Annotated in this window: 47 protein-coding genes and 1 pseudogene (1 of these 48 running past the window's edge); 37 read left to right on the top strand and 11 right to left on the bottom strand. The window is 72.1% G+C overall.

The genetic code is table 11. The annotated features are described in order from the left end of the window. Window positions 1–283, top strand: partial view of a pyridoxal phosphate-dependent decarboxylase family protein gene (locus tag ACZ6J5_RS09900; protein WP_469389646.1) — the final stretch only. It extends 1,253 nt beyond the left edge of the window; only the last 283 of its 1,536 coding nucleotides appear in the window; its start codon lies beyond the left edge, outside the window; the stop codon is at window positions 281–283. A gap of 52 nt (window positions 284–335) precedes the next feature. Here ACZ6J5_RS09900 and ACZ6J5_RS09895 read toward each other — a convergent pair whose 3' ends face one another. Together ACZ6J5_RS09895 and ACZ6J5_RS09890 are read right to left on the bottom strand one after the other, a co-directional pair. Next, the gene (locus ACZ6J5_RS09895) at window positions 336–722 is read right to left on the bottom strand and encodes a hypothetical protein (protein ID WP_469389579.1); all 387 of its coding nucleotides are present in this window, start codon (window positions 720–722) and stop codon (window positions 336–338) included. A 144-nt stretch (window positions 723–866) separates the two neighbouring features. After that, window positions 867–1,847 (bottom strand): ArsR/SmtB family transcription factor, encoded by a 981-nt coding sequence (locus tag ACZ6J5_RS09890; protein ID WP_469389578.1) that lies wholly within the window; start codon window positions 1,845–1,847, stop codon window positions 867–869. A 335-nt stretch (window positions 1,848–2,182) separates the two neighbouring features. Here ACZ6J5_RS09890 and ACZ6J5_RS09885 point away from each other — a divergent pair, with 335 nt between their 5' ends. The 3 genes from ACZ6J5_RS09885 to ACZ6J5_RS09875 all read left to right on the top strand — a co-directional run bounded on the left by ACZ6J5_RS09885 (window position 2,183) and on the right by ACZ6J5_RS09875 (window position 6,084). Beyond that, on the top strand, window positions 2,183–3,472 hold the full coding sequence (locus ACZ6J5_RS09885; RefSeq protein ID WP_469389576.1) for an MFS transporter: 1,290 nt from the start codon (window positions 2,183–2,185) through the stop codon (window positions 3,470–3,472). Between the two features lie 11 nt (window positions 3,473–3,483). Continuing rightward, complete coding sequence (locus ACZ6J5_RS09880) at window positions 3,484–5,256, top strand: glycoside hydrolase family 3 protein (protein ID WP_469389574.1); 1,773 nt, start codon at window positions 3,484–3,486, stop codon at window positions 5,254–5,256. Window positions 5,257–5,451: 195 nt separating this feature from the next. Further along, on the top strand, window positions 5,452–6,084 hold the full coding sequence (locus tag ACZ6J5_RS09875; RefSeq protein WP_469389572.1) for a hypothetical protein: 633 nt from the start codon (window positions 5,452–5,454) through the stop codon (window positions 6,082–6,084). A gap of 45 nt (window positions 6,085–6,129) precedes the next feature. Here ACZ6J5_RS09875 and ACZ6J5_RS09870 read toward each other — a convergent pair whose 3' ends face one another. Then, window positions 6,130–8,091 (bottom strand): BglG family transcription antiterminator, encoded by a 1,962-nt coding sequence (locus ACZ6J5_RS09870; protein WP_469389570.1) that lies wholly within the window; start codon window positions 8,089–8,091, stop codon window positions 6,130–6,132. Between the two features lie 172 nt (window positions 8,092–8,263). On the opposite strand from ACZ6J5_RS09870, the gene ACZ6J5_RS09865 reads away from it, so the two are divergent. The 10 genes and pseudogenes from ACZ6J5_RS09865 (at window position 8,264) to ACZ6J5_RS09820 (ending at window position 17,229) form a co-directional block, all read left to right on the top strand. Continuing rightward, complete coding sequence (locus tag ACZ6J5_RS09865; protein ID WP_469389568.1) at window positions 8,264–8,578, top strand: hypothetical protein; 315 nt, start codon at window positions 8,264–8,266, stop codon at window positions 8,576–8,578. 74 nt (window positions 8,579–8,652) lie between these two features. Beyond that, on the top strand, window positions 8,653–10,032 hold the full coding sequence (locus ACZ6J5_RS09860; protein WP_469389566.1) for a PTS sugar transporter subunit IIC: 1,380 nt from the start codon (window positions 8,653–8,655) through the stop codon (window positions 10,030–10,032). Window positions 10,033–10,090: 58 nt separating this feature from the next. Beyond that, window positions 10,091–10,507, top strand: coding sequence for a PTS lactose/cellobiose transporter subunit IIA (locus ACZ6J5_RS09855; protein WP_469389564.1), 417 nt, complete (start codon window positions 10,091–10,093; stop codon window positions 10,505–10,507). Continuing rightward, window positions 10,504–12,006 carry a glycoside hydrolase family 1 protein gene (locus ACZ6J5_RS09850; protein WP_469389562.1) on the top strand — a complete coding sequence of 501 codons (1,503 nt, stop codon included), beginning with the start codon at window positions 10,504–10,506 and terminating at the stop codon, window positions 12,004–12,006. Before ACZ6J5_RS09855 ends, ACZ6J5_RS09850 begins: the two co-directional genes overlap by 4 nt. A 296-nt stretch (window positions 12,007–12,302) precedes the next feature. Next, the gene (locus ACZ6J5_RS09845; protein WP_469389560.1) at window positions 12,303–12,542 is read left to right on the top strand and encodes a hypothetical protein; all 240 of its coding nucleotides are present in this window, start codon (window positions 12,303–12,305) and stop codon (window positions 12,540–12,542) included. Beyond that, window positions 12,535–13,611, top strand: coding sequence for a response regulator (locus tag ACZ6J5_RS09840; protein WP_469389558.1), 1,077 nt, complete (start codon window positions 12,535–12,537; stop codon window positions 13,609–13,611). Before ACZ6J5_RS09845 ends, ACZ6J5_RS09840 begins: the two co-directional genes overlap by 8 nt. 157 nt (window positions 13,612–13,768) lie before the next feature. Beyond that, window positions 13,769–14,659: a hypothetical protein gene (locus tag ACZ6J5_RS09835; RefSeq protein WP_469389557.1), complete on the top strand. Its 891-nt coding sequence runs from the start codon at window positions 13,769–13,771 to the stop codon at window positions 14,657–14,659. An 86-nt stretch (window positions 14,660–14,745) separates the two neighbouring features. Continuing rightward, a pseudogene (locus tag ACZ6J5_RS09830) lies at window positions 14,746–14,847 on the top strand (hypothetical protein); the annotation flags it as partial. A 263-nt stretch (window positions 14,848–15,110) separates the two neighbouring features. Next, on the top strand, window positions 15,111–15,548 hold the full coding sequence (locus ACZ6J5_RS09825; RefSeq protein ID WP_469389555.1) for an SRPBCC family protein: 438 nt from the start codon (window positions 15,111–15,113) through the stop codon (window positions 15,546–15,548). Between the two features lie 181 nt (window positions 15,549–15,729). Beyond that, on the top strand, window positions 15,730–17,229 hold the full coding sequence (locus tag ACZ6J5_RS09820; protein ID WP_469389553.1) for a cryptochrome/photolyase family protein: 1,500 nt from the start codon (window positions 15,730–15,732) through the stop codon (window positions 17,227–17,229). Window positions 17,230–17,253: 24 nt separating this feature from the next. Here the strand turns inward: ACZ6J5_RS09820 and ACZ6J5_RS09815 are convergent, their stop codons facing one another. After that, entirely contained in the window at window positions 17,254–18,606 is a 1,353-nt protein-coding gene (locus tag ACZ6J5_RS09815; RefSeq protein ID WP_469389551.1) for a M48 family metalloprotease, read from the bottom strand. A gap of 142 nt (window positions 18,607–18,748) precedes the next feature. Here ACZ6J5_RS09815 and ACZ6J5_RS09810 point away from each other — a divergent pair, with 142 nt between their 5' ends. Further along, window positions 18,749–19,630: an alpha/beta fold hydrolase gene (locus ACZ6J5_RS09810; RefSeq protein ID WP_469389550.1), complete on the top strand. Its 882-nt coding sequence runs from the start codon at window positions 18,749–18,751 to the stop codon at window positions 19,628–19,630. A 159-nt stretch (window positions 19,631–19,789) separates the two neighbouring features. Here the strand turns inward: ACZ6J5_RS09810 and ACZ6J5_RS09805 are convergent, their stop codons facing one another. After that, on the bottom strand, window positions 19,790–20,617 hold the full coding sequence (locus ACZ6J5_RS09805; RefSeq protein ID WP_469389548.1) for an SDR family oxidoreductase: 828 nt from the start codon (window positions 20,615–20,617) through the stop codon (window positions 19,790–19,792). 348 nt (window positions 20,618–20,965) lie between these two features. On the opposite strand from ACZ6J5_RS09805, the gene ACZ6J5_RS09800 reads away from it, so the two are divergent. From ACZ6J5_RS09800 to ACZ6J5_RS09780, 5 genes are all read left to right on the top strand, one after another. After that, complete coding sequence (locus ACZ6J5_RS09800; protein WP_469389644.1) at window positions 20,966–22,558, top strand: molybdopterin-dependent oxidoreductase; 1,593 nt, start codon at window positions 20,966–20,968, stop codon at window positions 22,556–22,558. A gap of 83 nt (window positions 22,559–22,641) precedes the next feature. Next, entirely contained in the window at window positions 22,642–23,289 is a 648-nt protein-coding gene (locus ACZ6J5_RS09795) for a fasciclin domain-containing protein (protein ID WP_469389546.1), read from the top strand. Between the two features lie 64 nt (window positions 23,290–23,353). Continuing rightward, window positions 23,354–24,019, top strand: coding sequence for a TetR/AcrR family transcriptional regulator (locus ACZ6J5_RS09790; RefSeq protein WP_469389544.1), 666 nt, complete (start codon window positions 23,354–23,356; stop codon window positions 24,017–24,019). Next, the gene (locus ACZ6J5_RS09785; protein ID WP_469389542.1) at window positions 24,009–24,626 is read left to right on the top strand and encodes a hypothetical protein; all 618 of its coding nucleotides are present in this window, start codon (window positions 24,009–24,011) and stop codon (window positions 24,624–24,626) included. Before ACZ6J5_RS09790 ends, ACZ6J5_RS09785 begins: the two co-directional genes overlap by 11 nt. Then, window positions 24,619–25,221 (top strand): GNAT family N-acetyltransferase, encoded by a 603-nt coding sequence (locus tag ACZ6J5_RS09780; RefSeq protein WP_469389541.1) that lies wholly within the window; start codon window positions 24,619–24,621, stop codon window positions 25,219–25,221. Before ACZ6J5_RS09785 ends, ACZ6J5_RS09780 begins: the two co-directional genes overlap by 8 nt. A gap of 144 nt (window positions 25,222–25,365) precedes the next feature. Here the strand turns inward: ACZ6J5_RS09780 and rpsN are convergent, their stop codons facing one another. Next, window positions 25,366–25,671 carry a 30S ribosomal protein S14 gene (gene rpsN, locus ACZ6J5_RS09775; RefSeq protein ID WP_469389539.1) on the bottom strand — a complete coding sequence of 102 codons (306 nt, stop codon included), beginning with the start codon at window positions 25,669–25,671 and terminating at the stop codon, window positions 25,366–25,368. Further along, window positions 25,671–25,907 carry a 50S ribosomal protein L28 gene (rpmB, locus tag ACZ6J5_RS09770; protein ID WP_469389537.1) on the bottom strand — a complete coding sequence of 79 codons (237 nt, stop codon included), beginning with the start codon at window positions 25,905–25,907 and terminating at the stop codon, window positions 25,671–25,673. Before rpmB ends, rpsN begins: the two co-directional genes overlap by 1 nt. Before the next feature lie 67 nt (window positions 25,908–25,974). Here rpmB and rpmG point away from each other — a divergent pair, with 67 nt between their 5' ends. The 6 genes from rpmG to ACZ6J5_RS09740 all read left to right on the top strand — a co-directional run bounded on the left by rpmG (window position 25,975) and on the right by ACZ6J5_RS09740 (window position 32,039). Then, window positions 25,975–26,139, top strand: coding sequence for a 50S ribosomal protein L33 (gene rpmG / locus ACZ6J5_RS09765; RefSeq protein WP_469389536.1), 165 nt, complete (start codon window positions 25,975–25,977; stop codon window positions 26,137–26,139). A 32-nt stretch (window positions 26,140–26,171) separates the two neighbouring features. Beyond that, complete coding sequence (locus ACZ6J5_RS09760) at window positions 26,172–26,426, top strand: type B 50S ribosomal protein L31 (protein ID WP_469389534.1); 255 nt, start codon at window positions 26,172–26,174, stop codon at window positions 26,424–26,426. Further along, window positions 26,426–27,580 (top strand): CobW family GTP-binding protein, encoded by a 1,155-nt coding sequence (locus ACZ6J5_RS09755; protein WP_469389532.1) that lies wholly within the window; start codon window positions 26,426–26,428, stop codon window positions 27,578–27,580. Before ACZ6J5_RS09760 ends, ACZ6J5_RS09755 begins: the two co-directional genes overlap by 1 nt. Window positions 27,581–28,104: 524 nt before the next feature. Further along, entirely contained in the window at window positions 28,105–29,949 is a 1,845-nt protein-coding gene (gene asnB, locus ACZ6J5_RS09750) for an asparagine synthase (glutamine-hydrolyzing) (protein ID WP_469389530.1), read from the top strand. Between the two features lie 256 nt (window positions 29,950–30,205). Beyond that, window positions 30,206–31,546, top strand: coding sequence for an FAD-binding monooxygenase (locus ACZ6J5_RS09745; protein WP_469389529.1), 1,341 nt, complete (start codon window positions 30,206–30,208; stop codon window positions 31,544–31,546). A 4-nt stretch (window positions 31,547–31,550) separates the two neighbouring features. Continuing rightward, entirely contained in the window at window positions 31,551–32,039 is a 489-nt protein-coding gene (locus tag ACZ6J5_RS09740; protein WP_469389527.1) for a nuclear transport factor 2 family protein, read from the top strand. A 66-nt stretch (window positions 32,040–32,105) separates the two neighbouring features. Here the strand turns inward: ACZ6J5_RS09740 and ACZ6J5_RS09735 are convergent, their stop codons facing one another. Continuing rightward, the gene (locus ACZ6J5_RS09735; RefSeq protein ID WP_469389525.1) at window positions 32,106–38,510 is read right to left on the bottom strand and encodes an RHS repeat domain-containing protein; all 6,405 of its coding nucleotides are present in this window, start codon (window positions 38,508–38,510) and stop codon (window positions 32,106–32,108) included. 303 nt (window positions 38,511–38,813) lie between these two features. Between ACZ6J5_RS09735 and ACZ6J5_RS09730 the strand changes: the two genes are divergently transcribed. From ACZ6J5_RS09730 to ACZ6J5_RS09715, 4 genes are all read left to right on the top strand, one after another. Beyond that, on the top strand, window positions 38,814–43,622 hold the full coding sequence (locus tag ACZ6J5_RS09730) for a hypothetical protein (RefSeq protein WP_469389523.1): 4,809 nt from the start codon (window positions 38,814–38,816) through the stop codon (window positions 43,620–43,622). Window positions 43,623–44,290: 668 nt separating this feature from the next. Then, window positions 44,291–44,521 carry a hypothetical protein gene (locus ACZ6J5_RS09725; RefSeq protein WP_469389521.1) on the top strand — a complete coding sequence of 77 codons (231 nt, stop codon included), beginning with the start codon at window positions 44,291–44,293 and terminating at the stop codon, window positions 44,519–44,521. A gap of 15 nt (window positions 44,522–44,536) precedes the next feature. Next, on the top strand, window positions 44,537–44,965 hold the full coding sequence (locus ACZ6J5_RS09720) for a hypothetical protein (protein WP_469389519.1): 429 nt from the start codon (window positions 44,537–44,539) through the stop codon (window positions 44,963–44,965). Between the two features lie 293 nt (window positions 44,966–45,258). Next, window positions 45,259–45,708 carry a DedA family protein gene (locus ACZ6J5_RS09715; RefSeq protein WP_469389517.1) on the top strand — a complete coding sequence of 150 codons (450 nt, stop codon included), beginning with the start codon at window positions 45,259–45,261 and terminating at the stop codon, window positions 45,706–45,708. On the opposite strand, the gene ACZ6J5_RS09710 is transcribed toward ACZ6J5_RS09715, so the two are convergent. Beyond that, the gene (locus ACZ6J5_RS09710; protein ID WP_469389515.1) at window positions 45,669–46,688 is read right to left on the bottom strand and encodes a hypothetical protein; all 1,020 of its coding nucleotides are present in this window, start codon (window positions 46,686–46,688) and stop codon (window positions 45,669–45,671) included. The genes ACZ6J5_RS09715 and ACZ6J5_RS09710 overlap by 40 nt on opposite strands. A 244-nt stretch (window positions 46,689–46,932) precedes the next feature. Here ACZ6J5_RS09710 and ACZ6J5_RS09705 point away from each other — a divergent pair, with 244 nt between their 5' ends. Beyond that, on the top strand, window positions 46,933–47,529 hold the full coding sequence (locus ACZ6J5_RS09705) for a DUF6000 family protein (RefSeq protein ID WP_469389513.1): 597 nt from the start codon (window positions 46,933–46,935) through the stop codon (window positions 47,527–47,529). Between the two features lie 129 nt (window positions 47,530–47,658). After that, window positions 47,659–50,793 (top strand): glycoside hydrolase family 3 protein, encoded by a 3,135-nt coding sequence (locus ACZ6J5_RS09700; RefSeq protein ID WP_469389511.1) that lies wholly within the window; start codon window positions 47,659–47,661, stop codon window positions 50,791–50,793. 100 nt (window positions 50,794–50,893) lie between these two features. Here ACZ6J5_RS09700 and ACZ6J5_RS09695 read toward each other — a convergent pair whose 3' ends face one another. Next, window positions 50,894–52,222 (bottom strand): ricin-type beta-trefoil lectin domain protein, encoded by a 1,329-nt coding sequence (locus ACZ6J5_RS09695; protein WP_469389509.1) that lies wholly within the window; start codon window positions 52,220–52,222, stop codon window positions 50,894–50,896. A 793-nt stretch (window positions 52,223–53,015) separates the two neighbouring features. After that, a complete protein-coding gene (locus ACZ6J5_RS09690) occupies window positions 53,016–53,165 on the bottom strand; it encodes a hypothetical protein (RefSeq protein ID WP_469389508.1) in 150 nt (49 codons plus the stop codon). Between the two features lies 1 nt (window position 53,166). On the opposite strand from ACZ6J5_RS09690, the gene ACZ6J5_RS09685 reads away from it, so the two are divergent. From ACZ6J5_RS09685 to ACZ6J5_RS09665, 5 genes are all read left to right on the top strand, one after another. Then, window positions 53,167–54,078, top strand: a complete 912-nt coding sequence (locus tag ACZ6J5_RS09685; RefSeq protein WP_469389506.1) for an efflux RND transporter periplasmic adaptor subunit — start codon at window positions 53,167–53,169, stop codon at window positions 54,076–54,078. After that, the gene (locus tag ACZ6J5_RS09680) at window positions 54,075–54,776 is read left to right on the top strand and encodes an ABC transporter ATP-binding protein (RefSeq protein WP_469389504.1); all 702 of its coding nucleotides are present in this window, start codon (window positions 54,075–54,077) and stop codon (window positions 54,774–54,776) included. The genes ACZ6J5_RS09685 and ACZ6J5_RS09680 overlap by 4 nt, the downstream gene beginning before the upstream one ends. Further along, window positions 54,773–56,050, top strand: coding sequence for an ABC transporter permease (locus ACZ6J5_RS09675; RefSeq protein ID WP_469389502.1), 1,278 nt, complete (start codon window positions 54,773–54,775; stop codon window positions 56,048–56,050). The genes ACZ6J5_RS09680 and ACZ6J5_RS09675 overlap by 4 nt, the downstream gene beginning before the upstream one ends. A 10-nt stretch (window positions 56,051–56,060) precedes the next feature. Continuing rightward, window positions 56,061–56,708: a cupin domain-containing protein gene (locus ACZ6J5_RS09670; RefSeq protein ID WP_469389500.1), complete on the top strand. Its 648-nt coding sequence runs from the start codon at window positions 56,061–56,063 to the stop codon at window positions 56,706–56,708. Window positions 56,709–56,829: 121 nt separating this feature from the next. Continuing rightward, the gene (locus ACZ6J5_RS09665; RefSeq protein ID WP_469389498.1) at window positions 56,830–57,639 is read left to right on the top strand and encodes an efflux RND transporter periplasmic adaptor subunit; all 810 of its coding nucleotides are present in this window, start codon (window positions 56,830–56,832) and stop codon (window positions 57,637–57,639) included. The last annotated feature ends 32 nt before the right edge of the window (window positions 57,640–57,671 follow it).

The raw sequence follows: 57,671 nt of genomic DNA, 5'->3' as shown, positions 1-57,671 counted from the left end.
CGTGCTGCTCTCCAGCACCGTCGTGGACGACCGCTTCACCCTGCGGCTCTGCGTCGTCTCCCACCGCACCCATCACGACCGGATCACCGAAGCGCTCGACCTCATAACCACCGAACTCGCACACCACGCCGCCCCCACGGACGGGGCGGGCGCACCGCCGTCCGACCACACGGCGGACCCCCTGCCCCGCCCCATCCTCCCCAGCCCGCAGCACCACACCGGAACCACAACGCACCAGGACACGGAACACCGGTCCGCCGCCCGCCTCCCGAGCAGCCGGTGAACCCCCGGAGGCCGGGACGTACGGCCGCTCGGGCGACTGGTGACGCGGTGCGTCAGGCGCACTTGGGCACGGGTACGTTCACCTGGTCGCGGGCGAGGAAGACCTTGCTCACCCAGACGTTCCTGTTCCCGCTGTCGTCGTCGGTCAGGAACCACGTGGCGCTGGTACGGCCCTTGTCCGTGACCGTCCCGCCCATCGCGTAGCAGTAGACGTAGTTCGACCCCGCGTACAAGGTGCCCGCGTGGGACGCGTCGGAGGCGTCCTTGGACCAGTGGGACCACGAGGTGTAGTCGAAGGTCAGCGTGACGGTCTGGACGCTCGCGGCCGGACCCTCGCCCTCCTGGGCGGCATGGGCCGGCACGGCGGTGGCCGCCAGGCCGGCGGCACCGAGGAGCGCGGCGCCGAGAGCCGCGACCGCGGAACGCTTGAACTGCTGCATGGGGGTTCCCTTCTGCTCGACTGACGCTTCGTCATGCGTCCCGGGCAACGATGCGGCACTCCGGGGACGGAACGCGCCTGGTTTTGGCTCCGGCCGAAACGTCGGCCGGCTCCCCGGTCCGCGCGGGCCCGAACGCCGGCGGCGTCAGGACCGGCCGAGCAGGCGATGCCCCAGGGGAGTCGTGGTGTGGATGACCCGTTTGCCGTCCCGCCGGGAGACGACGAGCCCGCTGTCGCGCAGCACGGCCAGTTGCTGGCTGACGCTCGGCAAGGACACCCCCGTCGCGTCGGCGAGTTCGGAGGTGGTGGCGCAGGCGAGGGAGGCGGCCTCGTGGAGAAGCCGCGCACGGGTCGATCCGAGCAGGCGTGGCAGCGAGGGCAGGGACGCGTCCGGCGTATGGGTTCTGTCGACCGGATAGATGAGCACCGGCTGAAGATCGTCGTCGGCCAGGGTGATGGGGCGTCGCCAGCAGAAGTACGACGGAACCAGGAGCAGCCCCCGGCCCTGCAGGTGGAGATCGCGTTCGACCGGATAGTCGGCGATCAGGACGGGAGGTTCCCACATCATCGTCGGTCGCAGGCTGCCCAGCAGCGCCTGGGTGCCGCCGTCCACGACCGCACGGGTGCGCACGGCCAGGTCGGCGGCGGTGGCCGCGCTGATCGGGCCCCACAACGGCTCGATGAACTCCGCGTAGTAGGTGCGGAGGTGCGCACCCAGCGCGTTCAGCGCGGAGACGTCTCCCCGTGCCAGCTGCGCGCCTGTTCGGGGGCGTCCACCGCTTGCCGACAGCAGGGCCAACTCGTGGCGCAGACGCCGCCGTGGAGTCGCGAGGACTCGGTCGACGCCGGTCTTCAGGTCGGCGGGGCCGCCCACGACGGGCGGGGTGAGGAAGTCCGGGAAGTAGGCGGCACGTGGCACGAGACTGCGCAACGCCGATGCCGCTCCCCTGGCCGTCGCACTACGCCGGAGCACTCCGCCGACGGTCCGCCGCCATGGGTCGAAGGCGATGGCGCCCTCGCGTGCCTGCAGTCGGCACAGGCTGCACACGATCTCCCACAGCGGGTCCGGACTGCGGGCGATACGCACGGCCGCCAGGTCCTCTGCGGTGAAGTGGATGCGCAGCATGGCTCCCCCGTTGGCCATCGGTGCCCCAGGAAGATCCTTCGTCACGCGGAACTTCTCGGACAAGGGCTTTCTCGGCCAGCGCGGGCACCACGGCACCAGGGTGAACCCGGCTCTACGGAATCGGCTGTACGGCGCCGGACACGGCGGGCCCTGGATCCAGAGGGCTTTCGTCTCTTTCCTCGCGCCATGCGGTCCCTCGCGTCCGAGCCCAAAGTCACCTCTTCGGGCAGGTCGGCCCGACCGCGCACAAAAACCTAGTACCCACTCGCTTTTCGCCCTTACGGTGGCCGCACCGGGTCGGCAACGGAGCCGCCCCCGCCCTCTGGAGAGCCGCCATGGCCGCCATCCACGACGCCCCGCCGTATCACCGAGCCCCGGCGCCCACCCCGCCCGAACCCCAGGAACCCGCGTCCGGGAAGCTGGTCTTCGGCCTCGCCTTCGCCCAGTTCGGCGTCATGATCACCCTGCTCACACCGGTCATGGTGACGCTCGCCCTGCGCGTGGCCCAGATCGTGCCCGAGGCGGGCCGGGGCGCCGCCCTCGGCCAGGTCCTCTCGCTCGGCGCGATCCTCGCGATGATCACGAACCCGGTGGTCGGCGGCCTGTCCGACCGCACCACGTCCCGGTTCGGCCGCCGCAGGCCCTGGCTGATCGGCGGCATGCTGGTCGCCCTCACCGGACTCCTGGTCGTGGCGTTCGGCGGCAGCGTGCCGATGCTGATGCTCGGCTGGGCCCTCGCCCAGGTCGGCGGCAACGCCGCGATGACCGGCGTCACCGCGGGCATCCCCGACTTCGTGCCCGAGGGCCAGCGGGCCCGCGTCTCCGGCACCGTCGGCATGATGACCTCGCTGTCGATGATCGCGGGCAGCGGCCTGGCGAACGCGTTCAGCGCCAACCTCGCGCTCGCGTTCGTCATCCCCGGACTGCTCGGCCTCGCGGGCGTGGTCACCCTGTGCGCGGTGATGAAGGACCGGCCGGCCCGGCCCGGCGCGTTCGCCCCGTACTCCCTCGCCGAGTTCCTCCGCAGCTTCTGGGTCAACCCCCGCAAGCACCCCGACTTCGCCTGGAACTTCGCGGGCCGCTTCCTGGTCTTCGTCGGCATCGCCTGCGTCACCTCGTACCAGACGTTCTTCCTGATGGACCGGCTCGGCTACCAGGGCGGCGAGGTGGCGAGCAAGCAGTTCGTCGGCACCATCGCGATGGTCGGCACGGTCGTCGTCGGCTCGCTCCTCGGCGGGCAGCTCTCGGACCGCTCGGGACGGCGCAAGCCGTACGTCCTCGGCGCCTCGCTGCTCATCGCCGTCGGCCTGACCCTGATCGCGACGGCGTACTCCTTCCCGGTCTTCCTCACCGCCATCATGATCTTCGGACTCGGCCAGGGCCTGTACCTGTCGGTGGACGTGGCGCTCGCGGCGGCGGTGCTCCCCAACCCCGACGAGGCCGCCAAGGACATGGGCGTCCTCAACATCGGCAACGCGCTGCCCCAGTCCCTCGTCCCGATCGTCGCCCCGGCGTTCCTCGCCATCGGCGGCGGGACCGGCAACTACGGGGCCCTCTTCCTCTTCGGCGGCATCGCCTGCGTGCTCGGCGCGCTCGCCGTCCAGTTCATCCGCAGCGTCAAGTAAGGCCACAGATCATGCAGTTCACCGTACGCAACGAAGGCCACCCGTACCAGGACCCGGAGCTCCCCACCGAGCGGCGGGTCGAGGACCTCATCTCCCGCATGACGGTCGCGGAGAAGGCCGGCCAGCTCTTCCACACCATGCTCGCCATGCACCCGGACGGCGGCACCGTGGAGAAGGGCGACCCGGGCATGGTCCCCCTGAGCACCACGGACCTGCTCCAGGGGCAGCACATGACCCACTTCAACCTCCTGGGCACGTACGAGCCGGCCGCCATGGCCCGCTGGCAGAACACCGTCCAGGCGATGGCCGCCGACACCCGCCTCGGCATCCCCGTCACCCTGTCGACGGACCCGCGCCACGCGTTCACGGACAACGCGGGCGCCTCCTTCAACGCGGGGGCGTTCAGCGCCTGGCCCGAGCCGCTGGGCCTCGCCGCGACCCGCGACCCGCAACTGGTCCTCGACTTCGCGGACACCGTCCGACGCGATTACCTGGCCGTCGGCTTCCGTGTCGCCCTGCACCCCCAGATCGACCTGGCGACGGAGCCGCGCTGGTCGCGCCAGAGCGGCACGTTCGGCTCGGACGCGGCCCTCACCTCACAGCTCGTACGGGCCTACGTCCAGGGCCTGCAGGGCGCCGAACTGGGCCGCACCTCGGTGGCGGCGATGGTCAAGCACTTCCCCGGCGGCGGCCCGCAGAAGGACGGCGAGGACCCCCACTTCCCGCACGGCAAGGAGCAGGTCTACCCGGGCGGGCTGCGCGAATACCACCTGGAGCCCTTCAAGGCCGCCATCGCCGCCGGCTGCGCGCAGATGATGCCCTACTACGGCCAGCCCATCGGCACCGACTGGGAAGAGGTCGGCTTCGGCTTCAACAAGGGCGTCATCCAAGGGCTGCTGCGCGAGCGACTCGGCTTCGACGGGATCGTCTGCACCGACTGGGGCCTCGTCTCCGATTCGGAGATCTTCGGCGAGCACCACGACGCCCGCGCCTGGGGCCTGGAACACCTCACCGAGAGCGAGCGGGTGGCGCGCGTGCTCGACGCGGGCTGCGACCAGTTCGGCGGCGAGGCCCGCCCCGAACTCGTCGTGGAACTGGTCGAGTCGGGCCGCGTCCAGGAGCGGCGCCTGGACGAGTCGCTGCGCCGCGTCCTCACGCAGAAGTTCACCCTCGGACTCTTCGACGCCCCGTACGTCGACGCGGACCGGGCCGCCGAGACCGTCGGCCGCACGGACTTCGCGGAGGCCGGGGCGAAAGCCCAGCGGCGCTCCCTGACGCTGCTGAAGAACACGCCCGGCACCCTGCCCCTGACGGGGCGCCCCACGCTGTACGTCGAGAACCTCTCCGCCGAAGCGGCCAGCGGGTACGCCGAGGTAGCCGACTCCCCCGCCGATGCCCAGGTGGCCGTGCTGCGCCTGCGCACCCCGTACGAGGTCCGCGACAACAAGTTCGAGTCGTTCTTCCACTCGGGGACCCTGGCGTTCTCCGAGGCCGAGCTGGAGCCGATCCTGGCCCTGCTGGACACGGTGCCGACGGTGGTCTGCGTCAACCTGGAGCGGGCGGCCGTGATCCCCGAGATCGCGGAGCGCGCGGCGGCCCTGATCGCGGACTTCGGCGCGAGCGACGAGGCCCTGCTCGACATCGTGTTCGGCCGCGCCCGGGCCGAGGGCCGCCTCCCCTTCGAACTCCCCCGTTCGATGGCGGCGGTGGCGGCCTCCTGCCCCGACATCCCCAACGACACGGACAACCCCGTGTTCCCGTACGGGGCGGGCCTGATCCTGTAGCCGCCCCCCGCGGCCGGACGGGCGGACCCTGTGCGACGGTCCGCCCGTCCGGCCGCGCCGCCACCCGGGCGTACGTTCTCGGTCATTCCCACCGAAAGGCCCTGCCGCGCCGGCTCCGACGCCCTACCGTGGAGACCGTTCCGCCCCGGTCCGGGGCGGAACGGGGTGGTCGAAGCGCACGGAGGAAGGGACGCCATGGGGGTACGTGCACGGCTGCGCGGGGGCGCGGTCGCGGTAGGGGTCGCGGTGCTGGCGGCCGGGACCCTGGGAGCCGGGGCGGCTCCGGGGCAGGCGGTGGCCGCCGACCAGTGGCGGCCACAGCCGGGGACCCTGTACATCTCCGACCTGCCGAGGACCGAGTCGTGGCGCGCCAACCCGACCGCCCGGGGGTGGGGCCAGGACTTCGACTGCGCGGTGGGCTGGCCCGCCGAGCCGGCCGAGGTCAACGTGTGGCACCGGGACTTCACCACCGCGGAGACCGCGCTCGCCGCGCAGAAGGTGGCGGTCTTCGCCACGGAGGCCGAGGCCATCGCCTTCGCGGACAAGGCCCGGCAGGACTACATCGCCTGCGCGCGGGCCCCGCAGCGGCCCGGTGTGACCGCGACCTACCGCGACCACGGGGTGATCAACGTCGAGGAGGGCGCCACCCTTCAGGGGATGCACACCTTCGACGCCAACGCCACCGAGCGCCCCGACTACAACTACCTGTGGGGCGTGGGCCGCGACGGCGACACCGTGACGCTGGTCCTGTGGCAGAGCTACTGGGGCGATCCGCCCGTGATCCCCTGGAAGAACACCCTCAACACCGCGGTGAAGAAGCTGTACTGAGCACCGGCCGCCGCTCCCGGGAGCCCGCGCCCTCAGCCCGTACCTTCAGCCCATGCCCTCGTCCAGGAGCATGGTCAGCGCGCTGCGCAGGCCGGCGTAGTCCCGTGCCTCCGTCACCAGGCGCCGCACCGCCGAGCGGTCGCTGAGCACCTCCGTCAGCTCCTCGAACGCCGTACGGAAGGCCGCCCGGTCCCGGTCGCTGAAGGCGATCAGCGCGATCACGTTCACGCGCTTGTCGCCCCACTCCACGGGGTGTTCGTTGACCGCCAGGGCGATGGCGGAGCGACGGGCCGTCATCGTCATCGCGTGCGGTATCGCGAACCCGTCCGCGAACGCGGTCGACGACAGCCGTTCCCGCTCCAGCACCTCGCGCACATGACGCGGGCCGACGATGCCCAGCCGGGCGAGCTCCTCGTGCAGGACGCGGATCGTCGCCGCCCGGCTCGGCGCCTCCAGGTCGCGGAAGAACAGGGTGGGTTCGAGGAAGCCCAGCAGGCGCTCCCGTGCCGCCCGCCGGTCCCTGCGGCGCACCGCACGGTCGATGCCCGAACGGACCGCGTCCAGGTCCCCGGTCGTGGGGAAGGGGCGGATGACCACCGTGCGCGAGGGCGCTTCGGCGAGCGGCACCGTCGAGATCACCAGCTCGTCCCCGGCGCCGAGGTCCCCCTCCCCCAGCCGCGTCACCAGGCGGTCGACCACCAGACGGCTGCGGAACTCCGCCTCCAGCAGCTCCTTGAGGCGGGGCGCCATCTCGTAGTACGCGGGGCAGACCAGCGTGCAGCCCACGCTTCCCGGGGGCTGCGGCCGCGCCTGCAGGTGCGCGCCGACGTGCATGGCGATGAACGCGATCTCGTCCTCCGAGAAGTCCACGGACCACTCCTGCTGGATCTCCCGGCAGAGGTAGACGGCCAGTTCGTAGATGAGCGGGTAGGACGTCTTCACCGCCGCCGTGAGCGGATTGCGGTTGTACAGGCCGGATCCCGCCCGGTCGCGCAGATGCTGGACGTGCAGCGTCAGACGGCGCAGGAACTCCTCGTCCGCCAGGTCCAGGGCGTACTCCCGTTCCAGGGCGGCCACGATCCGGCGTACCAGCGCGCGCTCCTCGGCGCGCAGCGTGGCGCCCTCCTCGTCGTCGCGGACCAGGGCTCGGGCGTCCAGTTGGAGCGCGAGGTGCTCCAGGTCGAGGGCGGGCAGGGAGACGCCGAAATGCAGGCGGGTGAGTCGGTCCACGACGTCGGCCATCGGTGACAGAGCCGCCTTCTCCCCCTCTCCGGGCGCCTGTGCCGTGGCGCCGGGGGTGCCGCCGCCGTCCCGCGCGGCAGGGTCGTCCCCCTCCAGGGTGATGGCGACGTGCAGCAGGACGTCGTTGAGGGCCAGTTCGTTGACGAGGTAGCCCTGCCGGGTGCAGGCGGTCACCAAGTGCCCCTTGAACGGGCCCAGGTCGATCCCGGAGAACTCCTGGCGCACGGCGTCGAACGAGAGGAACCCGGCCGCCGCCTCGTCCCGGAACAGGGCGCTGATGAGCCGCCGCCGGTCCCGTTCCGGGCCGGTGAGCCGGACGAGGGGGCCGCTCCTGGTCAGCAGCAGCCCGTACGGCTCGATCCGGCGGCGCACCTTGGTCAGGTCCGCCTCCAGCGTCGAGTCGCTGATGAAGAACTGGCCGGCCAGCGTATGGACGTCCACGCCCTGCGGTGAGGCGGTCAGGCGCCGTACGAGGCGGAACAGGCGCCCGTCGGGGGGTGCCCCGCCGCTCTGCGCGGCACCGCCGGCGGCCCCGCTCTCGCGCCAGGCGCGTGCCGTCTCGTACACCGCGGGGTCCAGGCGGTAGCCGGCCGGTGTCGAGGTGATCAGGCGGAGCGGGTGCGCCGCCTCGTTGAGCCGGGCCACGTAGCCGCGCACGCTGCGCCGGGTGACGCCCAGGGCGTCGGCGGCCTCGGCGGGCGGGACCGGGCCCCGTGCCCGCCGCAGGTATTCCACGAGGGCGTTCTGCCTGCTGCGCGTACTCACGCCTTCATGCAACCGTACGCGGCAGACCGGAACCAGGGACTTTCCGCCTTGCGGAAAAAAGCCGGTTGGATATCTCCGTACGGCGTTCCGCACGATGAATCAGGAAAGGGGCACGGCCACCGGGAAGGAAGTCCCGGACCAAAGCCCCGCCGAGCACATGGAGGTTGAATCAATGCTCCGCATCATGATTGTCTGCGGTTCCGGCGCGTCGAGCGGGTTCATCGCGCAGCGCATGCGGAAGGCCGCGAAGAAGGCGGGTGTCGAGGCGTCCATCGACGCGCGCAGCGAGACCGAACTGGCGGCCGTACTACCCGAGCTCGACGTCGTGCTCATCGGCCCGCACCTCCAGTACATGTTCGACGAGATCAGCGCCCAGGCCGCCGCGCACGACGTGAAGTGCGCGCTGATCAGCCAGCAGATCTACGGGACCCTCGACGGCGTCGCCGCCTTCGGACTGGCCTCGTCGCTCGCCCAGCCCGTGGGCTGAACACCTCCCTGCCCGGGCACGCCCCGGCCCGAGCACATCCCTGCCCGAGCGCCTCCTCAAAGGAGAGATCAGGCGTGAACACAGCAGTTGCCTTCCTCAGTGAGAAATTCGCCCCGCGCATCAACAAGCTGACCCAGAACGCCTGGGTCCAGGGCCTGCAGACCGCCATGCTGGGGCTGCTCCCCTTCATTCTCGCCGGTTCCATCATCACGCTCGTCAGTCTGATACCGGGAGTGACCCGAGCCGTACCCTCGGTCGGCGACATCAACAGCTACACGTTCGGGATGCTGGGAATCTTCGCGGCGTTCCTGATTCCGTTCAGCATTCTCGACAAGATGGGCCGGCAGAGCCAGAAGATGATCGGTGGACTCACCGGCATCGGACTCTTCCTCTTCCTCCTCAAGCCGGCCCTCGACGCCGACGGGATCGCGTCGCTGGAGTTCGCCAAGCTCGGCGCGGGCGGCATGTTCGTCTCCATCGTGGGAGGCGTCGTCATCGCCGCGGCCTTCCATCTTTTCGCGAAGTTCAGCTTCCTCAAGAACAACACGGCCCTGCCGAGTTTCGTGATCAACTGGTTCGACTCACTGCTGCCCATCCTCTGTGTCATGACGGCGGGCTGGCTGGTCAGTTCCGTGGGCCACCTGGACGCGTTCCAGGCGATCGTGGACCTCTTCTCCCCGCTCACCTCGATCGCGCAGACCTATCCCGGGTTCCTGCTCCTGACCTTCGCGCCGATCTTCTTCTACTCCTTCGGCGTCAGCGGCTGGGTGCTGTTCCCGCTGTGCTTCCCGATCTGGATGGACGCGGTCCAGCAGAACGCGCAGAACGGGACGGAGCACATCTTCACGTACGAGGTCGTCTACGTCGGCTTCACCATGATCGGCGGCATGGGCTGCACGCTGCTCCTGGTCGCCCTGATGTGCTTCCGCGCCCGCTCGCAGCGCCTGCGGGTGATCGGCCGGGCCACCGCGGTCCCCTCGCTGTTCAACATCAACGAACCGGTCATCTTCGGCGCCCCCGTCGCCTTCAACCCGCTGCTGATGATCCCGCTCTGGCTCAACGGACTCGTCATCCCCAGCCTCACCTACTTCGCCCTCGACTCGGGCCTGGTACCGGTGCCCAGCAAGGTCTTCTCCCTCTGGTACCTGCCCTACCCGATCGGCGCGTTCGTGGTCAGCGGCATCGCCGGGGCGCTGCTCGTGCTGGTCCTGGCCGCCGTCTCCCTCGCCCTCTGGTTCCCCTTCTTCCGCGCCTACGACAGCCAGGTCCTGGCCGAGGAGCGGGCCGAGGCCGAACAGGCGGCCGCACGGGAGGCCGAACGGACCGTCGCGGAGGCAGCCCGGGACTGCGCCAGGTCCCAGGCCCCGCGCGCCGAGAGCCTCTCGCCCTCCTCGGGCACCGGCCCCGGCCCGGCCGGCGCCCCCGGGCCGCTCCCGGCCGGGCAGGACACCTGACGGGCCCGGCCTCCCCCACACACCCCCACCCCTCTCGTACGGATCGGAGACGCCCCTCATGGACGAGCGGCTCGCCCAGACCTCGATGCAGATCCTGCTGCACGCCGGGGACGCCAGAACCCTCATCGGCCAGGCCCTGGCGGCCGTCGAGGAAGACAAGTTCGACACCGCCCGCCGGCTGCTCGCCCAGGCGAAGACGGAGATCGGCCGGGGCCATCACGTGCAGACCGGCATCGTGCAGGGCGAGGCACGCGACGAACAGCAGGTCTACTCGGTCCTGTTCACCCACGCCCAGGACACCCTGATGACGGTGATGAGCGAGCACCTCACGGCCGAGCGGCTCATCAGCCTCTTCCAGCGCCTCTCGACCCGCCTGGACGCCCTCACCTCGGCTCCGGCCGCCGCAACCACTTCCGCCCGGACACCGGCTCCGGCCGCGAGCACCACCCCTCAGATCACGGAGGTCTCCGCATGAACGCCCCTCACACCGCCGCCACTCCCGACGCCCCTGCCTCCCCTACCTCCCCTGCCTCCGCCTTCCCCGAGGGCTTCCTGTGGGGCGGCGCGATCGCCGCCAATCAGGCCGAGGGCGCCTGGCAGGAGGACGGCCGCGGCTGGTCCGTCGAAGACGTGATCCCCTACGTCCCGGCCTCCGACTACGCCAACCTCGACATCGTGCGCAGCCGCGCCGAGGTCGAGGCCGGCCTCGCCTCAGCCGCCGAGGCGTACCCCAAGCGGTTCGGCATCGACTTCTTCCACACCTACAAGGACGACATCGCCCTGCTCGCCGAACTCGGCCTCACCGCGTTCCGCACCTCGATCTCCTGGACCCGCATCTTCCCCAACGGGGACGAGGAGGAGCCCAACGAGGCCGGACTCGCCTTCTACGACGCCCTCTTCGACGAGCTTCTGGCCCACGGCATCCAGCCCGTCGTCACCCTCTCCCACTACGAGATGCCGCTCCACCTGGTGACCGAGTACGGCGGGTGGAAGAACCGCGAGGTCCTGGGCTTCTTCGACCGCTTCGCCGAGACCGTCCTGACCCGGTACGCCGACAAGGTCACCTACTGGATCGTCTTCAACCAGATCAACACCGCGCTCACCGACCCCTTCCTTACCCTCGGACTGCTCGCCGACGAGGAGGAGAACCTTGACCAGGCCAAGTGGCAGGCCATCCACCACCAGCTCGTGGCCAACGCCCGCGCGGTCGCCACCGGCCGCCGCCTCAACCCCGACGCGCGCATGGGGTCCATGATCCTGGACATGACCGTCTACCCGCGCACCCCCGCCCCGGCGGACGTCTACGCCGCCCAGCAGCACGACCGCGACTCCCTGCTCTTCTCCGACGTCATGGTCCGCGGCACGTACCCCACCTGGTTCCACCGCTACCTCGCGGATCGCGGCATCAGCATCAGCATGACCAAGCAGGACCTCAGCACCCTGCGCGAGCACACCATCGACTACCTGGCCTTCAGCTACTACTCCACCGCGGTCGTCCAGGACGGTTTCCGCCTCGCCGACACCATCGGCTGGCCCGCCGCCCAGGACGAGTTCCGCAACGAGCATGTCGAGACCTCCGACTGGGGCTGGCAGATCGACCCCCTCGGCCTGCGGTACGCCTTCCACGTCTACCAGGACCGCTACGACATCCCGCTCATGGTCGCCGAGAACGGCCTCGGGGCGAAGGACACCGTGGAGGACGACGGCAGCGTCCACGACCCGTACCGCGTCGACTACCTCCGGCGCCACGTCGAAGCCATGCGCGAAGCCGTCAAGGACGGAGTCGACGTCATCGGATACCTCCCCTGGGGCCCCATCGACATCGTCTCCTCGTCCACCTCCGAGATGACCAAGCGCTACGGCTTCATCCACGTCGACCGCGACGACTACGGCCAGGGCACCGGGAAGCGCCGCAAGAAGGACAGCTTCGCCTGGTACCGCGAGGTCATCGCCACCAACGGCGCGACCCTCTGAGCCTTCCCCCGCGCCCCGCCCGCCCGCTGAACATGTGGGCGGGCGGGGGGCGGTGCGTTGCGTTGCGCCGTCGGCAGCGTTGCGCGGCAACATCGGGGCGTGGTGGTCCCCGGCGGTTCCCTGAACAGCCGGAACGGTGTCGCGGCGGGACGAGTCGGGGGTCCGCAACGGGACTGGCTCGTCGGTCGTGGTCTGCAACACCGCGTGGTTCCTCCATTCTGGTCTCCCGCCGGGCACGAGCTCGACGGACCGTCAGTTTCGGCACCCTCAATGTGGGTTGCGTGAATGGAGAGAACGTGGACCGTCCTCTGCTGTCGCTGAGATCGACGCTGGTGTTCCTGCTCGCCGTCCTTGCCGGGGTCGCGGCGGGGGTGCTGACGACGCTGGCCGGCGAGGGCACCGCGCGCGGTGTGCTGGCCGGTCTGGCCGCTGCCGGGCTGGCCGTGCCGTTCTTCGATCGCCTCGTCAGCGCCGAGGAGCCCGCGCCCCGGCAGCCCACCCGTACCAGGACCGACGGGGGTGGGCGGCGTGGGTGAGCTCAGGCCGCTCGGGGACGACCTCAGCAATCCGTCCCGCGCGCTGGCCGAGGCGCTGCGCGAGCTCTTCGAAGGGCTGCAGGTGTCCGTGCGCCGGTACGCGGCCCGGCGCGATCTGGATCCGGGTACCGTCTCGCGCTATCTGAACGGTACGCGGTTACCTCCCTGGCAGGTGATCAGCGACCTGCTCGCCGACGTCGCCGGGACGCGGGGCACCGCGGTCACCACCGAGGCCATCGAGTTCCTGCGCGGTCTGTACGGCGCCGCCGTGGACGCGGGCTCCTCCCCCAGGCACGCGCTGGAGATCCTGGAGCAGCAGCTCGCCGACGCGGACCGCGTGTCGCGGCGCTCCAGTGTCCGCGGTGACGTGCTGGGCGACGCGCTGCTGGACCGGACGGAGCGGATCGCCGACCTGGAGACGCGGCTGAATCAGCTGGAGGCCGACCGGGTGGCGGAGCAGCGGCGTGCGGACGAGCTCGCGGCGGCGCATCCGGACGTGTCCGGTCTGCTTCAGCAACGTGATGAGCTGCAGGCGGAGGTCATCCGCCTCGGCGCGGCCCTTCGGCAGGCGCGGGCCCAGCGGGACGCGGCGGAGGGGCGCTGCGAGCTGCTGGAACGGCAGCTGGACGCGGTGGAGCAGCCGCCCGCGGCGGTGCTGCCCGGCCGCCCGGAGGCGATGCCGAAGATTCTCATCGTCGACGACCAGCCGGACAACCTGCTCGCGATGACCGCGATCCTGGCCACGCTCGACCAGGAGCTCGTCACCGTCTCCTCCGGCCGTGAGGCCCTCAAGGCGCTGCTCGACCACGACGACTTCGCGGTCATCATCATGGACGTGCAGATGCCGGAGATGGACGGCTACGAGACCTGCGCGCACATCAAACGCCGCGTCCGGACGCGTGACGTGCCGATCATCTTCCTCACGGCGATGGGCGTGGACTCCGAGCACTCGGCCCGTGGCTACGCCGCCGGCGCGGTGGACTACATCAGCAAGCCCTTCGACGCCTGGGCGCTCCGGGCGAAGGTCGCCGTCTTCACGTCGATCTACCTCGAACGGCACACCGTCTAGAGCGATTCGAGAGGCGGGGCGGCGAGCACGTGAGGGATCGCTCCGGAGGGGGGTGAATTCTCGCCACGTTCGTTGCCGGGACGACGATTCGACGCCGCTTCGGATGCAAGGTACACGCGAAATGCTAGCCTCCTCGCCACACACAAGGGGGAATCACGTGAAGAAGTTGCTGAGTTTCGCGTCCGCGCTGGCGATGGTGACCGGAATCGCCGTCACCGCGACGACGCCCGCCTCCGCCGCCACCGACAGGAGCGGCGAGGAGCGGCTCACCATTCCGACGAGCAGCGCGTGCCGGGCGGGCCGGACCGTCATGCAGGGCATGGTCGCGGGTCCGGCCGGCCAGCTGTACATCGTCTTCACCAAGGCCGGCGGCGAGGAGCCCGTCCTCTCCCGGTGGCTGCGCGACGGATCGGCCTGGGACGGCACCAGCTGGACCTGCGCCGGGGCGCCGACGTCCATTCCGGCGCTCGGCCACGGCAACGACCTCGCCTACCACCCCGACTACCAGGGGCAGGGTCCGGCCCTGATCGCGACCCAGGGCAGTCAGTCGGCGTTCCCGAGCGACGACGTGACGATCGTCCGCCTGAGCGCGTCGGGCGCCATCGGCGCGAGCGAGGTCGTCCATCTGCCCATCGGGAACATCAGCGGCCTCTGCTACAGCGCGACGGCGGCCGGCGGGGCCGGCAAGTACGCCGCCCGTCGTGCGGGGAACCTGTGGACCCACCCTGGCGCCGGTTCCCTGACGAGCGGATGGACGCTGGTGAAGACCGATCTGACGAGTCACGACAATCGTTCCGACCAGGGAATCGACTGCTCCGAGAACTACATCTGGAACACCAAGTCCATCAACACCTCGACTCCCGAGACCGGCTGGAATTGGGTATACCAGTACAACTGGTCCGGAGGTGACGTGGAGAGCGACATCGGTATTCCGGGGAGGAATCTGCTCGACGAGATCGAGGACATCACCCACATCGGGAGCGACTTCTTCATCGGCGTCAACCGGAACGACGGGGCGGACGATTCCGTGAAGGTGTTCACCCCGTGAGCTCCGCACTCCGCGCGGTCGGTGACGCGGCGCGGGCCGACGGTTCTCACGCGCGCGCGTAGGGACGGTGACGGTAAGGAGGGCGCCTGCCCGGCCGTGACGTACGCGCGGAGTTCCCGCGCCCCCGCGCCGCGTGGAGCTACGAGGAACCCCTCGGCCCGTACGAGGCGCTCCGCGGCCACCTGGCCTTCTATCCGTCCGCGGTGGGCTGCGCGGTCGACGGGGAGCCGGTGACCGCCCAGGAGGGCGACTTCTACGGCGGGTGGATCACCCACGAGATAGAGGGGCCCTTCAAGGGCGCGCCCGGCACGTGGGGCTGGTGAGCCGCGCGCCGTCCCACCGGGGCGGGGGCGACGTGGCCCTCAGGTGCATCCGGCCGGGGCGCCCGGCAGGAAGCACTGGGTGACCGGTGCCGGCGCGCGTACCGGTGGGAGACGGAGGAGGCCGTACGGTGATCAGTGTGGAGCGGGTGCTCGTGGTGCGGCGGCCCGTGGCGGAGGTCATCGCCTACCTGGAGGACTTCGCGCGCGCCGAGGAGTGGGACCCCGGCACCGTGCGCTGCGTCCGGCTCGACGACGGGCCCGTGCGGCGGGGCGCCCGGTGGCGCAACACGTCCCGGTTCCGGGGCCGCACGACCGAGCTGCGGTACGAACTCCGCGTCCGGGAGCCGTTCCGCCTGGTGTTCCGAGGCGAGAACACGACCGTGACGGCGCTGGACGACCTGCGGTTCGCCGAAGAGGGGACGGCGACGCGGCTGACGTACCGCGCGTCGCTCACCTTCAAGGGCCTCGCGCGGCTGGCCGCGCCGTTCCTGCGCGGGGAGTTCGAGCGGCTGGCCGACGGCGTGGCCGACCGCCTTCCACCGGCGGCCGAGGCCTGGCGGCCCTGACCGCGCCCCTGCTCCGCACGCGGATGCGGCGGCGGGCCGTGGCCTCGCGGCCGCCTCACCCGGTCGGACCGCATCCGGCCGGGGGGCCGGGAGCGAACTCCCTGATGAGCGCGGGGCCCCGGCGACCGCACGCCCCCGCGCCCGACGAGGGGCGCACACGAGGGATGAGGACGGACCACCGATGACCGACACCCACTGGCTCTTCGGGGACCAGCTCGGCCCCTCCTTCCTGGAGCCGGGCGACCGCGGCCCGGCCCGCGACGCGCCCGTGGTGATGATCGAGTCCCGGTCCGTCTTCCGGCGCCGCCGCTTCCACCGGGCCAAGGCCCACCTGGTCCTCACGGCCATGCGGCACCGCGCCGCCGAACTCGGTGACCGGGTGACGTACGTACGGGCGGACACCTACGCGGAGGGACTGCGGAAGGCCGTGGGCGACGGCCCGGTGACGGTGCACCACCCCACCTCGCGGGCCGCGCTGCGCCTCGTCCGCTCACTCGGCAACGTCACCGTGCTGCCGCCGCGCGGCTTCCTGGTGAGCCCCGAGCGGTTCGCCGCGTGGGCGGGCGGGCAGCGCACGCTCCGCCTGGAGGACTTCTACCGGCACGTCCGGCGCGACCACGACATCCTCATGGAGGGCGGCGAACCGGCCGGCGGCACCTGGAACCTCGATCACGAGAACCGCCGCCCACCACCGCGCGGAGCCCGCACGCTGGGCGCCCCCGCGCCGTACCACCCCCGTGAGGACGCGATCGACGAGGAGGTCCGGCGCGACCTCGACCGCTGGGAACGCGACGGAGACGTCTCCTTCGTGGGCCGTGACGGCCCCCGGATGTTCCCCGCCGACCGGCGGCAGGCACTCGCCGCCCTGCGGCGCTTCCTGGACCACCGGCTCGCCGGTTTCGGCGCGCACGAGGACGCCGTGCTCGCCGCCGACGGCACCATGAGCCACAGCCTTCTGTCGCCCTCCCTCAACCTGGGGCTGCTCGACCCGGCCGAGTGCGTCGAGGGGGCGCAGGCCGTCTGGCGGGCGGGCGGCGCACCGCTGAACTCGGTGGAGGGGTTCGTCCGGCAGATCGCCGGCTGGCGCGAGTACGTGTGGCACCTGTACTGGTACTTCGGCGAGGAGTACCGCGCGAGCAACGCTCTCGGGCACACCGGCGCGCTCCCCCGCTGGTGGCAGGAGCTGGACGCGGACGCGGTGTCGGCCCGGTGCCTGGCGACGGCCCTGCGGCAGGTCCGGGACACGGGGTGGACCCACCACATCCCGCGCCTGATGGTCCTGGGCGGCTACGCGCTCCAGCGCGGCTGGGACCCGGCCGCCGTCACCGACTGGTTCCACCGCGGCTTCGTCGACGGCTACGACTGGGTCATGCTGCCCAACGTCGTCGGCATGTCCCAGTACGCGGACGGGGGCCGGATGACGACCAAGCCGTACACCTCGGGCGGCGCCTACATCGACCGCATGAGCGACCTCTGCGGCCCGTGCCCCTACCGCCCGGACCGTCGCGTCGGCGAGGACGCGTGCCCGTTCACCGCCGGGTACTGGGCCTTCCTCCACCGGCACCGCGACCGCCTCGGCCGCAACCATCGCATGGCGCGGCCGGTTCGGGGCCTCGACCGGCTGCGGGACCTGCCCGCGCTCCTGGAGCAGGAACGGGGGCGCGGAGAGGGGCCGCCCTGACGGGACCGGTCGGGGCTGGCTGCCCTATCCCACGTGCCCGTCGCGCATCACCAGGCGGGCCACGGCCTGTGCGGGGCCGGCCAGGTCCCGGTCCACGGCCGCCGCGCGCCGCTCGTCCAGCACGATGCGGGCCGGGGCCGGTGCGCACCGGTCGAAGCGGCGGTGCCGCAGGTGGGTGGGCGGGTGGGTGGCGTCGATCGAGTGGCCTCGGAGCTCGGCGACCCTGCGCAGCCGGTCGCGTTCGTGGTCCGGGACGGCCGCCGTCTGGGCGGCGATCCGGTCCCACAGCCCGGCCGCCGGGTCGTCGCGCCGGGCCGCGCCGCCGAGGCGGGTCCGGGCGGCGACCGTCTCCCGTACGAGAGCCTGCTCGGCGCCCTCGGCGCGGAGCAGGGCGTCCATGAGGGCGGCGGCCGCGGCCGGCCCCGCGACGTGCGCGGCGGAGCTGTCGGCGAGGTACTCGGCGCGCTGGGAGGAACGCAGCGTCGCCTGGTCGAGGAGCAGGGTCACGCCGTGGACGGCCCAGCGGGGACCGGCCGTGAGCACGTTCACGAACTGGTCCATCAGGGTCTCGCCGGCGTTGGGGGCGAGCAGGTAGCTCCACGTGTCCAGCGAGCGGAGGGCGCCGCCGACCCACAGGGACCGCCGGGTGTCGCCGTGTGCGTAATGGCCGAACTCGTGGCCCAGCAGCGCGACCTTCTCCTGCGGCCCCAGGGTGGCCCACAGGCTCATGCCGAGGCGCAGCGCGCGCCGCTGCCGAATCCCGTACGTGGACACGCTCGCGTTCGCCTCGGCGCCGACGACGACCACGTCGGCTCCCGTGGTGCCCACCGCGGCCGCCACCTCGTCCAGGAGGGCGAAGAGCTCGGGCGCGTGCTGCCGTTCGAGTACGGGCTCGTCGTCTCCTTCCCGGTCCAGACCGCCGAACCGGGGCCGCAGGAGCGCCGCGAAGCCGAACAGGATCACGGCGAACACCGGCTGCAGCCCTTCGCCCCAGCCCGCGATGAGCAGCCAGAGGCCGAGGGCCACCAGCACCACCGTGAGCCCGTGGACCAGCGACGCCACCGCCACCGCCTGGACACCCGCCGTACCGGGTCCGGTCCGGGCGGCGCCGCTCGTACCGTGCGCGAGCTCGGCGTACAGCTGCTCCCCGTACCGCTGCGCCATGCGCCGCCGCGCCCGGTCGGTCCTGCTGCCGCCGGCGGGCTCGGCAGCGCTCGGGTCCGCGTTCCAGCCGCACGCGGAGCACCAGACGACGAACCTCGGATCGACCGGCATCCGCTCGTGGCAGTGGGGGCACTCCTCCCCCGCGCTCCCCGGTGTCTCCCCCCGCACCGGGTTCTCCTCCGTCACCTCAGTGGCCTCGGTCGCCTCTGTCATCCCCACCCCTTGCAGACGAAGCCGCGCGGTCCGGATCCGGACGTACGTACGTACGACTGGGGGAAAGGGTAGGAGAAGAAGCGCAGGTCACGCGCCGGATATTTCGTGTGCGTCGCCCGCCCGGCCATGGCAGGCTCCGGGTATGCCGATCATCGCCGTGTCTCCCGAGGTGTCCATCGCGTACGAGGGTTTCGGCGATCCGGGTGATCCGGCCGTCCTGCTCGTCATGGGCTTCGGGGCGCAGATGTCCGCCTGGGACGAGGACCTCTGCCGTGCGCTGGCGGACCGGGGCCGTTATGTGATCCGGTACGACAACCGCGACTGCGGGCTGTCGACGAAGTTCGACGACCGTCCCGTCGACCTGTCCGAGTTCATCGCCGCGGTGAGTTCGGGCGACCTTCCCTCGGCACTGGCGATGGTGCCCTACCGGCTCACCGACATGGCGGACGACGGCCTCGGTCTGCTCACCGCGCTCGGGATCGAGCGCGCCCACGTGGTGGGCGCGTCGATGGGCGGAATGATCGCCCAGACGATGGCGCTGGCCGCCCCGGACCGCGTGCTGACCCTGACGTCGATGATGTCCTCGACCGGCGAGAGCGAGTACGGCCAGCCCAGCCCGGAGGCCCAGGCGGTGCTCTTCGCCCCGAGGCCCTCGGACCGGGCGGGGTACGTCGCGGCGGCGGAGAGGGAGCTGGTGTGGGCCTCGAAGCGGTACGGGGACCCCGCCGCGCTGCGTCGGCTCGCCGGTGACAGCTACGACCGGGCCTACTATCCGGCCGGGACCGGACGGCAGTTGGGCGCCATGATCCTCAGCGGCTCGCGCGCGGACGCGCTCCGCGGCCTCCACGTGCCGACGCTGGTGATCCACGGCCTGGACGACACGCTGATCGACCCCAGCGGCGGTCGGCGCACCGCGGACCTGATCCCCGGCGCCGAACTGCTCCTGGTCCCGGACATGGGACACGACCGGCCCCGCGCGCTCTGGCCCCAGCTCGTCGACGCTCTGGTGCGGCACACGGGGTGAGCCGGGGGGCGCCGCGGCCAGGCGAGCCGCGCGGGGGCGGCCGGACAGCCCGCCCGGGTGCCGACCGGGCCGGGATCCCGGGTTCAGCCGACCGGGGGGGCTCTCCGCCTCTTCTCACCTCGGGGGGGGCGGTGGCGTCCGCCGGTCGACCCGCCTTCGTCACCGTTCGCCGAGGAACTCCCGAGCGCCGCGGAGTCTGATGCCCAGTCGGTCCTGTGTGGCGCGGCTGTCGAGGCGCACGTCCAGCGCGCCCGGCAGTCGCGTGTCCGCGCGGCTGCCTGCGGGCAGCCGGGAGGGCGGGATGCCGTCGCGGCGGGCGATCAGCACGCCCAACTGGTAGCGGCTGAGGGCGTCGGAGCCGGCGAGGTGGAAGACGCCGGCCAGGTCCGAGAAAGCGAGGTTCCACAGGCCCGCCGCGAGGTCGGCGACATGGACGGGGCAGCGGATGTCGTCCGTGAACAAGGCGCCCGCCCGCTCGTTCGCGGCCAGCTCGTGCACCACTCGTTCGTGTTCGGACCCTCCGTCGCCGATGATCAGGGACGTACGCACGACAGCCGCGTCCGGGCACAGGAGCCGTACGGCGGTCTCCCCGGCGGCCTTCGCGGCCCCGTACGGCGTGACAGGGTCGGGGGCACAGGTCTCGTCGTACCGAGCCCTGCCGATTCCTGAGAACACGGCGTCGGAGGAGACGTGTACCAGGCGGATCCCGAGCATCGCGGTGGCCATGGCGACGTGAACGGAGCCGTCCGCGGTGACGGCCCAGTCCGCACCGCCGCTCGTCACGTTGATCACCACGCGGGGCGCCACCGTGGTCAGGAGCGCTTCCACCTGCGCGCGATGCCGGACGTCGAGCCGGTGCCAGGCGCCGACCCGAGCGGCGCCGGGACGGGAATGGTACGAGGCGTCCGCCTCCCAGCCCCGCTCCTGTGCCTGGCGCAGCAGCTCGGCTCCCAAGAAGCCGCTGCCACCGATGATCAGCATCCTCATGCCGCACACGCTGGGCGAGCTCGACCGCCCGCCCTGCCCCTTCGCTCTTCGTCGCGCCCACTCTTCGACCGGTTCGCCGTCCCGCATCCACGCATCGTGGCCGAGCCCCGGGCCCGGCCGCCACCCACTCCCTCGTACGAGTGGGCACGGACGAGGACATCACCCGACCGGGGAACCGAGAGCGCGCGCGGCCATGGGGTGCGTGGCGGACCGCGAGCGCGGTGGCCGCGCCGGTTCGCGTGCCCGCCGGTGCGGTGACGTGGCGCGTGGCGTGGCGTGGCGTCAACAACGCGGTGCGGTTCCACTCGTTCGGGGGATGGACCCCATCCGCTGAGCGGAGGCTGCCGAATCCCGGGCGTGAGCAGCTTCCGCAGCAAACTCGTCCGCGCCGCACTCGGCGCCCTCGCCGGGCTCTTGGCCGCCTTCACCGCGCTGGCCGTGGCCGAGCTGGTGGCCGGGCTGGTGCGCCCGGCGGCGGGGCCGGTGACCGTGGTGGGCGGCGCGGTGATCGACCGCACGCCCGCTCCGGTGAAGGACTTCGCCATCCGGACCTTCGGGGAGAACGACAAGAACGTCCTGCAGCTGGGGATGCTGGCGGCTCTCGCCCTCTTCGCCGTCGCCCTGGGCGTCCTCGCCATGTCGCGGCCGCGAGCGGGAGCCGCGGGCGTGCTGCTGTTCGGGGTCGTGGGCGCGGTGGCCGCGCTGACCCGGCCCGACTCCGCCGGCATCGGTGACGTGCTCCCCTCGGTCGTCGGAGCCCTGGCCGGAGCGGCCGTGCTGTATCTGCTCGCCGCGCGAGCCGCACCGGCCTCCGGACCGGCCGTCGCGGGCGTGGGGGACGACGGCGGGGGATGGGACCGGCGCCGCTTCCTGACGGCGGCCGGCGTCACGGCCTTGGCGGCGGCTTCGGCGGGTGCCCTGGGCCGCTACGTCACCGGGCGGCGGAGCCAGGGGGCCGTCGCGTCCCGCAGGGACCTGGTGCTGCCCGCCCCGGCCTCGCCCGCTCCCGCGCTCCCGGCCGGTGTGCGGCTGAAGGTCCCCGGTATCACGGCCTTCACCACGCCCAACGCCGACTTCTACCGCGTCGACACCGCCCTGACCGTACCCAGGGTCGACGCCGGAACCTGGCGGCTGCGGATCCACGGCACAGGCGTCGCCAAACCCCGGACCTACACCCTCGACCAGCTCCTGGCACGCCCGCTCATCGAACGCGACATCACTCTGACCTGCGTCTCCAACGAGGTCGGCGGCCCCTACGTCGGCACCGCCCGCTGGCTCGGCGTCCCCCTCGCCGGGCTCCTGGACGAGGCCGGGGTGCTCCCCCCGTCGCGGGGAGGGCGAGCCGACCAGTTGGTGGCGCGCTCGGTGGACGGCATGACGCTCGGCTCCCCGGTCGAGGACGTCATGGACGGCCGGGACGCGATGCTCGCCGTCGGCATGAACGGCGAGCCCCTCCCGTTCGACCACGGCTTCCCGGTCCGGATGCTGGTTCCCGGCCTCTACGGCTACGTGTCGGCCTGCAAATGGATCACCGACATCGAGCTGACGACCTTCGACACCTACGACCCGTACTGGGTGAAGCGGAGATGGGCCCGCAGGGCGCCGATCAAGACCCAGTCCCGCATCGACACCCCCAAGCCCTTCGCCCGCCCGGCCGCCGGTGCCGTCATCGTCGCGGGCGTCGCCTGGGCACAGCACCGGGGCATCGCACGCGTCCAGATCCGGATCGACGACGGCCCCTGGCAGGACGCCGACCTGGCCGCCGAGGCGAACGTCGACACCTGGCGCCAGTGGACCTACCGCTGGAACGCCGCTCCCGGCGGACACCACCTCACCGTCCGCGCCACCGACGGCACCGGCCAGGTCCAGACCGAGCGGCGCACCCGCACCATCCCCGACGGGGCGAGCGGCCTGCACAGCGTCTTCGTCACCGTCACCTAGACCGCCGGACGGCCGACGGCCGCACCGGAGAGCACCACCGACCACCCGCACACCGGTACACCTCGCTCAAGGAGCAACCGATCATGAACAGCACCACGTTCCGCCGCACCGCACTCGCCGTCGCCGCGGCCGTCCTGCTGCCCTTCTCCCTGGCCGCCTGCTCCGGCTCCGACAGCGGCGGCAAGGCCACACCGCCGAGCGCGGCCGGCAACGAGGCCCAGACCGGCATGGCGGCCACCAGGGACGCCATGACCGGCGACCAGCCCTTCGGCCCCGCGTGCGCAGGTGTCCCGAAGGACGGTGCGGGTTCCTTCGAGGGCATGGCCAAGGACCCGGTCGCCACCGCCGCGTCCAACAACCCGGCCCTGTCGACGCTGGTCGCCGCCGTCAAGCAGGCCGGACTCGTCGACACCCTCAACAACGCGGAGAACATCACCGTGTTCGCGCCGACGAACGGCGCGTTCGCCAAGATCCCGAAGGCCGACCTCGACAAGGTCCTCGCCGACAAGGCCACCCTCACCAAGATCCTCACCTACCACGTCGTCGGACAGAAGCTCACGCCGAAGCAGCTGGAGAACGGCTCCTTCGAGACCCTCCAGAAGGGCATGATCACGACGAAGGGCTCCGGTGAGGAGTACACGGTCAACGACACCGCCAAGGTCGTCTGCGGCAACGTGAAGACCTCCAACGCCAACGTCTACATCATCGACACCGTCCTCATGCCGAAGTAACACCGCCCGCCGTCTCCGCTGGGGTGTACTGGTGGTACACTCCAGCAGTGCGTACTATCAGTTCATGCCCCTCCCCCGGTTCCACCGCCTCCCCGCCGAGCGTCAGGACCTGATCCTGACCACCGCGCGCCGCCACTTCGCCGACCACGGAGCCGAAGGCGCCTCCTACAACAAGATCATCGAGGCGGCGGGCTTCTCGAAGACCGCCGCCTACCACTACTTCGACGGCCGGGAAGACCTCCTCTCCGCCGTGCTCGACGGCGTGCTCGGCCGCCTGCTCGGCGCCCTCGGACCCTGGACCCCGGTCGCGGACGGGGCCGCGTTCTGGGCCCGCCTCGCCGCGGGCGCCGGCGCGCTCGCCGCCCATCTGCACGAGCACCCGGACGACCTGGTCCTCGCCGACGCGGCGATCGCGCACGCGCGGAACGGCGACGAACCGTGGCTCGCGTGGTTCGACGCGATGGTCGTGGACGGGCAGCGGCTGGGAGTGATCCGCACCGACGTGGACCGAGGGCTCCTGGTGACGGTCACGGCGGCGGTCGTGAGGGCCGCCGACACCTGGGCCCTCGCCCGCATGAAGGCTTCACCGGTTCCCGTCGGCCCGGCGGAAGGCGACGCGGCGATCGGGCAGTTGTGGAGCCTGCTGCGCGGACTGTGGAGCGGGGCCGGATCCACGTCGGCGGCCACGTCCGCGTCCGCATCGGACGAGAGGAATGCCGATGCGCGCTGACGTCGAGGTCCTCTGGGACATACCCGACACCCCGCCCGGGCTCGCGGGCCGCCTGGAGCGGTTCATGGGGCCCGGGAAGTCCCGGTCCGAGTCGGCGGTGGAGATCGCGGGCCTCGTCCTGTGCGCTTCCCTCCTGGCCGCCGGGGTGGGGACCTCCGGGCTCTGGCACACCTGGTCGGCCGCGCAGTGCGCGGTCGTGGCACTGGCCGGGCTGGACCTCGTCGGCGGGGTCCTCACCAACGCGGCCAACTCAGCCAAGCGCTGGTACCACCGCCCGGCCCCGGGCGCCCGGCGCGCCCGCCTCCTCTTCGTCTCCGGGCACCTGCTCCACCTCCTCGCCGTGGGCCTGGTCGTCCTCTCGGGCGACTGGCACTGGACGCTCGGCAACGGGGCACTACTCCTGGCCGGCGCCGCCGTCGTGGAGTTCACCCCCCTCCACCTCAAGCGGCCCGCTTCGATGACGGTCCTCATGGCGGCCGTTCTGGTGAACCTCTTCTGGCTCGAAGTCCCGGCCGCCCTCGCCTGGTTCGCCCCGCTCTTCTTCCTGAAGCTCCTCGTCTGCCACCTCGTCCCCGAAGCGCCGCTGCGGAGGAGAAGCCGTGTCTGAGAGCACCGCGCCCTGGCGCGCCGCCTCGCCGCCGGACCCCGGCGCCTGCGCCGACACCCTCGCCGCGGCCTTCTCCCACGAGCCCGCCGTCTCCTGGATCTGCGGCGGGTCGCGGACCGCACGCGCCGCCTGGTTCGAGGCCACCCTGCGCACCCACGCCACCGTCCCCGGCGCCCTCCGCCACACGCTGACCGCCCCGGACGGCCGCACCGTCGCCGCGGCGGTCCTCACCCCGCCGCGCGCCCGCCCCACCACACCGGCGCTGGTGTCCTGGTCGGCGCGCACGCTCTTCCGCTGCGGCCCCCCTGCCTTGGGGCGCACCGCGCGGTATCTCCGGCACACGGAGTCCGCGGCCCCGCCGGACGCCTGGACCCTGGAGTTCCTCGGCGTACGGCCCGACGCCGCGGGCCGGGGCGCCGGCGGCTTCCTCCTCCGCCACCTCCTCGCGACCACGCCGGCCCCGTACGGCTTCTTCCTGACCACGGCCGACCCCGCGAACGTGCCCTTCTACCGCCGCTTCGACTTCATCGATCTGGGCCGCACGGCACTGGGCCCGCTGCGGATCAGCGCCATGGCTCGGCCCGGTACACGCTGACGCGGGCGGAGACGGCCGGTGCGGCTCCGCCGAGGGGCGGGGCCGCACCGGCCGTCGCTCAGCCGGGCGTCCGGGGACCCGCCATGCACGCCAGGCCCGCCGTAACCGTCATGGCCGTCATGGCCGTCACTGCCGTCACTGCCGTCACCAGGACGACTTGGTCACGCCCGGCAGGAAGCCCGCGTGCGCCAGCTCCCGCAGACGCGCCCGGGACAGCCCGAACCTCCGCAGGTGACCGCGCGGGCGCCCGTCCACGCTGTCCCGGTTGCGCACGCGCGTCGGGCTGGCGTCGCGCGGCTGCGCGCGGAGCTCCGCGAGGGCGGCCCCCCGCTCGGCGGCGGTGGACGAAGGCCTTCGGACGATCTCCTTGAGCAGGGCACGGCGGACCGCGTAGCGCGCGACGACCGCCTTGCGGTACGCGTTCCGCGCGATCTTGCTCTTCTTCGCCATCAGACCCTGCCCCCTCGGGCCCGGATCCGCGCCACGGCGGCCTCGACGCCGATCCGGTCCACGGTCTTGACCGCCCTGGCGCTCAGCGTGAGGCGGACGTACCGCCCCTCACCGGCGAGCCAGTAGCGCTTGCGCTGGATGTTGGGGTCGAAGCGGCGCGCCGTGCGCCGGTGCGAGTGGGAGACGGCGTGGCCGAATCCCGGCTGGGCGCCAGTCAGTTGGCAGTGGGCGGACACAAGGCCACCGGCCTCTCTCGGGACGAGCCCGTATCGATAATGAAAACCGTTCCCATATAGTAGCGTCATGGCTCGCAACGAACTCCGCCCGGTCGTCAAACTCCGCTCGTCCGCCGGCACCGGATACACGTACGTCACCCGCAAGAACCGCAGGAACGACCCGGACCGGCTCACCTTGCGCAAGTACGACCCGGTCGCCCGGCGACACGTCGACTTCCGCGAAGAACGCTGACCTCGCCCCCCGCCCCGAACCAGGACATCGCCATGAAGCCCGGAATCCACCCGCCCTACGGCCCCGTCGTCTTCCGCGACAAGGCCGCCGACTACGCCTTCCTCACCCGCTCCACCCTCACCAGCGACAAGACCGTCGTGTGGGAGGACGGCCGCTCCTACCCCGTCGTCGACGTCGAGATCTCCTCCGCGAGCCACTCCTTCCACACCGGCACCGCGCGCGTCCTCGACACCGCCGGACGCGTCGAACGCTTCGCGCGCCGCTACGCCCGCTTCGAGACGCCGTGATGCGCGACGGCTCAAGCCTGCCGGTCGTCCTCGTCGCCGGAATCCACGCCGACGCGCGCAAGGAGGTGGTGGAAGGACTGCTGCGGAGCGTGCCCGGCAGTGTCGCCCTGCACCACGACCTGGCCACCGCCGCCGAGGGGACCGTACGGCGTCAGGTACGCGACGCCGGCGGCGAGATCTCCTCCGGCCACGTCCCGCTCGTCAACGACTGCGCCTGCTGCGCGCTGCGCGAGGACCTGGTCCCCGAGCTGCGCCGGCTCGCCGAGGGGCGGTCGGCCCGGCTGGCCGTCGTCGAGCTGTGGGAATCGGTCGAGCCCCGGGCGATGGCCGAGGTCCTGGCCGTGCACGGCGGTTCGGACCTCGGCCTCGCCAACGTCGTCACCGCGGTGGATCCCGCGCTCGTCCTCCCGTACCTCGCCAACGGCGACGACCTCGCGGAGGCGGGGCTCGCCGCAGCCGCCACCGACCGGCGCACCGTCGGCGACACCTGGGCCAGACAGCTGGAGTACGCGCCGGTCCTCGCCCTCGTCGACAGCGAGGGCGCCGACGCGGAGGACCACGCGCTGCTGGCCCAGCTCCACCCGACCGCCCGTCAGGCCCGGGCCGGATCGCGGGAACTGGCCGCCCTGGCGTTCGCCGGCTTCGACGTGGAGGCGGCCTCAGCCGCCCAGCATCCCGCCTGCGCCCTGCTCCCCCAGGAGGCCGACGCGTCGGGTGTCACCACCGTCGTCTGGCACCGGCACCGCCCCTTCCACCCGGAACGCCTCTACCGGGCGCTGGAGGAGCTGACCTGCGCCGCCTTGCGCAGCCGCGGCCGGTTCTGGCTCGCCGACCGCCCGGACACCCTGCTGGCCTGGGACGCGGCGGGCGGGGCGCTGTGCGTGGAGAGCGCCGGCCCCTGGCTGGCTTCCCTCCCGGACGCCGCCTGGGAACTGGAGCCTCCCGCGCGCCGGGCGGCGGCCTCGCTCGACTGGCATCCCGAGCACGGCGACCGCTGCCAGCACCTCGTCTTCACCTCGCCCGGCCTGGACGGCGAGGCCCTGCTGGCACGGCTCGAGTCCTGCCTTCTCACCGACGCGGAGTTCGCGGCCGGACGCGAGGCCTGGAAGCGCCTCCCGGCCGCCTTCGACACGCTCCTCGACCGCGTCCTCTGACCGCCGGGCCGGCCCAGGCACCACCGGGGGAACACCGAGGAGGAGGAAGAAACGGAGGCACATGACCCCATGCCTTGCCGGACATGGGGTCGTGGAGGCCGCCCCGGTCGCGCCGGGGCGGCCTCCACGCGCCGGACAACCGGCCGCGCGTCCTGAGTAAAACCTCTGTCACGGTCGCGTATGGCGCACCCCATCCGACCCGTCCGTCCCGCCTCCCGGGGCGGGGCGAGGACACCGGGAGGCGCAGTTCAGGGCCTCGGGAGGGGAGTTCGCCGGTGGCTCGGGGGCGTTCCGGCGCGGCCGTCCGGGCGGATGCCGGGCGGGTTGACGGGGCGGCGGTCGGGGACGACCCTCCAATTAGGTGCCTGATGCAACCGGTGTCCGATACACCGGTTGTACGGGGCCGACCGCCCCTGCCGTCGCCCCCCGTTCCGCGCCGTCCGGCGGCCGGCCGGGAGCGCCCTCCGCGCCGGTTCGGGCACCAGCGTCAGGACCGGAGACACCGGCACACAGGAGGACATGACGTGTGTGGCATAGCCGGATGGATTTCCTTCGACCGTGATCTGCGTTCCGAGCGGGAGACCGTGGACGCCATGACCGAGACGATGGCCTGCCGCGGCCCCGACGCCAGGGGAACCTGGGTGCACGGGCCCGCCGCCCTCGGCCACCGCCGCCTCGCCGTCATCGACCTGCCGGGCGGACGCCAGCCGATGGAGGCCGAGCGGGCGGACGGGAGCCGGGCCGTCGTCGTCTACTCGGGTGAGGCGTACAACTACGGCGAACTGCGCGACGAACTCGCCTCGCGCGGCCACCGTTTCACCACCGAGTCCGATACCGAGGTGGTGCTGCGCGGCTATCTGGAGTGGGGCGCGGCCGTCGCCGAGCGCCTCAACGGCATGTGCGCCTGCGCGATATGGGACGAGCGGCTCCAACGGCTCGTCCTGATCCGCGACCGGATGGGCATCAAGCCCCTCTACTACCGGCTCACTCCGGACGGCGTGCTGTTCGGGTCCGAGCCCAAGGCGATCCTCGCCCACCCCCAGGCCCCTCGCAAGGTCGGCCTCGACGGCCTCCGCGAGCTGTTCGCCTTCGTCAAGACCCCCGGCCACGCCGTCTGGGAGGGCATGCGGGAGGTCGAGCCCGGCACGGTCGTCACCGTCGACCGCGCCGGGCCGCGCCGGCACGTCTACTGGTCGCTGCGCACCCGCGCCCACACCGACGACCGCGACGCGTCGATCGCCCAGGTGCGCGCCCTCCTCGACGACATCGTGCGCCGCCAGCTCGTCTCCGACGTGCCGCTCTGCACCCTGCTCTCCGGCGGCCTCGACTCCTCGGCCATGACCGCGATCGCCGCCCGCCAACTGGCCGAACGGGGCGAGCGGGTGCGCAGCTTCGCGGTCGACTTCGTCGGCCGCACCGAGCACTTCGTCGCCGACGCCCTGCGCGCCACCCCCGACACCCCGTACGTGCACGACGTGGCCCGCGCCTCCGGCACCGGACACCGGGACATCGTGCTGGATCCCTCGGCTCTGGCCGATCCCGAGGTGCGGGCGGCGGTCATCCGGGCCCGGGACCTCCCCTCGGGCATGGGCGACATGGACGCCTCTCTCTACCTGCTCTTCAAGGAGATCCGCCGGCACTCCACCGTCGCCCTCTCCGGCGAGTCCGCCGACGAGGTCTTCGGCGGCTACCAGCAGTTCTTCGACGAGGAGGCCCGCCGGGGCACCACCTTCCCCTGGCTGGTACGGCACCAGGAGCACTTCGGTGACGACATCGATGTCATCGACCCGGCCGTCACCGCCGCCCTCGACCTGGACACGTACGTGGCGGACAGCTACCGCACGGCGGCCGGGGAGGTGGAACGGCTCGACGGGGAGAGCGACTTCGAGTTCCGGATGCGCACCCTCTCCTACCTCCACCTGACACGCTTCGTGCGGATCCTGCTCGACCGCAAGGACCGCGCGAGCATGGCCGTCGGGCTGGAGGTGCGGGTCCCCTTCTGCGACCACCGGCTGGTCGAGTACGTCTACAACGCGCCCTGGTCCCTGAAGTCCTTCGACGGGAGGGAGAAGAGCCTGCTGCGCGAGGCCACCGCCGACGTCCTGCCCCGCTCGGTGTACGACCGGGTCAAGAGCCCCTATCCGTCGACCCAGGACCCGCTGTACGCGGTCGCGCTCCAGGAGCAGGCCAAGGAACTGCTGACCCAGCCCTCGCATCCGGTCTTCGGCCTGGTGGACGCCGCCCGGCTCAGGAAGGCCGCCGCACACGAGGCCCCTCGGATCACCCAGGCGTCCCGGCGCGGTCTCGAGAGGGCGCTGGACCTGGCCGTGTGGATGGACCTCTACGCACCGGTCATCGAGATCGGCTGACCGATCGGTGCCGGCCGCCTCTTCGCGCCGGGCGCCCGCGTCGAGGCCGAGGCGACCGCGCTTGAGCACGGCTGAGGCGTTCGGGTGAAAACCGGTTCGACAGCGCCCTCGAACGGGTGACAGCTCGGTTCGCGGGGTGATGCCGGTCCGCGGGCAGGTGGGAGGGTGGCGTCGCCGTCCCGGCGGTCCGGCCGGGCGCGGGCGATCGGAGTCGACCGTGGTAGGAGAGCGAAGCTCCCGGCTCAGGCGGCCGGGCATGGACCATGCGGTCGTGGTCGGTGCCGGGATCAGTGGGCTGTGTGCCGCCCGGGCGCTGTCCGGGGTGTTCGAGCGCGTCACCCTCATCGAACGGGACACCTTCGCGGCCGCCCCCGGCGTCCGCCGTGGCGTCCCGCAGGGGGCGCACGTGCATTCGTTGACGCCCGGAGGGGCGGAGGTTCTGGACGAGCTCTTCCCCGGGTTCGTCGCGGAGTTGGCGGCTGACGGCGGCACGCTCGCCGGGGCGCTCGACGAGCTGGAGATCGTGTTCTTCGGGTCCCTGCTGCGGCAGGTGCCGCTCGGGCGGGTGCTCCAGGTGAGCCGGCCGTTCCTGGAGGATCGACTGCGTGAGCGGGTGAGCGCCCTGCCCGATGTCACCCTGCGGACCGGGCTGGAGGCCACCGGGCCGCTCGCCGACGGTCCCGCCCGGGTGAGCGGGGTCCGGCTGGCCCGTCCGGGCGAGCCCGGTTCCGTCGAGGAGCTCGCCGCCGACCTCGTGGTGGACGCCATGGGCCGGGCCGGACGCGGCGCGGCCTGGTACCGGGCGCTGGGCTGTCCGCGGCCCCGGGTCCGGCGGCTGCATGTCGACGTCGGCTACGCGAGCTGCCGCTATCGGGTGGCCCCGGGCGCCCTCGGGGCGGCCAAGGGCGTCCTGATCGGCGCCACCCAGGACCGCCCGCGCGGGGCCGTGCTCACCCAGCAGGAGAACGACGCCTGGGTGCTCTCCCTCTACGGCTTCGGCAAGGGCCATCATCCGCCGGGCGGGCAAGAGGAGTTCCTTGCCTTCGCCGAGGGCCTTCTCAACCCCGGCACCTGGCGGGGGTTACGCGCCGCCGAGCCCATCACCGGCGTCTCCTCCTTCGCGTATCCCGCCTCTCTCCGCCGGGACTTCCACCGGCTGCGCGGGGTGCCCGAGGGGCTTGTCTCGGTGGGGGACGCGGTCTGCAGCCTCAACCCGATCTACGGCGCCGGCATGACGGTCGCGGCCCTGGAGGCGAAGGCGCTGCGCCGGTGCCTCGCCTCGGGCGCGGCCGGTCTGCCCCGGCGCTTCCACCGGGAGGCGGCCCGGGCCGTCCGGCTGCCCTGGCTGTTCTCCACCCTGGCCGACCGGTCCATGCCCCAGGTCCCCGGCACCCACCCCGCGCTCGCCGGGCTGCTCGCCCGCTCCTTCCAGGCCACCATGCGTGCCGCCGCCGACGACGCCCGGGTGGCCTCGGCGGTCTGGGACGCCGTCAGCCTGACCGGCTCGCCCGCCGGGCTGGCCCGCCCCCGTGTCATGGCCGCCGTGCTCCGGCACTGGCGGCCCGGCCCGGCCATCGCCGCCCCCCGAAAGGACTGATCCCATGCCGGAGTTCGACGCGAGCGAGCGCGAGGAGTTCGTGGAGCGCTGGGTCGGCATGTGGGAGTCGCCCACGGCCGCCGACGACGCCATGGCCTACTACACCGAGGACGCCGAGATCGTCGACACGTCGTTCGGTCACACCTACCGGGGCCACCCCGAGCTACGGGAGTACTTCGGCCGTGCCATGGAGTACTTCGCGGACATCCGGTCCGTCTGCACGGGGGTGCTCGTCGGTCCCGGCCATGCGGTGGCCCATGTGCGGTACACCGCGACGATCCGGCAGCCGTTCCTCTGCCTGCCGGAATCGGCCCGGGGACGGGAGTTCTCGCTCTACCTGATGGCCCTGCTCGAATTCGCCGACGACGGGCGGATCGCCCGGGGCGTCGACGCGTACGACCGTGCCGCCGTCCTCCAGCAGCTCGGCCTGCTCCCCGAAGCCGTCCTAGGACCCGCCACCCACGCCACCCCTTTCAGCGGCGGACCCCGGTAGGCCGCCTATGGGGCCGGCCCCGACCTGAGGAGGTCGGGGCCGGCTTTCGGACGTGCGGGTGGATCGTTACGGCGTGACCGGGCCCGCCGCGCTGAACCGTCGCGTCGGGGGTGTGGGGTAGTTGGTGACCCCGTCCCAGTTGGTGATCTCGAACACGGCCCACTTGGTCTTGGTCACCGCGTTGCCCTGGAAAGCGGTGGTCTCGAAGATGAGCAATCGGCCGGCCGGGGAGAACCCGTAGCTCTCGCCCTTCTTCGGGGAGATGGTCACCTCGTTCTCCGTCTCCTCACTGGTGCTCGAGGATTCCCCGCCGCCTTCGCTGTCGGACCACTCGTTGGACTGGGTGATCCCCACCGCCACCGAAGCGATGCGCATCAGACTGCCCTCGCCGGACAGCGAGAACTCGAGTCCCTTCGACGTGGAGTTCTCGTAGGACGTCGACATCTCCTTCGAGGTGCCCCGCTTGATGTTGAGCTTGCGCTCCTGGTCACTGCCCGCCGAGCCCACGTAGCCGTAGGAGGTGGCCAGGTCCGTGTAGTCCTGGAAGGTGACCAGACGGTGGTAGACGCTGGTCGCTCCCCGCACCGGCGGCGCGCTCTTGATGTGCTTCGCCCAGTCGATTCCGTCGGGCGGCGTGCACGTGGTGCAGTAGTCGTAGGTCTTGGAGAGGATCTCCTCCGTCTTCTTGACCACCTTCTCCTTGAAGTTCTCCTTGTTGCCGTCCGCGACCCCGGTGAAGTCGTCGTACGGCATCAGGCCGGACGGGTCGCTCCGCGTCACGGGGTTGGAACCCGCGTAGGTGAAGCCGCCGAGCTGCTGCGGGTCGTCCGCGTCGAAGAGGGGGTCGGCGCTGAGGAAGCGGCCGAGGGCCGGGTCGTACTTGCGGGCGCCGACGTCGCCGTAGCCCGCCGTCGCCTCCACCGGCGCGCCGAGGAAGCCCCTGGTCGGGTCCGGCCAGCCGGTCGACGGGCCGCGCGTCTCCCCGTACGGCTTGTACAGCTTGCGCGTGATCTTCTGGGTGGTGCTGTCGACGGTGAGGTTCATCGTGCCCTGCTGGTCGGCGAGCGTGTAGTACGTGCCGCCGCCGGGCAGCGTGGACGCGACGGCGACCTGCTTGCCGCCGATGGCGTAGTCCCGGACCGCGCCCTTGACGGTCTTCGGGCTCACCGAGGTGTCCACGACGATCTGGGTGCCGCCGATGAACAGGGTGGTGCTGCCGGGGTCGCGGCGGATCAGCTGCTTGCCGTCGGCGTCGTAGACGAAGCGCGTGTCGGTGGCGCCGTGCGCGATGCGGTCCAGCTTGCCCTCCGCGCCCCAGGTGAAGTCCTGCCGGGTGCCGGAGGACGGTGCGCGGGAGGCCAGGGAGCCGCTCGCGTCGGAGGTGAAGGACGTGGTGCGGGTCCCCGCAGGACCGGACTCGGAGGTCGCGGTCAGCGTGTGCGGCTGGGGGCCGTTCGGGCACTGCGCGGCGGTGCCGGCGCAGCCGTTGGTGTACGTGGTGGTGGTGTCGCCGCTCTGGCCCGCCGTGGCGTGGTCGACCGAGGAGACCCGGTTGCCGACCAGGTCGTAGCGGAAGGACTGCCAGTAGGCGCCCGGGCCGCCGGCGATGTCCGTCGCCGTGGGGGCGGACGTCCCGGCGGGGCAGGGGTTCGCCGCGGTCCATGCCTCGGAGAGGCGGTTCAGCGCGTCGTACCGGTAGCACTGCCGGTCGGTGACGGTCGCGCCGGTCTCGGTGCGGACGCCGGTGAGCGAGGTCGGGTTGCCGGCCGGGTCGTAGGTGTAGGTGTTGTCGTCGACGAGGTTCGGGAACTGGCTGCGGTAGACGGACGCCTGGAGCAGCCGGCGGCTCTGGTCGTCGTAGCGGTACGTGGCCCACGACGGGTTGTCGGAGCTGCCGAAGGTGACCCGGGAGGGCAGCCCGTCGTCGGTGAACTCGGCCGCGGCCTTGACCCCGGGCGCGGTGACGCCGGAGACCTTGCCCAGCGTGGTGTAGCCGTAGACGACGTCCTCGGCGAGCAGGCCGCCGACGCCGGGCGAGCGCTGGGTCAGCAGTTGCTCGGTGGCCGGCGAGTACGTGTTGGTGGTCTCGTAGCTGCTGGGCAGGGGCGCCTCGCTCGCGGGAAGCTGGACCTTCGTCCCGGTGGGCTTGCCCATGGCGGTGAAGCCGGTGTTGTGGACCGCGTAGGCGCCGGACACGCCGGGCACGTAGCGCGCGGCGTAGGTCAGCTTTCCGGGGCGGAGGCTGTCGTACTTCCAGACGCCGAACGTGAAGTCGCCGCCGGTCTTGTCGACCGCGGTCAGCTTCCGGCCCGCCAGGTCGTACGTATAGGCGATCTGCCTCCCTCGGGCGTCCTTGGTGGCGACGAGGTTGCCCGCGTCGTCGTAGGTGGAGACGGAACGGCCCGAGTCGGGGTCGGTCTGGACGGTGCGCCGGCCCAGCAGGTCGTACTCGGAGGACCAGACGCTGCCGTCGGGCCCGGTGGTGCGCGCCGGCTCACCGCTCGGCGTGAAGCCGAAGGAGGTCCGGGCGAGGGTGCCGCCGGTGGCGGTGTACCCCGTGGTCGGGCCGCCGGTGAGGGTGGGCGGCGCGGTGTACTGGCCGAGTTCGGTGCGCCGGCCGCGCGCGTCGGTGACGGTCCGCGTGGCGACCCCGCCGGTGGCGGGCACGGTCACGGTGGTGTCGCCGGTGTGGGCCGTCCTGGTGCTCATGCCCGCCGGCACGGCGCCGTCGGCCTCCTCGTGGGTGGCCGTGACCCGGCCGAGGCCGTCGTGGTCGGTGACGGTGCTGGAGGGCACGTCGCTCTGCGCGACGTCCACGACGTTCGGGACGGGCGAACCGGGCAGGCTGTAGCGGTTGTTGGTGCGGATGACCCAGCCGTGCGAGTCGTACTGCGTGTCCGAGACGATCATCGACCCGTTCTCGCCGGGCGTCTGGGTCTGGCGGCTGCGCAGCAGGGCGTCGAACAGGGCCACCGTGGTCGTGTAGGAGCCGTTCTCCAGGATCGTGGACGAGGTGACGGCGCTCGGCGCGTTCTGCCTGATCTGGTAGGCGTAGCGCTGGGTCGCGGGCTGGCCGGCGGCCTTGGACTGGGTGGGCAGCCAAAGCGAGGAGAGCCGCCCGAGGGCGTCGTAGCGCAGGCTGGTCCGGGTGCCCGCGATGTCGACCTTCTCGGTGGCCTGGCCGCGGGTGGGCGTCACGGTGTCGGTGGACACGTGGTAGGCCGGCGAGGCGCCGCCCGTCACCTGCTCCTTGACCTGGACCGTGGACGGCACCCCGGTGGCCGGGGTGAAGAGGGTGCTCTTGGTGCGGGCGAGGCTGCTGCCGTCCGGGGCGGTGGAGTTCGGCGTGCCGGTCTCGGAGACGAGGCGCCCCAAACTGTCGTACGTCTTCCGGGCGGACACGACGAAGCTGCCGGCCTCGGAGCCGGACGCGCTCTTGCCGGCCTCCTCGGTGGTGGCCAGGCCCCGGGTGGGGGCGGTGCCGGACAGGCCCTCACGGGTGAAGGCGTTGCCGTCGAAGGACGTGCGGGTGTGGGAGACCAGCGTGCCGGAGCGGGTGTCATCCGGGCCGTCGCAGTCCTGAGCGGTGGTGATGGTCTCCGCTTCCAAGGCCATGGCCTTGGCCGGGTTGGCCGCGTAACTCCGCCAGGTGCACAGGGCGGTGTTCCCGGCCGCGCCGGGCTCGCCCCGGTCCAGGTCGCGCAGCGCGAGCCCGGTGGTCGCCCTGCCGAGCGTGGTGTCGTAGAAGGTGGCGGTCTCGGTGTCGCGCCAGCCGTACGAGACGGCCTGCCGCTCGTGGACGCGCGCGGTGCGCACCATGAACGCGTTCAGCGGGCGCAGTCCGGCGCGGGCGCGGGTGAGGGTGGGGCCGAGGGTCGTGGGGATCGAGATCCGGGTGGACGCCACGGTGTCGCTGTCGCCGAGGTAGGTGAGCTCCTCGAACGGCAGGCCGTTGAGCTCGTCCCGGTCCTCGTGGCTGAAGCGGCCGTCCTCGGAGGTGAGGGTGACCGGGGAACCGCCGCTGCCGTCCTTGGTGTTGCGGGACATGCCTCGGAAGTAGACGGTCTTCGTCTTCGTCAGGCGGTCGTCGACCCGCTCGCCGTCGCGGCGGTGGAAGACGGAGGTGTCACCGGTGCGCGTCTCGACGGCGGCGTAGCCTCGGAACTGGCTGTACGTGCGGGTGTCGGCGGCGGTGAGGTCGGCGTCGTCGTGGTGCCAGGCGGCGCCGCCGAGGTAGCGGTAGGTGGTGAGCAGGCCCGACAGGGTGCCGTCCTGGTTACGGGTGTTCTCGTCCTGGGTGCGGACGCTGGCCACGGTGTACTTGTGGAACCAGTCCTTCTGCTTGGATTTGTAGCCCGGCGGCTGCCAGATGACCGGGTAGCAGGGCATCGAGTGGGCGGCGGGGTCGGCGGGCACGTTGGCCGGGGTGCAGCCGGCCGGGTTGTAGGTGACCGTGATCTTCGCGCCGGTCTCGGTGGTGATGAACTGGATCCGGTCGTGGAACATCGCGGGCTGTTCGCTCACGGTGCCGACACGGTTGGGCAGTTGGGCGGGCCTGCCGAAGTCCGTCGCGGGCATCTCGACGGGGTCGGGGTTGTCCGGGGTGGTGTCCAGGCCGGTGCGCTTGACGCTCTGCAGCCAGAGGGTGGGCGCGTGGTCGCCGCCGTCGGGGAAGGCGTGGGTGAGGGTGTAGCCGTCGACCGGCTTGGTCGTGCCGCCCGCCGTCACCTGGGTGGTGATGCCGACGAGCCGCTTGCGGGACCAGAAGGACGGCGAGGACGCGGAGCAGACGGCTCCGGCCGCGCAGTCGAGGTCGGCGGGGACGTCGGGCCACCAGGAGGCGTGGGCGGTGGACAGCTCGCCCTCCCCGCAGGTCGCTCCCGCGGGCGTGCCGGGTATGCAGCGCTCGGCGACCTGGAACAGGACCTGCTGGGGCACGGTGCCGGTGTTCACGGTGGCGGCGGTCATGCCGTAGTCGATGCGGCGCAGGTGGCCGCCTCGGACGTAGGAGCTGCCCGTGGTGGTCCCGGCGGCGCGGTAGTGGTTGGTCTCGGGCTGGTAGTAGTACGCCGTGGCGTTGCCGTGCGGGTCGACCACGTAGTCCAGGTTCCAGCGCCAGCCCAGCTGGCAGGCGGTGGCGGCGAACGTCGAGCCCTGGCAGGAGCTTTCGGGCGTGCGGTGGACGGGGACCGTCCAGGCCGACCTGGTCTCCTCCTTGCCGGAGGCGTGTCCGGGGAGCTGATTGAGGCCGAAGTAGTACTCGATGCCCTTCTCGGTCACCTTGAAGTACTCGCCGTCGCGGGTGCCGTTGGAGGCTCCGCCGGAGAGCGTGAGGCGCTCGATCCTGGTGGTGGAGCTGTCTGCCATCGGGCGGAAGGTGGTGCCGTCGTACACGATCTGGGTGGTGGAGCCGTTGAGGGAGAGGCTCAGCACCTGTCCGGCCCAGCACAGGTCGCCGGAGTTCGCGGGGGCGCCCGCCGAGGAGTCGTTCTTGCAGGGGCGGTAGCTGCGCTCGATGTAGGACTCGGTGGACGTCCAGCCGTCGCCCAGCCACGAGGACTGGTTGTTGGTGCCCGCGGTGCGGCCGTCCTGGAGGGAGGAGTCGTACTTCAGGGTGACGTCGGGGGTGGGTCCGCCGACGGCGGCGGGCAGCGTGATCGGGTAGCTGTAGCGGAAGCCGCCCGTGTTGGAGCCGGCGGTCCAGGTGCCGGACGGGGAGAGCGAGGTGGCCTGGTACGAGCCCGCCGCGCCGTCGACGGTGGGGGTCGCGGCGAGGACGGTGGCCTCTCCGGACCGGGCGGAGGCGGCGGCCGTGCGGGCGGCCGGGAGGCGCACCTCGGCGCTGAGCGCCGTGCCGGGGACGGTCTTCAGCGGGGTGTGCTCGCGGCACTCCGGCCGTTCGGGTGTGGTCAGCGCGCAGGCGGGGAGCCGGACGAGGCGCAGCCGCGAGGCGTAGTCGCCGCCGTAGGCGGAGCGGAACGACGAGGGGTCGACCGTGACGGTGGCGGCGGTGGGTGTCCCGGCGCCGTCCTCGGCGCGGAGGGTGAACAGCAGGCCGCGGACTCCGGCGGCCTCGGCCTGCGCGGTGCGGGCGGTGCTGACCCGGACGCGGACGGGCGGCGCGCTCGTGGCGCCCTTCGTGCCCGGTTCGGCCTCGGCGCTCAGGAGGACGGGCAGGCGGCCGGCGCGGACGGGTCGGTCCGGTGAGCCGGCTGTGCCGTTCTTCGACTGGCGCGCGGATGGCCGGAGTTCGACGGTCGCCGTGGCCTCGGCCGGAAGAGTGCTTGCGCGGCGGGGGTCGAACTTGCGGTATGGGGCGGGCTGCCGGCTCGGGCCCGGCTCGGAGACGGTGTAGGCGAGCTGCGTGGTGCGGGGGGCCTCGGGAGCCGTCCACGGCTCGGTCCACGGCCACGGGGCGCCGAGCCCTGGGAGGAGGAGAGCGCCCGCGACCAGGGCGGAAGCGGAAGCCAACACCCCCTTTCTTCTTCGGCTGAGCCGACGGAACGATCTTTCCCCCATGACGACCTTCTTCCGTTCACGCGTGGTTGCGATTGATCAACATCCTTACAGGCGTGCTCAATTCATCTCCACGAGAACGCGCCACACTTACACACCCTCGAAACCGCACAAGGACTCACAAAGCCGCGCACAAATCTGTTCGCTCACGGCGAACCGAGCAGGGAACCCTGATGAGTTTCGGCCGTCCGGACGCAGAATGCTCGCACCGGGCGCGGCTCAAGATCATCGCGCCCCGACAGGGGGGAACACGGCCAGATGGCCTTCTTCAGACATGCCCGCGACCGGAAGTCGCGGATGACCGGCCTGGCCCGCTCCGGCTCGGGCGTCACCGCCCTCGCGCTGGCCGCCGGCCTGCTCGCGGGGGCCGCCGCACCGGCGGGAGCGACGGCCGGCACACCGGGACCCGGCACCGCGGGGTCCGGTACCGCCGGGTCCGGCACGCCCGCTTCCGCCGGCGCCCCGAAGCCGGGCGCCTCGGCCAGGCCGCCGGTCCTGCCGCCGGCGGAGAACCCGGCCGCCTCGCGAGGCGCGGGCAAGGGGCGCGGGGCCGCCCGGGAGGCGTCCGGGACCTCCACTCCTCGGGGCTCCGTTCCCGCCACCCGGGCCGCGCAGGAGGCGGCGAAGACCCGGGCCCGGACCACGGGCAAGGCCGTCCAGGTCGACGCGCTCACCACCGAGAACGCCCGGACCGTCGCCAACCCCGACGGCTCCTTCACCATGACCCAGAACGCGCAGCCGGTCCGGGCCAGGAAGGGCCGGAGCTGGGTCGCCGTCGACACCACGCTCGGCCGCCGCGCGGACGGGCGGCTCGCGCCCGCCGCCGCCGTCACGGAGGTCTCCTTCTCCTCGGGTGGCGACGGACCGCTCGTCACCATGGTCCGCGACGGCAAGAAGGTCTCCCTCGACTGGCCCACCGAACTGCCCGCGCCCGTCGTCTCCGGCGACACCGCGACGTACCGCTCGGTCCTCCCCGACGTCGATCTCGCCGTCACCGCCAACGCCGACGGCTTCCGGCACGTCCTGGTCGTCAAGACGCCCGCGGCGGCGGCCGATCCGGCCGTGGCGAACCTCCGGCTCGCCGCCGACACCACGGGCGTGACCCTCTCCGAGAACCGCAGCGGCGACGTGGTCGCCAAGGACGGCTCCGGCCGTACGGTCTTCCAGGCCGACCCGCCGCTCGTCTGGGACTCCGCGACCGCCGCGGGTCCGCGCGGCGCGGCCGCCGCCCCGAAGGCGCCGGGCAACGGTGCCACGAGGGGCGCCAAGGCCTCCGGAGCCCCCACCCGTTCCAGCGTGCGCGGCCCCGGCTCCGGCGCGCACCACACGCGGATGGCGATGACCGTCCGGGACGGCCGGATCTCCCTCGCCCCGGGCAAGGAACTGCTCCGCGGCCGCGACGTGGTCTACCCGCTCTACATCGACCCGACCTGGCGCGGCAATCCCTCCGTGACCAGCTGGGCCTCGATCAACAACATGGGCTGGAAGGCGACTTCCGGCAACGAGGCCCGCGTCGGGTACCTCGGCAACTGGAGCGGCTGCGGCGCGTACTGCAACTCGGTGTCGCGTGCGTACTTCGCCATGAACGTCGACGGCATCAGGGGCGCCAAGGTCACCTCCGCCTCCTTCCGCCCCTGGTTCTGGCACGCCGCCAACTCCGCCGCCGAGCCGACCGAGGTGTGGTCCGCCCAGGACGTCCCCGGCGACATGGGCTGGGGCAACCAGCCCGGCGACCCCTGGTACCTCGGCGCCGAGAGCTCCTGCAAGGGCAACGACGCGTGCGGCGACGGCGAGGTGTGGTTCAACGTCACCAGCGCCGCCCAGAACGCGGCCGGCGGAGGCCGCCGCACCTTCCTGGTGAAGGCGCAGAACGAGTCGGACAAGATGGAGTGGAAGAAGATCGACCCCGGCCAGACCTACTGGACGGTCACCTACTTCCTCGCGCCCTACCTCAACCCGGGCATGAACACCTCCCCGCTGATGACCTTCTTCGGCGGCAGGTACGTCAACTCTCGCGACGTGACCATGCAGATCACCGGCGGGAACGCCGCCGGCGAGAAGGTCGCCAGCGTGTACGAGATCTTCAACTGGTCCAACGGCCAGGCCACTTCGGCACGCACGCCGTGGCTCGTCACCGCGCACACCGGCAGCGGCGGCGCCTACACCTACGGCGGCCTCCCGGACGGCACGTACGCCTGGCACGGCGCCATCCACAGCGAGGAGGGCGACCTCTGGTCGCCGTGGACCGGCTGGTCGGACTTCACCGTCGACACCACCCCTCCCCCGACGCCCACGATCTCCTCGCTCGACTTCCCGCGCCAGAGCTACGGCGGCGCCTACAGCGAGGAGGGGACGTTCAACTTCAGCACGCTCGGCACCGACGACATCGCCGGCTTCATCTTCTCCCTCGACGGCGACCTCGGCTCGGCGTCCTGGAGCCAGTCGTCGCAGCCCCAGCCCTGGCAGTCCGGACAGCCCATCGTCCGGGGCCGGCAGTACTGGGTCCCCGCCTCCGGCACCATGGCCTCCGTGCGCTTCGCCCCCGGGGTCGTCGGTCCGCACTGGCTGAACGTCAAGGCCGTGGACCGCGCCGGGCACACGTCCGCGCAGCAGGGCCAGCACGGCTTCTACGCGGGATTGACACGCGCCGAGTTCGTGACCGGCGGCCAGCTCGTCGGCGGCTCCACCAAGGACTCGATCACCGCGGGCCCCGCGACCTGGAGCACCGCCGACGGCAACGCCAAGGTGATCCTCCAGAACGCCTGCTGCGCCGTGCAGTGGGGTGACGGGAAGCAGGCGATCCTGGCCGGACCGGTCTCGGTCGGCGACACGGCGGTCTACCGCTTCGTCGTGCCGCGCACCGGCTACTGGAACTTCGGCGCCAGCCTGACCCAGTCCTACGACTACGGCCGCTACAGCCTCACTCTGGACCGGGGCACCGGCACCGAGGCCGTCCTCGCCGACGACGTCGACGGCTACAGCCCGGCCGTCACCACCGTCTACCGCGACTTCGGGCCGCCGACGCGCGCGGGCGGCAAGCCGATCGAGCTCACCAAGGGCGTGCACACGCTCACCGTCAGGGTCACCGGCAAGAACGGGTCCTCCGGCGGACACCAGGTCGGCATCGACACGCTCCGGGTCGCCCTGATGAGCCCAGAGTGCAGGCTCGGCGACCTCACCGACTGCCGCAACAACATCTCCGTGAGCGCCGACGACAACCACGACGCGGCCGACGCGGACGGCGGCGGCATGAGCTTCTCCGCTCGCGAGCTCAACGAGGCCGGCTGGGCGCCGGGCACCTCGCTCACCGTCAACGGCGCCCCGATGAAGGTGCCGGGGTACGGAGCCGGCAAGGCCGACAACATCCTCTCCAGCGGCCAGACGATCACCGTCGACAGGAGCGGGGCCGAGAACCGAGGCAACGCCCTCGTCTTCCTCGCCTTCGCCACCGCCGGCACCGTCGAGGGCGCCAGCGGCTCCGTCACGTACCCCACGAAGCCCGACGGCAGCAGCACCTGCGGCGCCACGACCACCCACCCGTACACCCTGGACAGCGTGCCCGACTGGGTCACCGGGGACCCGAAGACCCGCGCGGCGGGCTTCGCCACCCGCAATCTGCGCAACGGCGCCACCGACCCGTACAAGCCGCAGCTGTTCGCCGTCTCGGTCGCGCTGCCCTGCCCGGGCCAGCCGATCAGCTCGATCCGGCTGCCCGTCGTGACCGACCAGCTCACCTACGGCAGGACCGCCCTGCACGTGATGGGCGTCGGCATCCGCACCGCCTCGTACGTGCCCGACGCCGGCTCCGCCCAGAACTGGAACGGCACCTGGGGCGCCAACCTCGACTCCAACGGCGGCACCTGGAACGAGCAGACCGTCCGCGTCCCGGCCCGGGTCACCGTGGGCAACAGCGCCGGGGGCAAGGTCCGCATCCGCCTCTCCAACTCCGTCAGCAGCCACCCGGTGACCCTGCCGAGGGTCACCCTCGCGCGCCAGGCCACCCCCGGTACGGCGGAGACGGCGGGCGCCCCGATCGCGGTCACCTTCGGCGGTTCGGCCTCCGTGACCATCCCCTCGGGCGGTGAGGTCACGAGCGACGCCGTCGACCTCCAGGTGCCGCAGCAGACCACCCTGCTGGTCAGCCTCCACATCCGGGGCTCGGTGCCGAACGTCCCGGTCCACGCCAGCCCGCAGGCCAAGATCTGGGCCACCGGGGAAGGCGCGGGCGACCACACGGGCGACACCTCGGCCGCCGCGTTCACGGTGGAGAAGCCGCACTTCCCCTACCTGGCGGCGGTCGACGTCACGCCGACCGAGCACAACAACGGCGCGCTCGCCCTCTACGGCGACCAGACCGTCAACAGCGACACGACCACCGGGGACAACGCCCACCACCTCTCGGACCTGATCTACGACCGGGTCGCCCGGGACTACGCGGCGGACCCGATCGAGAACCCCGCGCCGTACGGCGTGCTGGGCCTGGGCCGCAACAGCTGGACGACGTCCAACAACCTGCTCCCCGCCCTGTCGGGGAGCCCCGAGCGGCTGAGCCCGCCCAGCGCGGCGAACCCGGTGGACCGGGTCGTCCTGAGCCAGGCCAACGTACGGACCGTGCTGATCTCCACGGGCGCCTCGGACGTCATGAGCGACACCTCGGTCACCGACATCCAGCAGCGGCTCGGTGCCCTGGCCCAGCAGATCCGCCAGCGGTACGCCGACGAGCAGGCCGGCTACTCCAGCAAGATCGAGGTCCAGGTCGCGACGATTCCGCACGTCCTGGCCATGACCCCGGCCCAGGACACCGTGCGCCGGGCCGTCAACAACTACATCCTGTGCAGCCGTTCGGACCCGTCGGCGGGCGCCTGCACCGTCGACGGCCCCGCCCTCGGCGGCAACGCCGACGGCTCGGTGGACTTCGCCGCGGCGGTCTCCACCGACGGCACCGCGACCGGCCCGGTGAACGCCGACCGCTACCACTTCACCGACGGCGGCGGCAAGCGCCTGCCGAACCAGCGCTACTACGAGGCGCTGGCGGACCGCTTCGCCCAGGAGGTGCGCGGCATCTGACCTGAGTTCACCCCGTGGCGCCCGGCGGTCCAACCGCCGGGCGCCACGCGGTTTCTCCGGGCGCCGCCGCGCCTGCCCGCGCGGTTCACAGGATGCGTCGACCCGTCACGACACCACCCGAGGAACCAAGTTGAGCGCGAACACGAGATTCCGTTGAGCCGTCGGCGGAACGGGCGGCGGCGAGAACCCGCCGGTCGGCCCCGCCGATGTCGTCCTGACCGGCATGGTGCCCGCGAACACGCTCCCGACCGGTTACAAGGCGACACTGATCAAGCTCCGGTTCGTGCGGAAGGTCTCCACCGACGACCACGGCTCCCCGCCTGTCGACGGCCACACCGTGCGGACCTGGTTCCAACTCACCGGTGGCGCTCCCTCACCCGGCATCGGACAGCTACGGCTCCTCGCGCGGGAGACCGGCGGCGACAGCATCGCCGCCGGTCTCCACCCGGTCATACGCATGCAAATACAAGCCCGGCGAAGACCCGAACAGCGAAGAGGCGAAACTGCCCACCGGAGAGGGCGTCTAACCGAACTGCACTCCAGGCCAGGAGAGTACCTGTAAACGGGTCGGCATCGTCGACTAGATAAGTCTCATCAGTGGATACCTTGCGGCGGCATCCACCCTGGCGGGCTCCGCTCCGGGTACCGCATTCTTCGATGGCATCTCCATGGCAACCGGCATCGTGGGAGCACTCCTGCCCGGGCAAGGATACGGCTGGACCAGTGGAGAGTTCGCTTCGGCTACACTGATCATCGGATTGGGTCTGGTAGGCGCAAAGATGATTGCGGCTATTGATGGCGCCGCCAGCTTGGTCCAGTCCGCCGGCGCACGAATCGGCAAGACATTCGGTGACGCGTCAGCATCGATCTATTCGTCGATCAGCGGGTGGTTCGACTAGTCCGAAGAATCCGGTGTGGACTGCAACGCCCACACCGCAAGGAGATCAGGATTGAACCCTCCAACCATCCCAACGGACACGTGGTGGCTTCTGACGGTCACTTCGACCGTCTTCTTCCTTGCCGTGTGCCTCATTACAGTACCGACCCGCGAATATAAAATTCGGCTGGCGTGCCTCCCGTTGTTTGGCCTGCTCTACCTACCAGCCTCAGCAACCCTGCGAGGACACCAACTCGATACGGTGCTGATCATCCACGTCCTCACCATGCTGAGCGTTTCGATGGGTATTATCGGTCGCAGAAAAGACCTGAAGAAGATGTTCGACGACAAGCGGCTTTACGGAAAACAGAGCAGCCCTCCGAAACTGACGGCCCAGTTCCTGACCTCGGGAATATTGGCCATAGGCGTCTTGCTGTGGCTCCGCGGAGCGTTCTCCGGGGCATAACGCCGCGATAGCTCTCTCCGAGCTCACGAGTGGATGGCGCCGGTCGGCGCTACTCACCACTGCCGCATGCGCCGGAGAACGTGTGAACGCGAACTCAGGCGGCTCGCCATAGGCGACACCCACAGGTCCCGCACCGCCACCCTCATCAACGCCCAGTGGCTGCTGACGGCCCCCAGTCGCTTCGCGGAGGACCCGTCAGCCGGCTCCCCGTCTCCCCGGGTACGCCAAAGTGGAAGACCACTGGGACGACCGGCCGGAACGAACTCGACGCCACCGGCGGTCAGGTCCGCAAGGTGGTCGAAGTCATCCCGAGGACCGATCGAGACCTCGTCCTCGCCCTGCGCAGGCGTCGCGCGTGGGCCGTCTTCCTCACCCGTCTGCTGCCGGTGATCCGGACGCTGACCCCGGCGGCGGCCGGAATGGCCCGGGTGCGCTACGTCCACCTCCTTCCCGCCTCCCTGGCCGGCGCGGCCACGTGGTCGGCGCTGTACGTCTTCGGCGGCGCGCTCGCCGGCGCCTCGGCCAAGCGACTGGGCGCGTACCTCGGCACAGCGGGGTGGGCCGTGATCGGCGTGCTCGCCGCCCCGGCCGTAGGGGTCTGGATCCTCCGTCGCGTCCGCGTCGTGGTCAGCCCTGAGGTGCGGGGCCGCATCCTCGTCCGTGCCCGCCGCCGCCCGTACCGGCCTCGGTCCGCTGTCCCGTCTCAGTTCGTCTGCGTGTTGATCAGGTGGTCGCCGAAGTAGCCGACCACGACCAGGCCGCTGTTGTCGGTGTCGTCGAGGAAGTGCAGGCGCGGTGCCGGGGGCTCTCCGTCGCCGATGCGGATGTGTTCGACCATGACGGCCGTCCCGGTCGGTGAGATCTCCGTGGGGACCCGGAACGTGCGGTCGGACCGTCCTCGGGGGCTGGTGCGGGCGTACTGGCTTTCGGAGTGGGAGATCTTCTGCTCGCTGATCAGCGGGGTGCTCTGGGCCGCGCAGTACGCGCGGAGGTTGGCGAAGACGGCGCCCGCGCTGCCGCCGCCCGTCGCCCGGGCGAGGTTCTTGGCCTCGGCGTAGATCTGCATGACGGCCAGGGCGTCGGCCAGCCGGGCCCGCCACCTCGGGGCCTTGCTGTGGTGGTCCAGCTTCCGCGCGTCCCCGGGGTCGGCGGTGATCTCCAGGCACGCGCAGTACCGCCGGGCTCGCTCCAGGACGCCGGCGAAGTTCGGCGCCTCCAGACGCTCCCGCAGCGCGCGTGCGCCGGCGTCACCCGCGCCGCCGGGCTCGTCGTCGTGGCGGGGCTGGAGGCGTGCCGCGAGCGCGTCGCGGGCGCGCAGGGCCGCGCGCCGCTCGGCTTCGCTCGCTTCCAGCATGGCTCTCAGCGTGGCCCGGTCCGCCTCGCTCTCCGTCAGCCGCCGGGACAGCTCCTCCACCTCTGGTGTCTCGGGCGGCCCGGGCGGCTCTGACGTCCGGTCGGACATCGGCGGCTCCATGGGCTTCTCGCGGTTCCCGCCCTGGCGAAGGAGCGCGTGGGCCCTCTCCACATTGCGCTCCGCCTCCCGGCGGCGTTCCGTCTCGGCGGCCACCTTCCGTTCCAGCCGGTCGATGTCGTGCCGGTACCCCTCGATGAGGCCGCTGGTCCTGGTGCGGATCTCCTCCAGCTCGCGCACGAGCCGGGCCGACATGAGCGCCGTCTGAAACGGACGCTCTGCCCCTGGCCCGAAGGGGCTGTTCGTCTTCATGGCTCCTCCAGCACGACTCGACGAGTCCCGCACACGCCGTCAGTGCGCGCGCCGCTCCGGCTCCGCCTCGAAGGCGCCCCCGGCACCAGGCCGCGCTCGCCCCATCCTGGGGGCGCGGACGGGCGGCTCGCAGGCGAAGCGCGGTTCTGGGACCAATCCGCCCCGCTCCCAGCCCTGCGCCTGCGCCTGCGCCTGCGCCTGCGCCTGCGCCTGCGCCTGCGCCTGCGCCTGCGAGAATGGTGCGGTGATCCGCCACGACCCCGAGATCCAGGCCCTGTACCGCCGTTACTGCCTGCCTGAGCGCCGCTACCTGAAGCTCGGCGGTTCGGTGCTTCGCATGCCGCGCGAGCAGTACGAGCCGTTCCTGCGCGCCCTGGCGGCTGACGCGAGCGCGGTCACCGACGCCGAGCTCGGCATCCTCTTCGAAGGCAGCTGGCGCGAGCGGCGGACAGCCGCCTGGCTCGCCGCCGTCTCGCGCCGCGAGCACGTGCGTGAGCGGGTGGGAGCGCTGCTGCTGGAGAGCGAGGTCTGCTGCGCGGCCGGAGGCTACTCCGTGGCGCTGGCCAGTTTCGGCACCGCCGAGGACGCCGATCTGCTCGCCGCCTATCTGGATCGCTACCTACGTCGGCCGGATCTCGCCTACGACCAGCCGATCGTCATGGGCGCCCTGGCCCACATCGACGCAGCCCAGGGCGGCGACCGGGCCGACCGCTTCCTGCGGGAGGGCGGCCTGTGGCACACCTGGTACCGGGACGCGCCCCACATGCTCGGCGACGGCGACATCTCCTCCTACACCCGCGGCATCCGCCTCGCCTGTGCCGTCGTGGACGAGTGCCGATGAGGCCGGCCGGTCCGCCCCGTGCGTTCACGTCCTGAACACAGCAGGGGCCGCATCCGCACCGGTGACGGCATTCAGCCACTGGTGGTGTGAAGTCTTGACGGCTTCATGGGGGTTCAGTTGACTCACGCGGTGTATTCCGTCCGGTGGTCCAGACCTCGGAGGCGCTTCGTGAGATCCGTACGTGTCAGACCGGCCAGGCGCCGGATCAGAACCGCTCTGCTGGCCTCGGCCGGTGTGCTCGTCGGCCTGCTCCCGCTCTCCCAGACCTCGGCCTCGGCCTCGGAACCGCCGCCCACGGCGGTGGACCGGTTCGAGGGGGAGGTCCCGTTCGCCGGGCCGCCCGCCGAGGGGATCTTCACCTGGGGCGGCGACGGCGACGACCAGCCCCGCCTTGAGCTCCGGGAGCGCCCCGACGCGCCCGAGGGCGCGCGGGTGCTGCACGGCTCGTACGACATCAGCGGCTGGGGCGGGTTCAGCCACGACTTCGCCTTCGACCGGCCCGCGCACGACTGGAGCGGGCGGGCGGGGCTGCGCTTCTGGTGGTACGGGCAGAACACCGCCCCGCTGCCGCCAGGTTCGGGGCCTCGGGTGGCCTTCGAAATCAAGGACGGCGGGGCCAACGGCGAGGCGTCCGAGCTGTGGACCACCTCCTTCACCGACGACTGGCAGGGCTGGCACCTGGTCGAGATCCCGTTCTCGCGCTTCGAGTACCGCACCGACTACCAGCCGGTCGGCGGGATCGACCAGGTGCTCGGGCTGAACGCCATGTGGGGGTACGCCTTCACCTTCCCGGTGGGGCGGCCCGGCGAGTTCATGATCGACGGTGTGGAGGTGTACGGGGCCGCCGACCCGGTCGCGCGGGCCAAGGTGGTCACCGACACGGTCGTTCACCCTGTGAAGGAGGGCGGCTCCGCCGAGGTCCGGGTGTCCGTGGCCACCACCGGCGCCGGTCCGCTGACCGAGCCGGTGACCGTCGACTACGCCGCCGGGGGCGGTACCGCGACTCCCGGGGACGACTTCCGGCCGGTGTCAGGGACGCTCACCTTCCCGGCGGGCACGCCCTCGGGGACCGCCCGGACCCTCACCGTGCGCACCGTGAAGGACCGGGCCGGGGAGACCGCCGAGACCGTACCGGTGAAGCTGACCGTGACCGGCGCCCGGCCGCCCGCCGAGGATCCGCTGGTCGTCATCGACGCGCACGGGCTGCCGTACCTGGACGCGCGGCTGCCGGTGCGCGCGCGGGTGGCGGACCTGCTGGCCCGGATGACCCCGGAGGAGAAGGCCGGGCAGATGACCCAGGCCGAGCGCAACGCGCTCAAGGCGCCGGCTGACATCGCCGCGTACGCGTTGGGCTCGCTGCTGTCCGGCGGCGGTTCGGTGCCGACGCCCAACACGGCGGCGGGCTGGGCGGACATGGTGGACGGCTTCCAGCTGCGCACCCGGGCGGCCCGGCTCCAGATCCCGCTGATCTACGGGGTGGACGCGGTCCACGGCCACAACAACCTGACCGGCTCCACGATCGTGCCGCACAACATCGGCCTGGGTGCGACCCGCGATCCGGCGCTGGTCGAGCGGACCGGCGCGGTCACCGCCGCCGAGGTACGGGCGACGGGCGTCCCGTGGGACTTCGCGCCCTGCCTGTGCGTGACCCGCGACGAGCGCTGGGGCCGGTCCTACGAGGCCTTCGGCGAGGACCCGGCGCTGGTCACCGCCATGGAGACGGTGATCCGAGGGATGCAGGGCGCCCCCGACGGGCGGGACCTGGACCGCCCGGACAAGGTGCTGGCCACCGCGAAGCACTACGTCGGCGACGGCGGCACCGCGTACGGCTCGTCCAGCACCGGCTCGTACACCATCGACCAGGGTGTCACCCGGGTCACCCGGGAGGAGCTGGAGGCGGTGCACCTGGCGCCGTTCCGTGAGGCCGTCCGGCGCGGGGTGGGGACGGTCATGCCCTCGTACTCCTCGGTGGACTTCCTCGGTGACGACGCCGGGCCGGTGAAGATGCACGCGAGCGCCGAGCTGATCGAGGGGGTGCTGAAGGGGCGGATGGGCTTCAAGGGCTTCGTCATCAGCGACTGGCAGGCCATCGACCAGATCCCCGGGGACTACGCGAGCGACGTGCGGACCTCCGTCAACGCGGGGCTCGACATGGTCATGGTGCCGACCGCGTACCGGGAGTTCCACCGCACGCTGGTCGGCGAGGCGGCGGCGGGCCGGATCCCGGCGGCCCGGATCGACGACGCCGTGGCGCGGATCCTGGAGCAGAAGTTCCGGCTCGGCCTGTTCGAGAAGCCGTACGCCGACCGGTCCGGGCTCGGCGCGGTCGGCTCGGCGGAGCACCGGGCGGTGGCCCGGGAGGCGGCGGCGAAGTCGCAGGTGCTGCTGAAGAACGCGGGCGGGCTGCTGCCGCTGAAGCCCGAGCAGAAGGTGTACGTGGCCGGCTCGAACGCGGACGACCTGGGCAACCAGAGCGGCGGCTGGACGGTCTCCTGGCAGGGGTCGTCGGGGCGGATCACCACGGGCACCACGGTCCTGGAGGGGATGCGTTCGGCCGCCGCATCGCCGGACTCGGTGACCTACTCCAAGGACGCCTCGGCGCCGATGGCCGGGTACGACGTCGGCGTGGTGGTCGTCGGCGAGACTCCCTACGCGGAGGGCGTCGGCGATGTCGGCAACGGGCACGACCTGGAGCTCTCGGCGGCCGACCGGGCGGCCGTGGACCGGGTGTGCGCGGCGATGCGCTGCGCGGTGCTGGTCGTCTCCGGGCGGCCGCAGCTGGTCGGGGACCGGCTGGACCGTATGACGGCTCTGGTGGCGTCCTGGCTGCCGGGCACCGAGGGCGACGGGGTCGCCGACGTGCTGTACGGGAAGCGGGCGTTCACCGGGCGGCTCCCGGTGACGTGGCCGCGTTCGGAGGCTCAGCTGCCGGTCAACGTCGGGGACGCCGTCTACGATCCGCAGTTCCCGTACGGCTGGGGGCTGACCACGCTCGGCGCGGCTCCGCGGGGCGGCGAGGCCGCGCTGCGGGCCCTGGCCGTGACGGCGGCGGTGGTCGAGCGGACCACGGGAGCCGGTTCGCCGGCCGGGCGCGCGGTGGCCGACCGGGCCCGGGCGATCGCCGCGCAGCGGATCGGCGGGCGGTTCGGGCCGGCGGTCGCCAAGCCGTTCGCCGAGGCGGACCATCTGCTGCTGACGGGTGATCTGACGGGCGCGGTGGAGCGGCTGACGGTCGCCTTCCGGGCGGTCGCCGCCGCTCCGTAGGCGCGGGGACCCGTCCGAGGCCCCCGCGCCGGACGGTGCGGGGGCCTCAGGTCTGCCGGGAGGACTCGGGGCGTACACCCGCGGGCGCGTGGCGCCGGGGTCAGCCGGTGAAGGTCCACTTCTGGTTGGCGTTGCCGGTGCACCACCAGATCAGGACCGGGGTGGCGTCGGCCGGGTTCTGGTCGCGGACGTCGACGCATTTGTCGGCCGGGATGTTGACGAGGTCCCTGGTGGTGGCGTTGTAGTCGAAGCGTTGGGCGCCGGTGCCGTTGCAGTCCCACAGCTGGACCTTGGCCCCGGGGTCCGTGGAGGCGGCGTTGACGTCGAGGCACTTGCCGAGCGCGCGTACGGTGCCGTCGCCGGGCAGCGTCCAGCGCTGCGCGGCGGTGCCGTTGCAGGTGTAGAGCTGCACCTGGGTGCCGTTGGCGGTCTGGGAGCCCGCCACGTCGAGGCACTTGCCGGCCAGGCCGGTGAAGGCGCCGGTGCGGCCCCCGCCGCCGTCGGCGGTGGTGACGCGGACGTAGTCGACGACCAGCTGGTTCGGGAACGGGGTCGAGCCGTCCGGGTTCCCCGGCCAGTCGCCGCCGACCGCGAGGTTGAGGATGAGGAAGAAGGGCTTGTCGAACACCCACTGGCGGCCGCCTAGGTCGGCCGGGGTGCGGCGCTGGTAGACCTGTCCGTCGACCGACCAGGAGACGGCGCCGGGGGTCCAGTCCACGGCGAAGGTGTGGAAGTCGTCGGCGAAGGCCCGTCCGCCGGGGAGGCTGTAGGCGGCGCCGATCCCGCCGCCGCCCGAGTAGCCGGGGCCGTGCAGGGTGCCGTGCACGGTGGAGGGCTCGTACCCGACGTTCTCCATCACGTCGATCTCGCCGCTGTTGGGCCAGCCGACCTGGCCGATGTCCTGGCCGAGCATCCAGAACGCGGGCCACATGCCCTGCCCGCGCGGCACCTTCATCCGGGCCTCGACGTGCCCGTACGTGGAGGTGAAGCGGCCGGAGGTGTTCAGACGCGCCGAGGTGTACTCGCACCGGCCGTACCAGCACTGGTAGTTGCCGGGGTTCTCGCGCCGGGCGGTGATGACCAGGTTGCCCCGGCCGTCGAGGGCGGCGTTGGAGGCGCCGGGGGTGTACCACTGGCGCTCGTGGTTGTTGACGTTGTCGCCGGTCTCGACGTTCCAGCGGCCTGGGTCGGCGGCGGCGCCGGCCGGGCCGTCGAAATTGTCCTCGAAGGTGACGGCGTTGACGGAGCCGATGGCGTGGGCGGAGTCGGCCGCGCTTCGGGTGGCGGTCTGGGAGGTGACGGCGGCTGACGGGCGGTGGGGCCGCGGGGCGGCGGCCGTGGCCGTCGTCCAGCTGAGGGAGACGGTCACCGCGGCGGTGAGCAGGGCCGCCAGTCGTAAGGACCGGCTGATGCGGGAGGGGGCGGACATGGGTACCTCGATTCGCGTACTGGTCCGGACCTGTGCGTGAGGGGAGTGAATCGCCTTGACGCGTCCCGGTCAAGTCGTCGGCTCTGCCGCCGGCCATCCGTCATGGGAGCGCGCCCGAGGACCGTACGCACGAGGCCGCCAGACTGGCGCGCGGTTCGTCTCGGGTGACACCTTCCCGTCCGGCGAGATGTTTCGACGAGGCCGACCCAGGTGGCGGCGAGCAGGACGTGCGCCGTGAACGCGCCGCCTGCCCGGCCGGGCAGCCGTGCCAGCGCACGGATGCCGGTCGGCGTACGCCACGGTTCGGGCCGGGCGTTCTCGACCAGGCGCGGGGCACCCGGGTGAGCGTTCCCCAGGCCGGGATCGACGCCGAGACCCGGGTCGGACAGGTGGAGCGGGGCCGCCCCGCCGGGCGAGACCTCCACGGTGAACGAGACGTCGGCGCTCCGCGCCACGGCGAGGGCGTCCCGTACGCGCTCGATCGCGCCGAACTCCTCCCGCATATCCGGGATCAGACGAGCACGTTCGGGCTGCGGGCACCGTCGCCCCGTCGGCACGCTGCACGAATGCGGACCGACGCGGACCGATGCGCCCCGCCGCGTATCCGCCCGGCGCCTCCAAGGTCCGCGTGTGGGTTGCAAGGAGAGATTCATAGGGAACTCATACGTAAACGCCAGGCGGATTCACAGCCGGGCAGCACACCCTTTCGGCCCATGAGATCTGTGATCAGAGGCCGGACCCTCCTGGTCAACAGCGCGCTTGCCGTGCTGCTGGCAGGGGGCGTCGGCTTCGCTTACGTGTCGTTGGGGGACGACGAGGCGACCGCCTCGGCCACCACGAGGACCACGACCGTCCTGCGCGGGGACCTGTCGGCCTCCGTGTCGGCGTCAGGATCGGTGGAGAGCGCGACGAAGCGGGCGTTGGCCTTCACCGGCTCGGGCACCGTGACCAGGATTCACGTCAAGGTCGGCAGCACGGTGAAGAAGGGCCAGAAGCTGGCCGAGCTGGACCGGACCGAGGCCCAGGAACAACTCGACGCCGCGAAGGCCGATTTGACCGTCGCCGCCGATGGCGACACCAGCACCGCACAGGGCTACGCGAGCTACGTGCAGGCCAAGAACGCGGTGAGCGCGGCGCAACGGGCACTCGACGGGACGGTGCTGTACGCGCCGTTCGCCGGGACCGTCACGGCCGTGAACGGTGGCGTCGGGGACTCCGCGACAGGGGCCTCCGGCTCCCCTTCTTCCTCTTCCTCTGCTTCCTCTGCTTCCTCTTCCTCTGCTTCTTCCTCCGCTTCCTCTTCAAGCGGCTTCATCGAGCTCGCCGATCCGGGAAAGGCCCAGGTGACGGGCGACTTCACCGAGTCGGACGCCACCAAGCTCAAGGTGGGGCAGACGGCGACCGTCACCTTCGCCGCGCTCCCGGACGTCACGGCCCAGGGCAAGGTGGCCGCGATCGACAGCACGCCGACCACTACGAACAACGTCGTCACCTTCGCGGTGACGATCACCCTGAACGCCAAGCCCGCGCAGGTGCGGATCGGGCAGACCGCCAGCGCGACGGTGACCGTCTCGCAGGCCGGTGACGCCCTGTACGTCCCGAACGCGGCGGTCACGAGCGCGGGCGGGCAGAGCACCGTGACGGTGCTGGAGAACGGCAGGCCGGTGGTGAAGACGGTGACCGTGGGCATCGTCGGCGACAGGGGTACCGAGATCACGTCCGGACTGAGCGAGGGCGAGCAGGTCCAGATCACGGTCGCCGCCGGTACCGCCGGCACCGGGTCCCCGACACAGCGCGGCGGGTTCGGCGGCGGGATGGTCTCCGGAGGCGGACGCGGCATGGGCGGCGGCCGATGAACACCGCCACCGTCCCCGTCCCCGTACTCGACGTCCGCGGTCTGACCAAGGTCTACGGTCAGGGCGAGACCGCCGTCCACGCGCTGCGCGGCGCCAGCATGACGGTGGAGCGGGGCGACTACGTGGCGATCATGGGGCAGTCGGGCTCCGGCAAGTCGACGCTGATGAACATCCTGGGCTGCCTGGACGTACCGACGGAGGGGCACTACCTCCTGGACGGCACGGACGTCAGCGGGCTCAGCGAGCGGCAGTTGTCGATCCTCCGGAACCGGAAGATCGGATTCATCTTCCAGAGCTTCAACCTGATACCCCGGATGACGGCGCTCGCCAACGTCGAACTCCCCCTCGCCTACGGCGGGGTGAAGGCGCCCGAGCGGCGCCGCCGGGCGCTCGCGGCGCTCGACCTGGTCGGGCTCTCCGAGCGGACCGGCCACGAGCCGAACGAGCTCTCCGGCGGACAACAGCAACGCGTCGCCGTGGCGAGGGCCCTGGCCACCGCCCCGTCCCTGCTGCTCGCCGACGAGCCGACCGGCAACCTCGACAGCAAGTCGACGCTCGACGTCCTCGACGTCCTCGACCGGCTCTCGGCCTCCGGCCGCACCATCGTCCTGATCACGCACGAGGACGAGGTCGCCAAGCGCACCAAGCGGGTCGTCCGCCTGGTCGACGGCGACATCGTGGAGGACCGCAGACAATGAACCCCATCGAGATCCTGCGGTTCGCCCTGCGCGGTCTGGGTGCCAACAAGCTTCGCAGCGGGCTGACGACCCTCGGCATCCTCATCGGCGTCGGCGCCGTCATCCTGCTGGTGGCGGTGGGCAACGGCTCCTCCCGGCAGATCCAGGACAGCATCGCCCGACTCGGCGCGGGCGCCCTCACCGTCTCCGCCTCGACCACCGGACAGGGCGGCGGAGCCCGCCAGGCGGGCCCTGGCGGATTCGGCCCGTCCGGCGGGGCCGGCGGCGGCCAGCAGACGAACACCGGGCCGCGCACGCAGGCCAAGAAGCTCACGGTGGAGGACGCCAAGGCACTGGTGGACCCGGTGAACGCGCCGTCGGTCGAGAGCGCCTCCCCCGTCGTCAACGCCAGCGCGCGGACGACCACGTATCTGGCCTCCAGCCACAGCATCGGTCAGTTCGTCGGCAGCGACACCGCGTACTTCAAGGCGAACAACAAGAAGCTGCGGCGCGGTTCGCTGTTCACCGCCGAACAGGTCGCCTCGGGCGCCAAGGTCGCCGTCATCGGTCAGACCGTCGCCGAGGAGCTCTTCGGCCGGGTCGACCCGATCGGCAAGAAGATGAACGTCAACGGCGCCTTCTTCACCGTGTCCGGCGTCCTGGCGGAGTCCGGCTCGTCGTCGAGCGGCTTCCAGGACGCCGACGACACCGCCATCGCCCCGTACACCGCCGTCCAGGGCACGCTCACCAGCTACGGCGCGCTCAGCCAGATCGTCGTCCAGGCCAAGACCCCGGGCGCCGTCGACGCGGCCCAGGCCGAGGTGACCGCCGTCCTGAACCAGCGGCACGGCACCACGGACTTCCAGGTCTTCAACCAGGCGAGCCTGCAGTCGGCCGTCGCCGAGTCGAGCGAGACCTTCACCGTCCTGCTGGGCGCCGTCGCCGCGATCAGCCTGCTCGTCGGCGGCATCGGCGTCACCAACATCATGCTCGTCACGGTCACCGAACGCACCCGCGAGATCGGCATCCGCAAGGCCATCGGCGCTCCCCGCGGAGCCGTCCTCGGCCAGTTCATCGCCGAGGCCACGATCCTCTCCCTGATCGGCGGCATCCTCGGTGTCGCCGCGGGAGTCATCGGCAGCCGTTTCGAGATCGTCGGCGTGCGGCCCGTGATCGCCCCCTGGTCGATCGGCCTCGCGCTCGGCGTGTCGGTCGCCATCGGCCTCTTCTTCGGCAGCTACCCGGCCAACCGCGCCGCTTCCCTGCGCCCGATCGAGGCGCTGCGCCATGAGTGAGGACAGATCCATGAACCGACCCTCGAACGAATCATCGGACCAGCCGTCGAACCAGGCATCGGAGCAAGCATCGGAGCGAGCGTCCGGCCGGGGACCGGACCACGCATCGGAGCAGGCATCGGAGCAGTCCACCGGTCAATCCTCGGACCAGAGCACCGACATCCTGGCCGACTCCCCGTTCTCCGGGGACCTCGACGCCACGCTCAAGTCGGCGCCCGCGCGACGGCGCCTGCCCGGCGTGGCGCTCTTCCTGGCCGCGGGCATCGTGGCCGTCGGCGGGTTCATCGCCGGTGTGTACGTGGAGAAGGGTGACGGCTCGGCCTCCGCCGACCGGCCGGGCGGCGGCCGGTCGTTCGGCGGTCAGATGCCGGAGGGCGGCGGGCAGCTGCCCGGCGGCCGGGCGCAGGGCGACGGCTCGGGCTTCCCCGGCGGCGGTCAGAACGGAGGCGGTCAGGGCGGCGGCCCGGTCGGCGGTCAGGGACGGCAGGGCATGTCCTTCGGGACCGTCGGCAAGATCAAGGACGGGGTGGTGGAGGTCACCACCCCGGACGGCAGGACGGTCGAGCTGAAGACGGGGGACTCGGTCGTCCTCCGGCCCCAGGGCGCGGGCCGGGGATCGGCTCCGGCCGGCGCCCCGACCGAAGGGGCACAGGGATGACCGGGGCGATCCGTATGACCGGTGCGGGCCGGCTCGGCGGCGACGGCCCGCAGAGTGGGGCTGACCGGTGACGACAGCGAGAAGGCGTCGGACGACGGGGAGGAGGCGCCGGACGGCCGCCGTGTACGGCGTGCTCGGCGCCGTCCTGATGGGCGGCGGGCTGATGACCGTACGGGCGGAGGGCAGCACCGTCGCCCCGCAGTCCAGGGAACCCGCCAGGGCCGCCCCCGATGTCGAGGCCGACGCGGACCCGTCCGCCTCCGGGACGCTGGAGAGCGCGAGCACCCGGACGCTGTCGTTCGCGAACGGGGGCACGGTGACGACGCTCAAGGTGAAGGCCGGCCAGAAGGTGAAGAAGGGCGACGTGCTGGCCCAGGTCGACTCCGCCGAGTCCGTCGAGAGCAGGACGGCCGCCTACTGGTCGTACCTCTCGGCCTCCCAGGTGCTCGACGAGGCCGGTGACGCGGGGTACCCGAAGGCGTACGCGTCCTATGTGAAGGCCCGGAACACCTACCGTCAGGCCGAGCGGGCGGTCGAGGGCACGAAGATCGTCGCCCCGTTCGCCGGCACGGTGACCTCGGTCGACGCCGAGGCCGGGCAGGAGGTGTCCAAGGGGGCCGCGGTCCTCACCCTCACGGATCTGTCCCGGCTCCGGGTCAGCGCCGACTTCACCGAGGCCGACGTCGTCGCGCTGGCCGAAGGCCAGCAGGCGTCCGTCACCCTCGGCTCCTCGGGCGCCACGGTCCAGGGCCGCGTGACCTCGGTGTCGCCCGTGCCCGTCGCCTCGGAGAGCTCGGGCGGCACCGGGCAGGGAGGCGGTGGCCAGCAGTCGTCGACCCAGGTGGTCCGCTACACCGTCCTCGTCTCCCTCGACGCCCTCCCCGCGACGGTCCGGGCGGGCCAGGCGGTGACGGTCGAGGTGCACGTCTGAGCAGCGGTGCCGACACCGCCGAACAGGGCCCG

Source organism: Streptomyces sp. NPDC042100 (assembly GCF_055582325.1).
Note: the sequence above shows the minus strand (reverse complement) of the source record. Positions and strands in the feature narration are given on the sequence as shown.

Excerpts from the sequence above, each read along its gene's own strand:
- ACZ6J5_RS09895 (WP_469389579.1), bottom strand. The coding sequence starts at position 722 with ATGCAGCAGTTCAAGCGTTCCGCGGTCGCGGCTCTCGGCGCCGCGCTC.
- ACZ6J5_RS09890 (WP_469389578.1), bottom strand. The coding sequence starts at position 1,847 with ATGCTGCGCATCCACTTCACCGCAGAGGACCTGGCGGCCGTGCGTATC.
- ACZ6J5_RS09885 (WP_469389576.1), top strand. The coding sequence starts at position 2,183 with ATGGCCGCCATCCACGACGCCCCGCCGTATCACCGAGCCCCGGCGCCC.
- ACZ6J5_RS09880 (WP_469389574.1), top strand. The coding sequence starts at position 3,484 with ATGCAGTTCACCGTACGCAACGAAGGCCACCCGTACCAGGACCCGGAG.
- ACZ6J5_RS09875 (WP_469389572.1), top strand. The coding sequence starts at position 5,452 with ATGGGGGTACGTGCACGGCTGCGCGGGGGCGCGGTCGCGGTAGGGGTC.
- ACZ6J5_RS09865 (WP_469389568.1), top strand. The coding sequence starts at position 8,264 with ATGCTCCGCATCATGATTGTCTGCGGTTCCGGCGCGTCGAGCGGGTTC.
- ACZ6J5_RS09855 (WP_469389564.1), top strand. The coding sequence starts at position 10,091 with ATGGACGAGCGGCTCGCCCAGACCTCGATGCAGATCCTGCTGCACGCC.
- ACZ6J5_RS09850 (WP_469389562.1), top strand. The coding sequence starts at position 10,504 with ATGAACGCCCCTCACACCGCCGCCACTCCCGACGCCCCTGCCTCCCCT.
- ACZ6J5_RS09820 (WP_469389553.1), top strand. The coding sequence starts at position 15,730 with ATGACCGACACCCACTGGCTCTTCGGGGACCAGCTCGGCCCCTCCTTC.
- ACZ6J5_RS09815 (WP_469389551.1), bottom strand. The coding sequence starts at position 18,606 with ATGACAGAGGCGACCGAGGCCACTGAGGTGACGGAGGAGAACCCGGTG.
- ACZ6J5_RS09810 (WP_469389550.1), top strand. The coding sequence starts at position 18,749 with ATGCCGATCATCGCCGTGTCTCCCGAGGTGTCCATCGCGTACGAGGGT.
- ACZ6J5_RS09805 (WP_469389548.1), bottom strand. The coding sequence starts at position 20,617 with ATGAGGATGCTGATCATCGGTGGCAGCGGCTTCTTGGGAGCCGAGCTG.
- ACZ6J5_RS09795 (WP_469389546.1), top strand. The coding sequence starts at position 22,642 with ATGAACAGCACCACGTTCCGCCGCACCGCACTCGCCGTCGCCGCGGCC.
- ACZ6J5_RS09790 (WP_469389544.1), top strand. The coding sequence starts at position 23,354 with ATGCCCCTCCCCCGGTTCCACCGCCTCCCCGCCGAGCGTCAGGACCTG.
- ACZ6J5_RS09785 (WP_469389542.1), top strand. The coding sequence starts at position 24,009 with ATGCGCGCTGACGTCGAGGTCCTCTGGGACATACCCGACACCCCGCCC.
- rpsN (WP_469389539.1), bottom strand. The coding sequence starts at position 25,671 with ATGGCGAAGAAGAGCAAGATCGCGCGGAACGCGTACCGCAAGGCGGTC.
- rpmG (WP_469389536.1), top strand. The coding sequence starts at position 25,975 with ATGGCTCGCAACGAACTCCGCCCGGTCGTCAAACTCCGCTCGTCCGCC.
- ACZ6J5_RS09760 (WP_469389534.1), top strand. The coding sequence starts at position 26,172 with ATGAAGCCCGGAATCCACCCGCCCTACGGCCCCGTCGTCTTCCGCGAC.
- ACZ6J5_RS09755 (WP_469389532.1), top strand. The coding sequence starts at position 26,426 with ATGCGCGACGGCTCAAGCCTGCCGGTCGTCCTCGTCGCCGGAATCCAC.
- ACZ6J5_RS09745 (WP_469389529.1), top strand. The coding sequence starts at position 30,206 with ATGGACCATGCGGTCGTGGTCGGTGCCGGGATCAGTGGGCTGTGTGCC.
- ACZ6J5_RS09740 (WP_469389527.1), top strand. The coding sequence starts at position 31,551 with ATGCCGGAGTTCGACGCGAGCGAGCGCGAGGAGTTCGTGGAGCGCTGG.
- ACZ6J5_RS09730 (WP_469389523.1), top strand. The coding sequence starts at position 38,814 with ATGGCCTTCTTCAGACATGCCCGCGACCGGAAGTCGCGGATGACCGGC.
- ACZ6J5_RS09725 (WP_469389521.1), top strand. The coding sequence starts at position 44,291 with ATGGCAACCGGCATCGTGGGAGCACTCCTGCCCGGGCAAGGATACGGC.
- ACZ6J5_RS09710 (WP_469389515.1), bottom strand. The coding sequence starts at position 46,688 with ATGAAGACGAACAGCCCCTTCGGGCCAGGGGCAGAGCGTCCGTTTCAG.
- ACZ6J5_RS09695 (WP_469389509.1), bottom strand. The coding sequence starts at position 52,222 with ATGTCCGCCCCCTCCCGCATCAGCCGGTCCTTACGACTGGCGGCCCTG.
- ACZ6J5_RS09680 (WP_469389504.1), top strand. The coding sequence starts at position 54,075 with ATGAACACCGCCACCGTCCCCGTCCCCGTACTCGACGTCCGCGGTCTG.
- ACZ6J5_RS09675 (WP_469389502.1), top strand. The coding sequence starts at position 54,773 with ATGAACCCCATCGAGATCCTGCGGTTCGCCCTGCGCGGTCTGGGTGCC.
- ACZ6J5_RS09670 (WP_469389500.1), top strand. The coding sequence starts at position 56,061 with ATGAACCGACCCTCGAACGAATCATCGGACCAGCCGTCGAACCAGGCA.